Source organism: Acinetobacter sp. CAU_H_78 (genome assembly GCF_058599365.1).
Genome location: NZ_CM178652.1, coordinates 2,129,176 through 2,186,846 on the forward strand (window position 1 = coordinate 2,129,176; position 57,671 = coordinate 2,186,846).

The 57,671-nt window shown below is 41.4% G+C and carries 52 protein-coding genes, 3 tRNA genes and 2 pseudogenes (2 of these 57 only partly in view); 24 read left to right on the forward strand and 33 right to left on the reverse strand.

The features are described 5' to 3' along the window. Nucleotides 1-584: the end of a putative periplasmic lipoprotein gene (locus AC4MCD_RS10215; protein WP_491876030.1), read on the forward strand. 601 nt of this gene lie to the left of the window's left edge; the window shows 584 of its 1,185 coding nt (coding positions 602-1,185); its start codon lies beyond the left edge, outside the window; the stop codon is at nt 582-584. A gap of 38 nt (nt 585-622) precedes the next feature. On the opposite strand, the gene AC4MCD_RS10220 is transcribed toward AC4MCD_RS10215, so the two are convergent. Beyond that, the gene (locus AC4MCD_RS10220) at nt 623-1,777 is read right to left on the reverse strand and encodes a helix-turn-helix transcriptional regulator (RefSeq protein WP_419363314.1); all 1,155 of its coding nucleotides are present in this window, start codon (nt 1,775-1,777) and stop codon (nt 623-625) included. Nucleotides 1,778-2,007: 230 nt separating this feature from the next. Here AC4MCD_RS10220 and AC4MCD_RS10225 point away from each other — a divergent pair, with 230 nt between their 5' ends. Next, nucleotides 2,008-2,514 carry a copper resistance protein NlpE gene (locus AC4MCD_RS10225; RefSeq protein WP_491876031.1) on the forward strand — a complete coding sequence of 169 codons (507 nt, stop codon included), beginning with the start codon at nt 2,008-2,010 and terminating at the stop codon, nt 2,512-2,514. A 70-nt stretch (nt 2,515-2,584) separates the two neighbouring features. Here AC4MCD_RS10225 and groL read toward each other — a convergent pair whose 3' ends face one another. The 4 genes from groL to AC4MCD_RS10245 all read right to left on the reverse strand — a co-directional run bounded on the left by groL (nt 2,585) and on the right by AC4MCD_RS10245 (nt 6,453). After that, on the reverse strand, nt 2,585-4,219 hold the full coding sequence (gene groL, locus AC4MCD_RS10230) for a chaperonin GroEL (protein ID WP_005234685.1): 1,635 nt from the start codon (nt 4,217-4,219) through the stop codon (nt 2,585-2,587). 69 nt (nt 4,220-4,288) lie between these two features. Then, nucleotides 4,289-4,579, reverse strand: a complete 291-nt coding sequence (locus AC4MCD_RS10235) for a co-chaperone GroES (protein WP_004646315.1) — start codon at nt 4,577-4,579, stop codon at nt 4,289-4,291. Between the two features lie 178 nt (nt 4,580-4,757). Next, nucleotides 4,758-5,534 (reverse strand): metallophosphoesterase family protein, encoded by a 777-nt coding sequence (locus tag AC4MCD_RS10240; protein ID WP_491876032.1) that lies wholly within the window; start codon nt 5,532-5,534, stop codon nt 4,758-4,760. Further along, nucleotides 5,515-6,453, reverse strand: a complete 939-nt coding sequence (locus AC4MCD_RS10245) for a diacylglycerol/lipid kinase family protein (RefSeq protein ID WP_125278724.1) — start codon at nt 6,451-6,453, stop codon at nt 5,515-5,517. Before AC4MCD_RS10245 ends, AC4MCD_RS10240 begins: the two co-directional genes overlap by 20 nt. A gap of 414 nt (nt 6,454-6,867) precedes the next feature. On the opposite strand from AC4MCD_RS10245, the gene AC4MCD_RS10250 reads away from it, so the two are divergent. From AC4MCD_RS10250 to AC4MCD_RS10260, 3 genes and pseudogenes are all read left to right on the forward strand, one after another. After that, the gene (locus AC4MCD_RS10250) at nt 6,868-8,697 is read left to right on the forward strand and encodes a phosphoenolpyruvate carboxykinase (GTP) (RefSeq protein ID WP_034706283.1); all 1,830 of its coding nucleotides are present in this window, start codon (nt 6,868-6,870) and stop codon (nt 8,695-8,697) included. A 356-nt stretch (nt 8,698-9,053) separates the two neighbouring features. Next, a pseudogene (locus AC4MCD_RS10255) lies at nt 9,054-10,405 on the forward strand (MFS transporter). Nucleotides 10,406-10,541: 136 nt separating this feature from the next. Further along, on the forward strand, nt 10,542-10,964 hold the full coding sequence (locus AC4MCD_RS10260) for a hypothetical protein (RefSeq protein WP_491876858.1): 423 nt from the start codon (nt 10,542-10,544) through the stop codon (nt 10,962-10,964). A gap of 56 nt (nt 10,965-11,020) precedes the next feature. On the opposite strand, the gene AC4MCD_RS10265 is transcribed toward AC4MCD_RS10260, so the two are convergent. Both AC4MCD_RS10265 and folD read right to left on the reverse strand, forming a co-directional pair. Next, nucleotides 11,021-11,689: a class I SAM-dependent methyltransferase gene (locus AC4MCD_RS10265; RefSeq protein WP_491876033.1), complete on the reverse strand. Its 669-nt coding sequence runs from the start codon at nt 11,687-11,689 to the stop codon at nt 11,021-11,023. A 161-nt stretch (nt 11,690-11,850) separates the two neighbouring features. Further along, on the reverse strand, nt 11,851-12,699 hold the full coding sequence (gene folD, locus AC4MCD_RS10270; RefSeq protein WP_004782941.1) for a bifunctional methylenetetrahydrofolate dehydrogenase/methenyltetrahydrofolate cyclohydrolase FolD: 849 nt from the start codon (nt 12,697-12,699) through the stop codon (nt 11,851-11,853). Between the two features lie 153 nt (nt 12,700-12,852). Here folD and AC4MCD_RS10275 point away from each other — a divergent pair. Further along, a tRNA-Cys gene (locus AC4MCD_RS10275) sits at nt 12,853-12,926 on the forward strand. An 11-nt stretch (nt 12,927-12,937) separates the two neighbouring features. Continuing rightward, a tRNA-Leu gene (locus AC4MCD_RS10280) sits at nt 12,938-13,023 on the forward strand. A 131-nt stretch (nt 13,024-13,154) separates the two neighbouring features. Here the strand turns inward: AC4MCD_RS10280 and AC4MCD_RS10285 are convergent. The 3 genes from AC4MCD_RS10285 to AC4MCD_RS10295 form a co-directional block, all read right to left on the reverse strand. Next, entirely contained in the window at nt 13,155-14,060 is a 906-nt protein-coding gene (locus AC4MCD_RS10285; RefSeq protein ID WP_491876034.1) for a helix-turn-helix transcriptional regulator, read from the reverse strand. Between the two features lie 139 nt (nt 14,061-14,199). Further along, entirely contained in the window at nt 14,200-14,400 is a 201-nt protein-coding gene (locus tag AC4MCD_RS10290; protein WP_491876035.1) for a hypothetical protein, read from the reverse strand. A 237-nt stretch (nt 14,401-14,637) separates the two neighbouring features. Continuing rightward, nucleotides 14,638-15,630, reverse strand: a complete 993-nt coding sequence (locus AC4MCD_RS10295; protein ID WP_491876036.1) for an NAD(P)H-quinone oxidoreductase — start codon at nt 15,628-15,630, stop codon at nt 14,638-14,640. A 129-nt stretch (nt 15,631-15,759) separates the two neighbouring features. On the opposite strand from AC4MCD_RS10295, the gene AC4MCD_RS10300 reads away from it, so the two are divergent. Then, nucleotides 15,760-16,200 (forward strand): N-acetyltransferase, encoded by a 441-nt coding sequence (locus AC4MCD_RS10300; protein ID WP_491876037.1) that lies wholly within the window; start codon nt 15,760-15,762, stop codon nt 16,198-16,200. A gap of 24 nt (nt 16,201-16,224) precedes the next feature. Then, nucleotides 16,225-16,575: pseudogene (locus AC4MCD_RS10305) on the forward strand (thioredoxin family protein). Between the two features lie 18 nt (nt 16,576-16,593). Here the strand turns inward: AC4MCD_RS10305 and AC4MCD_RS10310 are convergent. From AC4MCD_RS10310 to cysD, 6 genes are all read right to left on the reverse strand, one after another. After that, a complete protein-coding gene (locus AC4MCD_RS10310) occupies nt 16,594-16,854 on the reverse strand; it encodes a DUF2798 domain-containing protein (RefSeq protein WP_419374374.1) in 261 nt (86 codons plus the stop codon). Nucleotides 16,855-16,872: 18 nt separating this feature from the next. Continuing rightward, on the reverse strand, nt 16,873-17,184 hold the full coding sequence (locus AC4MCD_RS10315; protein ID WP_491876038.1) for a DUF3861 domain-containing protein: 312 nt from the start codon (nt 17,182-17,184) through the stop codon (nt 16,873-16,875). A 9-nt stretch (nt 17,185-17,193) separates the two neighbouring features. Continuing rightward, nucleotides 17,194-17,709 (reverse strand): PadR family transcriptional regulator, encoded by a 516-nt coding sequence (locus AC4MCD_RS10320; RefSeq protein WP_419374372.1) that lies wholly within the window; start codon nt 17,707-17,709, stop codon nt 17,194-17,196. Between the two features lie 255 nt (nt 17,710-17,964). Continuing rightward, nucleotides 17,965-18,243 (reverse strand): hypothetical protein, encoded by a 279-nt coding sequence (locus tag AC4MCD_RS10325; protein ID WP_491876039.1) that lies wholly within the window; start codon nt 18,241-18,243, stop codon nt 17,965-17,967. Between the two features lie 134 nt (nt 18,244-18,377). Further along, nucleotides 18,378-19,991: a sulfate adenylyltransferase subunit CysN gene (gene cysN / locus AC4MCD_RS10330; protein WP_491876040.1), complete on the reverse strand. Its 1,614-nt coding sequence runs from the start codon at nt 19,989-19,991 to the stop codon at nt 18,378-18,380. A gap of 117 nt (nt 19,992-20,108) precedes the next feature. Next, nucleotides 20,109-21,023, reverse strand: coding sequence for a sulfate adenylyltransferase subunit CysD (gene cysD, locus AC4MCD_RS10335; protein WP_034170514.1), 915 nt, complete (start codon nt 21,021-21,023; stop codon nt 20,109-20,111). A gap of 317 nt (nt 21,024-21,340) precedes the next feature. Here cysD and AC4MCD_RS10340 point away from each other — a divergent pair, with 317 nt between their 5' ends. The 3 genes from AC4MCD_RS10340 to AC4MCD_RS10350 all read left to right on the forward strand — a co-directional run bounded on the left by AC4MCD_RS10340 (nt 21,341) and on the right by AC4MCD_RS10350 (nt 24,561). Further along, nucleotides 21,341-21,883 (forward strand): hypothetical protein, encoded by a 543-nt coding sequence (locus tag AC4MCD_RS10340; RefSeq protein ID WP_491876041.1) that lies wholly within the window; start codon nt 21,341-21,343, stop codon nt 21,881-21,883. Between the two features lie 272 nt (nt 21,884-22,155). Next, a complete protein-coding gene (locus tag AC4MCD_RS10345) occupies nt 22,156-22,791 on the forward strand; it encodes a YqiJ family protein (RefSeq protein WP_419363275.1) in 636 nt (211 codons plus the stop codon). Nucleotides 22,792-22,842: 51 nt separating this feature from the next. Next, nucleotides 22,843-24,561 (forward strand): flotillin family protein, encoded by a 1,719-nt coding sequence (locus AC4MCD_RS10350; protein WP_034704966.1) that lies wholly within the window; start codon nt 22,843-22,845, stop codon nt 24,559-24,561. Between the two features lie 101 nt (nt 24,562-24,662). On the opposite strand, the gene sucD is transcribed toward AC4MCD_RS10350, so the two are convergent. The 9 genes from sucD to sdhC form a co-directional block, all read right to left on the reverse strand. Further along, complete coding sequence (sucD, locus tag AC4MCD_RS10355) at nt 24,663-25,553, reverse strand: succinate--CoA ligase subunit alpha (RefSeq protein WP_005234623.1); 891 nt, start codon at nt 25,551-25,553, stop codon at nt 24,663-24,665. 11 nt (nt 25,554-25,564) lie between these two features. Next, a complete protein-coding gene (gene sucC, locus AC4MCD_RS10360; RefSeq protein WP_004782971.1) occupies nt 25,565-26,731 on the reverse strand; it encodes an ADP-forming succinate--CoA ligase subunit beta in 1,167 nt (388 codons plus the stop codon). Between the two features lie 177 nt (nt 26,732-26,908). Then, the gene (gene lpdA / locus AC4MCD_RS10365; RefSeq protein ID WP_099337078.1) at nt 26,909-28,342 is read right to left on the reverse strand and encodes a dihydrolipoyl dehydrogenase; all 1,434 of its coding nucleotides are present in this window, start codon (nt 28,340-28,342) and stop codon (nt 26,909-26,911) included. A gap of 60 nt (nt 28,343-28,402) precedes the next feature. Beyond that, complete coding sequence (gene odhB, locus AC4MCD_RS10370) at nt 28,403-29,623, reverse strand: 2-oxoglutarate dehydrogenase complex dihydrolipoyllysine-residue succinyltransferase (protein WP_005234619.1); 1,221 nt, start codon at nt 29,621-29,623, stop codon at nt 28,403-28,405. Between the two features lie 18 nt (nt 29,624-29,641). After that, nucleotides 29,642-32,464: a 2-oxoglutarate dehydrogenase E1 component gene (locus tag AC4MCD_RS10375; protein WP_005234618.1), complete on the reverse strand. Its 2,823-nt coding sequence runs from the start codon at nt 32,462-32,464 to the stop codon at nt 29,642-29,644. Between the two features lie 822 nt (nt 32,465-33,286). Next, on the reverse strand, nt 33,287-33,997 hold the full coding sequence (locus AC4MCD_RS10380) for a succinate dehydrogenase iron-sulfur subunit (protein ID WP_004782977.1): 711 nt from the start codon (nt 33,995-33,997) through the stop codon (nt 33,287-33,289). A 14-nt stretch (nt 33,998-34,011) separates the two neighbouring features. After that, complete coding sequence (locus AC4MCD_RS10385; RefSeq protein ID WP_419363269.1) at nt 34,012-35,910, reverse strand: FAD-binding protein; 1,899 nt, start codon at nt 35,908-35,910, stop codon at nt 34,012-34,014. 12 nt (nt 35,911-35,922) lie between these two features. Further along, nucleotides 35,923-36,285, reverse strand: coding sequence for a succinate dehydrogenase, hydrophobic membrane anchor protein (gene sdhD / locus AC4MCD_RS10390; RefSeq protein ID WP_067728971.1), 363 nt, complete (start codon nt 36,283-36,285; stop codon nt 35,923-35,925). Beyond that, entirely contained in the window at nt 36,285-36,683 is a 399-nt protein-coding gene (gene sdhC / locus AC4MCD_RS10395) for a succinate dehydrogenase, cytochrome b556 subunit (protein WP_419363266.1), read from the reverse strand. Before sdhC ends, sdhD begins: the two co-directional genes overlap by 1 nt. Nucleotides 36,684-37,687: 1,004 nt before the next feature. Between sdhC and gltA the strand changes: the two genes are divergently transcribed. The 3 genes from gltA to AC4MCD_RS10410 all read left to right on the forward strand — a co-directional run bounded on the left by gltA (nt 37,688) and on the right by AC4MCD_RS10410 (nt 41,634). Beyond that, entirely contained in the window at nt 37,688-38,962 is a 1,275-nt protein-coding gene (gene gltA, locus AC4MCD_RS10400) for a citrate synthase (RefSeq protein ID WP_004782984.1), read from the forward strand. A gap of 169 nt (nt 38,963-39,131) precedes the next feature. Continuing rightward, entirely contained in the window at nt 39,132-39,635 is a 504-nt protein-coding gene (locus tag AC4MCD_RS10405) for a hypothetical protein (RefSeq protein WP_419363264.1), read from the forward strand. Nucleotides 39,636-40,008: 373 nt separating this feature from the next. Continuing rightward, the gene (locus AC4MCD_RS10410; RefSeq protein ID WP_491876042.1) at nt 40,009-41,634 is read left to right on the forward strand and encodes an NAD+ synthase; all 1,626 of its coding nucleotides are present in this window, start codon (nt 40,009-40,011) and stop codon (nt 41,632-41,634) included. A 204-nt stretch (nt 41,635-41,838) separates the two neighbouring features. On the opposite strand, the gene AC4MCD_RS10415 is transcribed toward AC4MCD_RS10410, so the two are convergent. Continuing rightward, a tRNA-Met gene (locus AC4MCD_RS10415) sits at nt 41,839-41,915 on the reverse strand. A 325-nt stretch (nt 41,916-42,240) separates the two neighbouring features. On the opposite strand from AC4MCD_RS10415, the gene AC4MCD_RS10420 reads away from it, so the two are divergent. Both AC4MCD_RS10420 and AC4MCD_RS10425 read left to right on the forward strand, forming a co-directional pair. Beyond that, a complete protein-coding gene (locus tag AC4MCD_RS10420) occupies nt 42,241-42,654 on the forward strand; it encodes a hypothetical protein (RefSeq protein ID WP_218955203.1) in 414 nt (137 codons plus the stop codon). A gap of 417 nt (nt 42,655-43,071) precedes the next feature. Further along, nucleotides 43,072-43,512, forward strand: a complete 441-nt coding sequence (locus AC4MCD_RS10425) for a universal stress protein (protein WP_004782991.1) — start codon at nt 43,072-43,074, stop codon at nt 43,510-43,512. A gap of 40 nt (nt 43,513-43,552) precedes the next feature. Here the strand turns inward: AC4MCD_RS10425 and AC4MCD_RS10430 are convergent, their stop codons facing one another. Both AC4MCD_RS10430 and AC4MCD_RS10435 read right to left on the reverse strand, forming a co-directional pair. Beyond that, a complete protein-coding gene (locus tag AC4MCD_RS10430) occupies nt 43,553-43,849 on the reverse strand; it encodes an MGMT family protein (protein WP_419363530.1) in 297 nt (98 codons plus the stop codon). Nucleotides 43,850-43,914: 65 nt separating this feature from the next. Beyond that, nucleotides 43,915-45,414, reverse strand: a complete 1,500-nt coding sequence (locus tag AC4MCD_RS10435) for a cation:proton antiporter (protein ID WP_179992115.1) — start codon at nt 45,412-45,414, stop codon at nt 43,915-43,917. 216 nt (nt 45,415-45,630) lie between these two features. Here AC4MCD_RS10435 and AC4MCD_RS10440 point away from each other — a divergent pair, with 216 nt between their 5' ends. Then, nucleotides 45,631-46,185 carry a hypothetical protein gene (locus tag AC4MCD_RS10440; RefSeq protein WP_179992116.1) on the forward strand — a complete coding sequence of 185 codons (555 nt, stop codon included), beginning with the start codon at nt 45,631-45,633 and terminating at the stop codon, nt 46,183-46,185. Between the two features lie 49 nt (nt 46,186-46,234). On the opposite strand, the gene ypfJ is transcribed toward AC4MCD_RS10440, so the two are convergent. Together ypfJ and AC4MCD_RS10450 are read right to left on the reverse strand one after the other, a co-directional pair. Then, nucleotides 46,235-47,137 carry a KPN_02809 family neutral zinc metallopeptidase gene (ypfJ, locus tag AC4MCD_RS10445; RefSeq protein ID WP_179992117.1) on the reverse strand — a complete coding sequence of 301 codons (903 nt, stop codon included), beginning with the start codon at nt 47,135-47,137 and terminating at the stop codon, nt 46,235-46,237. 48 nt (nt 47,138-47,185) lie between these two features. Continuing rightward, nucleotides 47,186-48,112, reverse strand: coding sequence for a DUF808 domain-containing protein (locus tag AC4MCD_RS10450; protein ID WP_491876043.1), 927 nt, complete (start codon nt 48,110-48,112; stop codon nt 47,186-47,188). Between the two features lie 190 nt (nt 48,113-48,302). Between AC4MCD_RS10450 and trpS the strand changes: the two genes are divergently transcribed. Then, on the forward strand, nt 48,303-49,316 hold the full coding sequence (gene trpS / locus AC4MCD_RS10455; RefSeq protein ID WP_491876044.1) for a tryptophan--tRNA ligase: 1,014 nt from the start codon (nt 48,303-48,305) through the stop codon (nt 49,314-49,316). Between the two features lie 347 nt (nt 49,317-49,663). On the opposite strand, the gene AC4MCD_RS10460 is transcribed toward trpS, so the two are convergent. Both AC4MCD_RS10460 and lysS read right to left on the reverse strand, forming a co-directional pair. Then, complete coding sequence (locus tag AC4MCD_RS10460) at nt 49,664-51,115, reverse strand: capsule assembly Wzi family protein (RefSeq protein WP_491876045.1); 1,452 nt, start codon at nt 51,113-51,115, stop codon at nt 49,664-49,666. A 275-nt stretch (nt 51,116-51,390) separates the two neighbouring features. Next, nucleotides 51,391-52,917, reverse strand: a complete 1,527-nt coding sequence (lysS, locus tag AC4MCD_RS10465) for a lysine--tRNA ligase (protein ID WP_034704199.1) — start codon at nt 52,915-52,917, stop codon at nt 51,391-51,393. 387 nt (nt 52,918-53,304) lie between these two features. Here lysS and AC4MCD_RS10470 point away from each other — a divergent pair, with 387 nt between their 5' ends. Then, nucleotides 53,305-53,799, forward strand: coding sequence for a YqiA/YcfP family alpha/beta fold hydrolase (locus tag AC4MCD_RS10470; RefSeq protein ID WP_034704192.1), 495 nt, complete (start codon nt 53,305-53,307; stop codon nt 53,797-53,799). Between the two features lie 39 nt (nt 53,800-53,838). Here AC4MCD_RS10470 and AC4MCD_RS10475 read toward each other — a convergent pair whose 3' ends face one another. Continuing rightward, complete coding sequence (locus AC4MCD_RS10475) at nt 53,839-54,381, reverse strand: adenine phosphoribosyltransferase (protein ID WP_004783009.1); 543 nt, start codon at nt 54,379-54,381, stop codon at nt 53,839-53,841. Between the two features lie 478 nt (nt 54,382-54,859). On the opposite strand from AC4MCD_RS10475, the gene rubA reads away from it, so the two are divergent. From rubA to oxyR, 4 genes are all read left to right on the forward strand, one after another. After that, nucleotides 54,860-55,024: a rubredoxin RubA gene (gene rubA / locus AC4MCD_RS10480; protein ID WP_004783011.1), complete on the forward strand. Its 165-nt coding sequence runs from the start codon at nt 54,860-54,862 to the stop codon at nt 55,022-55,024. A gap of 87 nt (nt 55,025-55,111) precedes the next feature. Then, complete coding sequence (gene rubB, locus AC4MCD_RS10485) at nt 55,112-56,290, forward strand: rubredoxin reductase RubB (RefSeq protein ID WP_491876046.1); 1,179 nt, start codon at nt 55,112-55,114, stop codon at nt 56,288-56,290. 57 nt (nt 56,291-56,347) lie between these two features. Continuing rightward, nucleotides 56,348-57,286, forward strand: a complete 939-nt coding sequence (gene estB / locus AC4MCD_RS10490; RefSeq protein ID WP_419363248.1) for an esterase EstB — start codon at nt 56,348-56,350, stop codon at nt 57,284-57,286. A gap of 13 nt (nt 57,287-57,299) precedes the next feature. Then, nucleotides 57,300-57,671 carry the 5' end (the start) of a LysR family transcriptional regulator OxyR gene (gene oxyR, locus AC4MCD_RS10495; RefSeq protein ID WP_005234587.1) on the forward strand. The gene runs 537 nt beyond the window's last position, so the window shows 372 of its 909 coding nt (coding positions 1-372); it begins with the start codon at nt 57,300-57,302; the stop codon falls past the right edge of the window.

Sequence of the window (57,671 nt, forward strand, 5' to 3'; positions counted from 1 at the left end):
TGATCCATATTTTAGAAGATGGCCGTTATGCCTTAGGTCAAGCAGAAGCTGCTGACGGTGATGGAACACCTGGCATTGAAACTGGAGAGTTAAACTGGAACGCAACTACAAGCGTGATTTCACCGCGCATTATTCAAGACAGTAATGGTGAATGGGGACTCTCAAATCCTGCAGAAGGCAAACCTTATACCTTAAACTATGATGGAACGACCTTAATTCTGACAGAACCTGGGATCAATACCGAATACCGTTTAAGCCGCGTCAAACAGTCTGCTAATGGTCTGGTAGGTGCATGGAGATTCAGTGACACCCATTTATTTGCCTTCTTTGACACAAACTATTATTTCTTCCTGGACACTGAAGGCGGAGATGATTGTGGCTGGCCTGGAATTGAATATGGCAAATTTACTCTTTCAGGTAATACACTCACAACCACTGAAGTTTTATTCGATACCAATGAATGTGGCGGATTACAAGACAGTTCCGATGGCAGCAAGACCATTGCAAACATCAATGTATCGGCTGAAACTCTGATATTGCATCCACAAGGTGAAGGTCCTGTAACATTACAGCGCGTTAGATAATGAGCACAGCCTACCTAAAGAATTATCTTTAGGTAGGTTTAATTAATATGTTCAAAATGAATCGTACATCCCATCAATAAGTGCATTAGCTCAATTTGTGAAGTGCAATCAGTTTTCTCATAAATATTCTTAAAATAAGTTCGTACTGAACTTAAAGTGATCCCACATTTTGTCGCAATTTCTTCTAATTTGTAGCCATTGATTAAAAGCTCACACAAATCAAATTCACGTTTCGACAGTTGATATGCTTGCTGTAAATAAGCTCTGGATAATGAATAATGCCGATTTTTGTCTGTCATAAATACGGCAATCTGATGCTGAGCTTCAGAAAATTGCTGCATCTTTTTTAATCTTTTAAAAGGCACAACAGTGAGCATCAATTGCTGTCCTTTAGAATCCTGCAAAGCCAAGACTCCGCCTATTTCACTCGACATACTGGTATCTTCCAGCAAAGCACTGGATAGCAATCTTTCCAGACGTTCCTGATCACCTACCGGAGTTTTCAGGCGGTTATGCATATCCATTTCCAGACATGTTGAAGCTTCAATCATGCTTTGTGCGAGTGGATTTGAATAAGACAACTTGAGATCCTGATCCAGCAAAATAATACCGATTTTTAAACAGTCCAATACGGTATATAAGCTGATATTGTCTTGTTGTACTAAACTGATTTGCCGATGAATCTGTAAAGAGCGACGCAAATGTATACCGATCCGTTTGAGAAAATTCAGTTCAGTCGCTTCAAAACCTTGAGTATGCGGAGCACGATGTAGTCCCATGACTGCCCAGCGATAATTTCCTCTGTCCAGCAATACTCCCGCCATATACCCTATCCCTGTAGGCTTAAGGCATTTTTCATAAAAGATATACTGTTCTGTTCCAGGTTGATCTGCATAATGACGGCAGTCCTGATTAAGTGCCTTCCCCATATCAATTTCATTCCATAAAGGCATATGCAGCTTCATGTCAATGACCCGAATTCGTTCATCCTGATAAGCAGCCAGACTTTCTTCCGGAATATTGTAAGTATAAACAAAGTCATAGGCAGGATTGAATTGATCAAGACCGGTAAAAATAGCACTATGACTCTGGGTATATTGCACAATATCCTGGATGACCTCCAGCCATAAAGCAGGCAATAAAGCAGCATCATAAATTTTCGCGATGATATTATTTTCCTGTTCTGCTTTCATGACCGCTCTTTTTAATAATTATTTCTATCAAATCATAACCTTAAGGTTTATAAAATAAAACTAAAGAAAACCAATCGCTTATTTTGTATTTTAATTATCTTAGTTTCTCATCTACATATATTTAATCCGTTTCACTTAACGAATCAATTTTTAACAAGATCTCTCTGTATATTGATAGCTCATACTTCTAATGTAAACTCTAGAACAGAAGAACAAGAGGATGATCTTCAATGAAAAAAATACTATGGCCTGCTTTATTGGTAGTAACGGTTACTAGTTTAAGTGCATGTTCTAAACAGAATGACCGCGATATGGCCAGTGCAGATACTCAATCTAATACCACAAATGCTCCTGTTACTACAGAGACTACAAATAGTCAAAGCAACATGAGTACTGAGATGACCAGTAATGCTACTGTTAACTCAAACTGGGTAGGTGAATATGAAGGTGTTTTCCCGTGTGCTGACTGCGAAGGGATTAAAGTTGAACTAGATCTTAATCCTGACAAAACTTATGAATTAAGTGAGGAATATTTAGGTAAAACTGGAAATAATGAAACTGAAACCAAAGGTAGCTTCACTTTCGATCCTCAACAACCTTCTATTATCGTCCTAGATGGAAAAGCTGAAAACCGGAAGTTTTATGTAGGTGATAATTTCGTTGAAGCTCGTGATATAGAAACAGGTAAGGAAATACAGAGCAATCTGAATTACAAATTAGTTAAAAAATCCCCTTAATCATTTTGTAACTTAATAAAAAATCCCCGCAAATGCGGGGATTTTTTACATCATATGATCGAACGATGAATTACATCATACCGCCCATACCACCCATGCCACCCATATCAGGCATAGCTGGTTTTTCTTCTGGGATTTCAGTGATCATACATTCAGTTGTCAACATCAAGCCAGCAACAGAAGCTGCATGCTCAAGTGCAGAACGAGTTACTTTCGCAGGATCCAAGATACCCATTTCCAGCATGTCACCGTATTCGCCTGTCGCAGCGTTATAGCCATAGTTACCTTCACCGTTCTTCACAGCATTGATCACTACAGATGGCTCATCACCAGCATTGGCTACGATTTGACGAAGAGGAGCTTCGATTGCACGACGAAGAATGTTGATACCTACGTTTTGGTCATCGTTAGCACCAGTCAAACCATCAAGTGCAGATGCAGCACGTACCAGTGCAACACCACCACCTGCAACAACACCTTCTTCAACCGCAGCACGAGTTGCGTGAAGCGCATCGTCTACACGGTCTTTCTTCTCTTTCATTTCAACTTCAGTTGCAGCACCGATTTTGATGACTGCTACACCGCCTGCCAATTTAGCAACGCGTTCTTGAAGTTTTTCTTTGTCGTATTCAGAAGTAGATTCTTCGATTTGAGCACGAATTTGTTGTACACGTTCAGAAATCTGATTTGCATCACCAGCACCATCAACAATCACTGTATTTTCTTTAGATACAGTTACTTTATGTGCAGTACCTAAGTGTTCAAGTGAAGTTTGATCTAACTGCATACCGATTTCTTCAGAAATCACAGTACCGCCAGTCAGGATCGCAATATCTTGAAGCATTGCTTTACGACGGTCACCGAAACCAGGTGCTTTAACCGCACATACTTTGATAATGCCGCGCATGTTGTTTACTACAAGTGTAGCCAACGCTTCGCCTTCAACATCTTCAGCGATGATAAGAAGAGGCTTACCAGTTTTCGCAACAGCTTCCAGAACAGTGATCAATTCACGGATGTTGCTAATTTTCTTGTCAACCAATAGGATGTATGGGTTTTCAAGTTCAGCAGTTAAAGTGTCTTGTTTGTTTGCGAAGTATGGAGAGATATAACCACGGTCAAACTGCATACCTTCTACAACATCAAGCGAATCTTCGAAGCCTGAACCTTCTTCAACAGTGATTACGCCTTCTTTGCCCACTTTCTCCATTGCTTGTGCAATCAGAGAACCAACAGTGGTGTCAGAGTTTGCAGAAATCGAACCGACTTGCTCAATCGCTTTAGAATCAGAAGCTGGTTTTGCAGTTTGTTTAATATTTTCAACAACAGTTTTCACTGCAAGGTCGATACCGCGTTTCAGATCCATTGGGTTCATACCCGCAGTTACTGACTTGATCCCTTCGTTTAGGATTGCTTGAGCCAATACAGTTGCAGTTGTTGTACCGTCACCTGCGATATCATTGGTTTTTGAAGAAACTTCACGAACCAGTTGCGCACCCATGTTTTCGAATTTGTCTTTCAGGGTGATTTCTTTCGCAACAGATACACCATCTTTAGTGATGTGCGGTGCACCGAAAGAACGGTCGATTACAACGTTACGGCCTTTAGGACCTAAAGTCACTTTCACCGCATCTGCAAGGATGTTTACACCAGCGATCATTTTTGAACGAGCTGAATCACCAAATTTTACGTCTTTAGCTGACATATTTGACTCCGAATATTGTTGTATCTTTACAAAATCTGAATTGGAATGAGTAAAACGATCTGGCGCAGATTAAGCTTCTAATACTGCCAGAATGTCAGACTCTTTCATGATTAAAAGTTCTTCGCCGTTTACTTTTACAGTTGTACCTGCATAAGTGCCGAACAATACTTTGTCGCCAACTTTTACGTCTAACGCGCGTACGCCATTGTCAGTGATTTGACCATTACCAACTGCAATGATTTCACCTTGTGCAGGTTTTTCAGCAGCAGAACCTGGAAGTAAGATGCCCCCAGCTGTTTTTGTTTCTTCTTCAACACGACGAATAACAACGCGGTCATGTAATGGACGAATGTTGCTCATAAATAACTCCATCAGACTAAGTCTTTTTTAGATCACCGATGACGACTTATTTATTCCATTGGTCATCATCAAAATTTTTTGATGTCCTTTTTATGGAGATGGAATAAAACGCTTCAAGGGCAAAAATGAAAAAAAATTGGTTTTTTTTTAATTTTTTGATGGATTGCGTATTTTTTGTCTATTTATTTATGGGATCAGGCTGTGGAACAAAGGTTTTTAACTGCTCATCAAAACAATATTGAGTAATTTTTCCTGTTTCATCAATTGCATTAAAGCTATTCGGCTGATTCTTATGGAGTCGATGCGACGCAGAAGTCCCGGCATGGACGTCATAAACCGGATGATCTCCTCCCAATTCGAATATACGGTTCAAATCATAGACTGCGGTACGATGCAAATGCCCATGCAATACAGCAAACAGACCATGTTGCGACCAAAACTCCAATGCAATTTTGGCCATCAGGGGAATATCCTTAAAACCCCGCCTATTCTGAAATGGCACATAAAAAGGTTGATGACTGACAATAATCTTGATTTTGGAAGCAGGCGCCTGCTGTAGTTTCAGGTCAATCCTTTGAATCTGCTCAAGTGATAGATGACCTTTAGTATGATATCGACGTCTAATCGAATTTACCCCAATCAGATAAAAATGTTCGGTTTCTAAAACAGGCTCTAGTTCACCAAAAAATAATTGATAACGGGTAAATGGAGTAAATAACCGATTCCATAAATGATAAAGTGGAATGTCATGATTCCCTGGGATCACAAGATAAGGCGTATTCAACTGATCCAGAAACCGTTTACAGGCAAAAAACTGCCCCAAACGTGCTCGCTGGGTGAGATCGCCGCTGACTACCACCGCTTCCAATGGATGATCCCGACAAAATTGCTGGATGGCTTCCAAACATTCAGGTCTTTCTGTACCAAAATGCAGATCAGAGAGATGCAGAATCATGCGGCACCATTACACTTAAACTATTTTTTAAAACTGAAATATTTAAAGGTGGTGTCATTTCTACCGTTTCTCCATCTATAGCTACCATTAATTTCTTACGTTTAGACTCAATTCGCACCTGATCTGCAGCAAAACTATAAACATCTGAGGCTTGATCAATCTTGCCCCGAATTAACTGATATACCAGCTTAAATAAAGTCAGTTTGTCACTTTTGGAGACCACAACCCCAGCCACCTTCCCTTGCTCAGCAGCTTGGGCAATCCGCATTTTCATGTCTGCTAACTGTAGTGGATTATTGCCAAAGAAAATCAGTGGAGTTTTGACCGGATATTTCTTCTGATCTACCCAGATTTCCAGTTTTAATTCTTTACGGTCACGAATCAACACATCGAGTGCTGAGGTATAGGCATGTAAAGGGAAACGGCCAAAAATACGATTATAGTCTTCACGTTTTTTAATAAATAAGGGATATAAACCCAGACTAGCATTGTTCAGGTAGATTTCCTGATTAATACGTGCTACATGGATACATTTGGTTTGGCCCGTTGCAATGACTTGTGCGGCTTCAACCAAATCTAAGGGAATATCCAGCAATCTTGCCGCATAGTTAAAAGTCCCTAAAGGCAATATTCCGACTGGAATATCAGTTTCAAGCAGGTGTTTGGCGACTGAATTGAGCGTTCCATCTCCTCCTGCTGCCACGACCACACCATGATCCGGCGATTGTTGATGCCGTTGCAATACTTCAGCAATCACTGTTTTGAACTGTTCTGGATCATTGATTTCAAAAGCTTTAGTCTCAAAATCATGCACTGCGAAAATATCTAGTAATTGCTCATATTTTTCTTGCTGGTCGAATAGACGAAAACCAGAATTATGATTATAAATAATAGATAAGGGTTTAGATTGATTAGACATTTTTTACACAGATTGATGCACACCTATTGGCATTTTGTCCAATTCATAAACAATTAATAGTTGCTTTATGTAAAATTCGAATGGTGACCATTTATTTAATCAATAACAAATATAACTGAACAATTTTAATTAAATATTTGATTTAAATAGAAATAATTAAAATAAATACCACACATAAAGCTAATAAATACATATTTAAGATTTTGAATTTATTTATATCTTATTGTTTTATATAAATTTAAACAGAAAATAGCATAATATTCCAAATAAAATCCAGCACTTCTTTAGTCTTATTTTTTTGATGATTTTATGCTTTAATACAGCCACTTTTTTTCATATTTCATCTGGCCAGTATTTTATTGACCAGATTGTACTTTGTACAAAATTTTGTACACATTTGAGATAGGCCTCACCATGACCCAAGTGAACGCACCAGAATTCGTTCGTCACCCTAAGCTTATTGCATGGGTGGAAGAAATTGCTAAATTAACAAAACCAGCAAAAATTGAATGGTGTGACGGTAGCGCAGAAGAATATCAACGTTATATCGACTTGATGATCGCTAACGGCACAATGCAAGCGCTTAACCAAGAGAAACATCCTGGTTCTTATCTTGCAAATTCTGATCCTTCTGACGTTGCTCGTGTTGAAGACCGTACTTTTATCTGTTCTGCAAATAAAGAAGATGCTGGCGCGACCAATAACTGGGAAGATCCAGCAGTTATGCGCGAAAAATTGAATGGTCTGTTTGACGGTTCAATGAAAGGTCGTACCCTGTATGTGGTTCCATTCTCTATGGGTCCTTTGGGTTCACACATTGCGCACATCGGTATCGAATTAACTGACTCTCCTTATGTGGCAGTCAGTATGTCTAAAATGGCTCGTATGGGTAAAGCTGTTTATGACGTTCTAGGCACAGATGGCGAATTTGTTCCTTGCGTACACACTGTGGGTGCACCACTTGAAGAAGGTCAAAAAGATGTTGCTTGGCCTTGCAACAAAGAAAAATACATCGTGCACTACCCAGAAACTCGTGAAATCTGGTCATTTGGTTCTGGTTACGGCGGTAACGCATTGTTAGGTAAAAAATGCCTGGCTTTACGTATTGCATCTTATATGGGTCGTCAACAAGGCTGGTTAGCTGAACACATGCTGATTCTTGGCGTAACTAGTCCTAAAGGTGAAAAACACTACATCGCAGCTGCATTCCCATCTGCTTGTGGTAAAACAAACTTCGCGATGCTGATTCCACCAGCAGGTTATGAAGGTTGGAAAATTGAAACTGTAGGTGACGATATTGCCTGGATCAAACCAGGTGAAGATGGTCGCTTATATGCAATTAACCCTGAAGCTGGTTTCTTCGGTGTAGCGCCTGGTACAAATACCAAAACGAATCCGAACTGTATGGCAACGCTTCATAAAGACGTGATCTATACAAACGTTGCTGTAACTGACAACGGTGAAGTTTGGTGGGAAGGTCTGACTAAAGAAGCACCTGCGAATCTGACTAACTGGAAAGGTCAACCACACACTGGCGAAGAAAAAGCGGCTCATCCGAACGCTCGTTTCACAGTTTCTGCTGGTCAATGCCCTTCTATCGATGCTGATTGGGAAAATCCAGCGGGTGTTCCAATTTCTGCGTTCATCTTCGGTGGTCGCCGTGCAGACACAGTGCCTCTAATTTCAGAAGCATTTGACTGGGTTGATGGTGTTTATAAAGCTGCAACCATGGGTTCTGAAACGACTGCTGCTGCTGTTGGTCAACAAGGTATCGTTCGTCGCGACCCATTTGCGATGCTTCCATTTGCTGGCTACAACATGGCTGACTACTTCACTCACTGGTTAGAAATGGGTGAGAAAGTTGGCGAAAAAGCTGCTGCTGCTGGTAACAAACTTCCTGGTATCTACAACGTGAACTGGTTCCGTCGTGATGCTGAAGGCAACTTCGTATGGCCTGGTTTCGGTCAAAACATGCGTGTTCTTGAGTGGATCATCGATCGTTGTGAAGGTCGTGCTGATGCTGTTGAAACCCCAATCGGCCGCGTACCTACTTACGAACAGCTAAACTGGACTGGTTCTGATTTCACTAAAGAACAGTTTGACCTGGTAACTTCTCAAGACAAAGATCAATGGATCAAAGAACTTGAAAGCCACACTGAATTGTTCAACAAATTGGGCGATCGCCTTCCAGAAGCATTGAAAAAACGCCAAGCTGAACTTCTTGAAGCGGTTAAATCTGCTTAATTGCTGATTTAATTTTAAAAAGGTCGCGTAAGCGGCCTTTTTTATTACCTTAAGATAAGGTTAAAGCCAATCTTTTAATCTGTTTTACATCTAAATAAAAACCACCTTCACTGTTCATTAACCTCCCTAAAGAACAGCATTTAACCAGTTAATCCAATATAAAAATCAAACAATTACTCTAAACAAATGGTAAATTTATGTTTCATAAAAATATTTGAAAATTACATTATTTATTAAGACTAAAGTCCTATAAAAAAGAGAAATCTTGGAGGCGTATAAGTATATGAAATCTCCTCACTTTCTCTCTCACTAAAACATAACTTTTTAGATTTTATAGCAATGAAAATTTAAAAAAGATGTGTTTTACAGCATTCCTTTGGAGCAATGTTGTGAATCAGCCACTTCCTGAAGCTGCTACACCGCAGCTTGACCGTAAAACACGGGTTAAATCTATTCTCGGAGGTTCTGCAGGTAACCTGGTCGAATGGTACGACTGGTATGTTTATGCAGCCTTTACCTTATATTTCGCTTCACAGTTCTTCCCTGATGGTGACAATACCGTCAAGCTCCTTCAGGCTGCTGCTGTATTCGCACTTGGTTTCTTGATGCGTCCGATTGGCGCATGGATTATGGGGATTTACGCTGACCGCAAGGGTCGTAAAGCCGGTTTAACACTTTCTGTATCTTTGATGTGTGTCGGTTCCCTGATTATCGCCTGTGCACCTACCTATGATTCAGTGGGTATGCTGGCCCCTGCGCTGCTGTTATTTGCTCGTTTATTGCAAGGTCTGAGTGTGGTGGTGAATACGGTTCAAGTGCCACCTACTTGACCGAAATGGCAGGTAAAAATCACCGTGGTTTCTACTCAAGCTTCCAGTATGTGACTCTGATCTCAGGTCAGCTATTAGCACTCTGTGTATTGATTTTCCTACAACGTACTTTGACTGAAGCACAACTCACTGAATGGGGCTGGCGTATTCCCTTCCTGATCGGTGCATTTCTGGCAATTGTAGTGTTCTGGATCCGTCGCGGTCTGGTAGAAACACAATCTTCAAAACAGGCTGTTGAACAGGCGAAAAAAGGTGGTCCTAAATCCGGTGCCTTAGCTTTATTCACTAAATACCCTAAACAGGCATTTACCGTAATCATGCTGACTGCAGGTGGTACTTTAGCTTTCAATACTTTCACTACTTATTTGCAGAAATATCTGGTAAACACTTCTGGTTTTGAAAAGACTACAGCGACTGAAATCACAACCCTCGCCATCTTTGTATTCATGTTGTTGCAACCAGTTGTGGGTGCACTCTCTGACAAAGTTGGCCGCAAGCCAATCATGATTGCCTTTGGTGTGCTTGGTGTACTATTTACCATTCCTATCTTTAATGGCTTAGGCTCAACTAATAACCCAACCACTGCTTTCATGTTATGTATGAGTGGTATGGTGATTGTGACTGGTTATACAGCGATTAACGCTGTTGTAAAAGCAGAGCTATTCCCTGCCCATATTCGCGCCCTAGGTGTAGCTTTGCCTTATGCAATTGCTAACACCCTGTTTGGTGGTACAGCAGAACTGGTGGCTTTAAGCTTTAAAAATGCCGGCCATGAAAATTACTTCTTCTATTACATTACTTTCATGATTGGCCTGTCACTGCTGACTTATGTCTTTATGAAAGACACTAAAAAGCACAGCATGATTACTGATGACTAAGTAACTGTATTGCTTTAGGAGCTTTCCGAATGGAAACATTCGGAAAGCTTTTTTATTGGAATTTTATGTTTACTGCCATTCCGCTCTTTCATTGCTATGGCATACTTGTCTGATAAAAATACGGGAAATCATCATGATGAAAAAAACAGTTTTTTTACTCGGTTTAACTATCGGCACTTTAGGCCTGACAGCATGTCAGACGGCACCTCAACAGTTTAACGGTCAGACCGGTTATGAAATTCTGGAACGTTCAGAAAATTCTGCAACCTTAAGCTATACATTAGCTGGAAGACCAAGTCAGGATGAGAACAGATTACAGGCTGCTTGCAGACAAGTCCTTGGAACCACTAAAAGCTATAATATCCAGATTATCAACAGTCAGGAAATAGTTAACCCAACTCCAGAACAGGTTCAGTATGGCCGTCAACTCGGGGATAGTCGTACCCAGATCAGCTTGAGTAATACACCTGATTTATATAACAGTGAAAATCCGGGTGCCCGAGAGGTATTAGAAGCCCGCCCTACCACTGTACGTGTGATTCGCTATACCTGCTCATAAAAACAGAGCATGAAAAAAGGGCTTGATGCCCTTTTTTCTTTTTCAATTCTTGTATGTTATTTAGTTCGATAGAAGCTGACATTGCGGAATTCTGGTGATTCATCCAGATCTGGCCAGGTGGTCGCACTGCGTTCATCCAGTTTAAGATATTGTGGATGACTAAAGTTTTTAACCCGGCTGTCTGCAACCCAGACCTCGGGTGCAAATTTCAGGAATTCATCCAGAAAGAAGCGGTTACACTGATCATAGAGCACATCAGCCGCTAGCAGTATATCCACCTGCTCTGCTTTATACAGATCATCCAGATATTCCAGCTCAACATCATTTAGCTCAGCATTGGCACGACAGGCATCCAGACTGACCTGATCGATATCACAACAGATCACACGTTTGGCTCCTGCCATTTTCGCTGCAATCGCAACAACACCGGAACCAGCACCAAAATCCAGTACGACTTTGTCTTTGACATGATGCGGTTCAGCCAGCAACCACTGTGCCATTGCCAGTCCTGATGCCCAGCAGAAGATCCAGTACGGCGTATCATTCCAGATCCGGCGAATCACTTCATCGTCAAGTTTGTCTGTCGGAAAAACTGGTGGAATCAGCCACAGTGAAATCGGTGTTTCCGGCAGTTGTTGTGCCGTTAGTTCACAATTAGGAATGACTTGATGTAAGGCTTGGAGTAAATGCTTAGGGGCTTTAGGAAATTGGAAAGTACAGCTCATTGGATTTTTATTTTTGAATATTCAGAATTTTAGTTTCAAACACGAAACCCAAATTAATAAAGAAAGTTCCCTCTCCTTTATTAAAGGAGAGGGCTAGGGAGAGGATTAACTTTAAAAAAACCCTCACCCCAACCCTCTCCCATAGGGAGAGGGAGACAGCATTAACCCAAAGCTTTCTCAGCAGCTTCCACAGTTTGACGAATCAGTGTGGTGATTGTCATAGGACCTACACCACCCGGAACTGGGGTATAAGCAGAAGCAACTTCTTCGATACCTACCAATTGAATATCGCCCACACCACCACCATCACGTGGGTGGAAGCCAGCATCAACAACAACAGCTCCTGGTTTGATCCAGTCTTTCTGGATCAGTTCAGCTTTACCCACCGCACCCACAATGATGTCAGCCTGTTTTACAAATTCAGGCAGGTTTTGAGTACGTGAATGGCAAATAGTCACAGTAGCATTCGCTTCAAGTAACATTGCTGCCATCGGTTTACCTAAAATCGCAGAACGACCAACCACTACCGCATGTTTACCTGCGATTTCGATATTGTTTTCTTTCAGGATGGTCATGATACCTGCAGGCGTTGCAGAACCATAAGCCGCTTCACCCATTGCCATACGGCCATAACCCAGACAAGTGACACCATCTACGTCTTTTTCCAGTGAGATGGCATCAAAACAAGCACGTTCATCAATTTGTGCAGGAACCGGATGTTGTAACAGAATACCGTGAACATCTGGATTTGCATTCAATTTTTCAATTTCAGCAAGCAATTCTTCAGTAGTCGTTTCTTTTGGAAGCTCAACTTTTAATGAATCCATACCAACACGACGGCAAGCATTACCTTTCATACGTACATAAGTTGCAGATGCGCCATCGTCACCCACCAAAATAGTCGCAAGAATTGGAGTACGACCTGATTTTGCTTTTAGCGCTTCTACGCGAGTTAACAAGTCAGCTTCAATTTGCTTCGCCAATGCACGACCGTCTAGAACTAATGCCACGGCACTTCTCCCAAGTGTTGATATGAATCAATTTTGCACATTCTACATGATAATTCTGAATATTTTCCGTCATATGCTGTTTTTATGCGCATACAAATGAATATCCTATTGTTTTTTTTTCAGAGCTTGATAATATACGCATCAACAAGACGCGGCGGGGTGGCAGAGTGGTCATGCAGCGGACTGCAACTCCGTGGACGCCGGTTCGATTCCGACCTCCGCCTCCAATCTTGTTAAAGCCCGAGTGGTGAAATCGGTAGACACAGGGGATTTAAAATCCCCCGCCCACAAAGCGTGCCAGTTCGAGTCTGGCCTCGGGCACCATTCTTCTACTACTGAAGATGGTGTAAATAAAGAACCCAGCGAAAGCTGGTTTTTTTATGCCTGTAATTTGCTAAATCTAGTTCTCAATAGAATTTTATTAGCATTCGCCAACCTACTCTGCTTTCAAAATATCATCCAGCAGAGCGTAAATAACCTTCTAGATCCTGTTCCAGTTTTTCCTGAAAATGAATCGGCTCAATGATCTTTACATGTGGTAGCCAGTAACGTACCAGTGGCAGCAACTGCATTTCATGACGAATCTGACAACTAATCAACAATTCTCCAGACTCTGATTCCTGTTCGATCTGCTGTTCCGGAAATAAACGGCGCTCTTTAAAAAATACCGTGACTTCAGGTTGCACCTTCATCAAAACCTGCTGTTTTTGCTGGCCAAACCAGATGCTGTCTTCATCTGCCAGCATTTTCAAAACTTCAGGATCATGCTCAAAGCTTTCATTTTCAAAAACCAGTTTGACTTCCTGCAACTGACTTAAACGATAGGTTTTGAGCTCAGCTTCAGTGACACCGGCCAGATACCAGATGCCATGATGATGAATCAGTCGATATGGCTGGATGATCCGTGTTTGATCGGAATATTGCAGCTCAATCTCCTGCCGTTTATAGATCGCCCCTGCAAGCAGCTTGAAATGCTCGGCAAACTGTTTGGCATCTTCAAAATAATAGCCTTTTGCCGAAAATACCTGATTTGCCCGCTCATCCAGCAATTCACGAATAAAAGACATATCCAATGCCGGATACAAGTCACTGATTCCGGACAACTGTGCAAAATTCTGGATATCCTGTAACTTGAAACGCCCTAAATATGAAGGCTCAAGATAATAGCGTTTGGTATTTTCATCCTGTATGAGCGGTAAATACGCATTCAGACGAACAAAATCACGCTCAATGGTACGGGTGCTGACCTGAAATTCTCGTGCCAGCTCCTGTACACTCAACTGATGCCCTATATTAAGTTTGGTTAAAATATTTGCCAAACGGTCTGCGAGGCGCTCATGCGTTGACGCATTGCCCTTCATAAATACCCTCTTCGTGCCGCTTGTGCAGCACAATGAATCATCTGCTTAGAATTTTTAAATTATGGGAAAATTATACAGCCAAATAAAAACGAGATTAGAGTTATTCACTTCAACTTAAGGCTAATAGGCAAGGGGTTTTTTAAGATTTTTTACGACGTTTGTAGTGTGGTTTCGGTGCTGAGTGGCTCAGCCGTTCCATATAGCGTTCCAGATGCAACATGGCTTGATACAGCTTGTGTAAATCGGAACGAAGTAACTGATTACGGATAATTGCTTTATGCAAACGCTTCAATGCACGAAAGCCATGTTCATGCGTATAAGGGCTCGACACTATCTTCATAATATACTTCCTTTTAATACGTGACATTTCATCTAATACCAAACAATTTAGTCAGATTATATTTAAGCGCTAATTTACTCCTCGGTTTTGACAGGTTGTGTCGAATAATCGACACTTTTTACCATTTTTTAAAATTTATATCCCTATTTCAATCAATTAATTTAAATTAGTTATCGTTTTTTATGCAAAATAAAAGCCAACAAAAGTTGGCTTTTATTATTTCTATTACAAGAATAATTAGATGATTTCCACCACAATCTTACCGATATGTTCACCTGTATCCATCGCTGCATGCGCATCCTGAATCTGGTCAAACTTGAAGGTTTGATAGATCATCGGTAAACATTCGCCTTTTGCCCAGAGTGGTGCCACATGCTCTTTCAGGCCTTGGGCAATTTCAGCTTTCTCAGCCGTATTGCGTGCACGCATGGTGGAACCAGTAACGGTCAAACGTTTCATCATGATTTGACCCAGTTTAACCTCCTTAGCCTTAGCACCGCCCAGGAATGCGATATACACCAGACGGCCATCACGATGCAGCAGATTCAGGTTTTTCTCCAGGTATGGCGCACCCACCATATCCAGAATCACATCTACACCAGCATTATCCGTAGCTTCATTGATGACCTGCTCAAAGTCTTGGGTCTTGTAATTGATTCCTGTGGTCAGATGTGAAATCGCCTGGATTTTTTCATCACTACCTGCTGTCGCAAAGGTTTTGATTCCTAATGATTTGCACAGCATTAAGGCCGTGGTCCCAATCCCGCTGGTACCACCATGAATCAGCACCGTTTCCCCTGCCTTAGCCTTACCCATCTGGAACACATTTGCCCATACAGTAAAGAAGGTTTCTGGAATCGCCGCAGCCTGTACAAAGCTCACACCTTCAGGAATGTTTAAAGTCTGACTCTCTGGCACAACGCAATATTCTGCATAACCACCACCATTGGTCAGGCCACAAACCTTATCACCCACTTTAAACTGACTTACTTCACTTCCGACTGCAACCACTTCACCGGCAACTTCCAGACCCGGTACCGGAGTCACACCCTTAGGCATTGGATACAAACCCTGACGCTGCAAGATATCCGGACGGTTAATCCCAAAAGCATGAACCTTAACCAGAACTTCATCTGCTTTTGCTTCTGGAATGGCAACGGTTTCATAAGCGAGTTTCTCTACACCACCCGGTTCTGTAATGATGACTTGTTGCATGCTGTGTTGCGTCATGGATTCTTTCCCTAATATTCACGTTTCGTATTTTTCGAACTTATTTGAACATAGAAATGCTATGGATTGAAGCAGCATGGACTTATGTATAATCAGCTGCCTATTTAGTAAATTGATATAAGACCACTGATGATAATAATTACAAAAGCGAAAACAGAGGATATCGACGCTATTCTTGAAATTTGGTTCAAGGCTTCTTTAAAGGCACATAATTTTATTCCTGCTAGTTATTGGGAAAATCAGCTGCTTCAAATGCGAGATGTATATTTGCCCTTAGCAGAAAACTATGTCCTTAAAGAAAATCATACGGTGCTTGGTTTTGTTTCGTTATTAAAATCGGAAAATGTATTAGCTGCACTTTTCATTGATCCAGAGCAGCAAGGTGCGGGCTATGGCCGCCGTTTAGTTGATTTCTTAAAACAGCAATGTAATCAGCTGCATTTAAATGTCTATGCTGCAAATACATCAGCAGTACATTTTTACCAAAAGCAGGGTTTTAAGATGATCAATCAAGGAATCGATGAGAATACCGGTCAAGCTGAACTCACCATGAGCTGGTTTAAATCTTAATTTTAAAATGATGAGAGTAAATTCATGTCAGCAGTCATCACCTATAACGAAGATAATCACAGTGACTTCGAATGGTTTGAAGGCCTTGCTGTAATCCGTTTCTATGCTGACTGATGCAAGCCCTGTGCACAGAATTTTCCGGTTTTTAAGGAACTGGCAGCACAATATGCTGGGCATAACCCAGAAATTAAGTTCGGTAAAATCAATGTCGATCAATCACCGATTCTGACCTTACGCTATAATGTCTATGGCCTGCCCTCTACCCTGATTTTTAAAAATGGGCAGATCATTCAGCGTATTGCCGGTGTGAAAAGCCTAACTGACATGAAATCTATTTTATCTCAAGTTCTAAATGAATCATCCGATTCCGGGTGATTCAAGCGGCTCAATCTTTTATTTAGCAGATTGATCTGGCATCTGCACAAACTGCATCAGAAATTTACGTACCAGCGGTAAGACTAGCAGAATCAGTGGAAATGCCACCAGCCATGACAGCCCCCAAGCATGTAACCATAGCGAGATAAACGCATCGCTCCAGCCTTTATTCAGCAGCATATTAAAACAGGAAATTGCACCACTCATAATACCGGAAAGGATCAAGGGCATGAGCCAAGCCAGATGTTTAGGGTGAAATTTGGGGAAATTGTTTTTCATAAATGACCTTTAGAATACTTACTGTTCTTCACTTTGGGCTTTCACTGTCTGTTTTAAGGATTTCATAAACTGGGCAAACTGCGGCATGAATTCCTTGAAGAGTGGCAACTCTTTATTTTCCAGCATGACTTCACTAAACAGTTTTAAGCCAACAGCAAATGCCTTGATACTTTCCTCATCCAGCAACTGACTGGCTTGAAGTGTTTCCAGTATTTTAAAGATGTCATCGTGATTACCCACCTGAAACTGTAGCGCCTCAGTATAGGTCGATGGATTGCCTTGAGCATCAGCCAGATGTTGAACAGTCACTTCATATTGATGTTGTTTCATGCCCTGCTCCTACAGTTGACGGATATTGATTGCAGCCTGTTCAATCTGGGCAGCGATATCACTGATCTGCTCTGGACGAAGTTCATTTTGCAGTTTGAATCGCAGTGAAGCCTTCAGGCTTTCCATCGAATTATGGATATCGATATAGCGTTCATCTTCTTGAATACGGCGACGGGTTTCAAAACGGTTAAGCACTTTTTGTAGGGTTTCCTGACTATCTGTAAGATGCTCACGGCCTTTGTCTGTAATGTGGTATTGCTTACGTTCATCTACACTCATGATCACTTGGGTATATTGCTGTTCTTCAAGATAGTTAATCGTCGGGCAGATCGTGCCTGTACTCGGCTTATAGCTCCCACCAACCAAAGCAGCCACTTCTTTAATAATGTCATAGCTGTACTTGGGCGCTTGAGCAATAAAATGCAGCACAAGCAGTTTCATTTCGCCTACTTCAAAGAGGCGTTTGCGAGGTTTTGGAGAGTTTTCTCGCTCTTCTATTAATGCAAAATCAGAAGTTCTAGACATAGCAAAGATATATCTTAAATTTAATATAAGATATATCTTATCATAGATAATATTGAATTTATTTCAAGTGAAGCAATAAAAGTTAAATTTAAGAAGAAAAATAGGCACGAAATACTTGTGAAAAACATCCTTCCTTATAAAGCCATTTTCTCAGTTGAGATTACAACAATTAACTAGGAACCTTTTGTATAGTTACTGTCTTATCTAAATGTATAAAAATAGATGCTTTATAATCTTAGTCCCTCAACTTAAATTTTAACTTTTATATTCTCGCACCATCCGATCACTGACATCTTCCGGATAGCAAAGTGGCGCATAACCTCCAGCACGATTATAAGCACTTCGTTTACCGCAACGACTACCATTACGCGCTGTATTATATGGACAAGAACAATTTCCCGGATAGCTTTCAATTGACTGTTGAATAATCTTCCGTTTAATTGCTTCCGCACTTTGGCTGCTCTGCTTTGCTTCTGCTCCAAAAGCTACACATAGTCCAATTAGTAATAATATTTTCTCATACCTTCCCTCCATCTACGGAGCATTGTATAAAGCTACATATAAATTGAAAGATCACATTTTGAATAACCGAATGATTTTCAAACATCCAAAATTCAGGCAATAAAAAACCCGCCTTACAGCGGGTTTTTCTTAAAATCAGTCCAATCTTATAAACGAACTAATTCTACAATTTTCTCAGCCAATTCTTCAACTGCATCGGCTGTATAAGTTACATCTGTACCTTCTGCAAGGTCAGTAATGACTACTACACCAGTTTCACGAACAAGTGAAACCTGCTCAGCAGTCAGACCCGCTTTCGCAATCGCAACCACACCTTGTTGAATCAACAGGCTTTCAAGTGCTTGTGCATTTTCCAGTGCTTTCGCAGTTACAGTGACCACAGCAGGTTTTTGGCCTAAACGTGCAGCACGTGCTTCAGCAGTCACAGGTTCATCATGCGCAGTCCATTCAATCGCTGCTTCAACCATACCCGCACCGACTGTCACATTGCTTAAACGGTCGATGAAGATGAAAGAACCGGTGTAACGGCTGTCTTGATAACGGTCAAATACTACTGGAGCATCAAATTCGATAGTCACGTCTGCAATCGCATTCAGTTCCAGCTGTTCAACTTCCAGTTTTTCCAATGTGTTGACATTGGTACGGTAGTGAATTTTTTCAACTTTTGCAGGAATCGTTTGTGTACCGAACTTAACGTTATACAGCTTACCCACTACAAGCGGCTGGTCATTCATCCAAACCACAGATGCACGGGCAGAACGTGAAATTAAAGGCTGCTGGCCTGCTTTAACCAGCACGTTACCACGTGAAATATCAATCTCGTCATTCAGGGTTATCGTAATCGCCTGACCTGCAATTGCATGATCCAGATTGCCATCAAAAGTGACGATTTCTTTCACTGTTGATTTCTTACCAGATGGCAGTGCAACAATTTCATCGCCAACTTTCACTTCACCGAGTGCGATGGTACCGCAGAAACCACGGAAGTCGAGGTTCGGACGGTTGACATATTGAACTGGAAAACGGAATTCGTGCTTGCTGGTATCGTGTGCAATTTCAACGTTTTCCAAAGTCTCCATTAAGGTTTCACCTTGGTACCAAGGTGTATTTGGAGATTTGTTGACAACGTTATCACCATTTAACGCAGAGATCGGCGTAAAGATGATGTTGGCAGGTTTACGGTCACCTAACTGGTCCACGAACTTGTTGTACTCAGCCTGAATTTCATTGAAGCGTGCTTCAGAGAATTCAACCAGGTCCATTTTGTTCACTGCAACCACGATATTACGAATACCTAACAGGCTCGCAATAAATGAGTGACGACGTGTTTGAGTCTGAACACCGTAACGCGCATCGATCAGGATGATGGCAAGATCCGCAGTAGACGCACCAGTTGCCATGTTACGGGTGTACTGTTCGTGTCCCGGAGTGTCGGCAATGATGAACTTACGTTTTTCAGTAGAGAAATAACGGTAAGCTACGTCAATGGTAATACCTTGCTCACGTTCAGCTTGCAGACCATCGACCAGCAGCGCCAAGTCAGGTGCATCGCCAGTGGTACCCACTTTTTTAGAGTCACGGGTAACGGCTTGCAGCTGATCTTCATAAATCAGTTTTGAATCGTAAAGCAGACGACCGATAAGAGTAGATTTACCATCATCCACGTTACCGCAAGTCAGGAAACGCAATAAGTCTTTATTTTCGTGCTGTTTCAAATAAGCCAAAATGTCTTGGCTAATAAGTTCTGATTGGTGAGACATTGCTCATAGCTCCACAAATACGTTGAAATCGGTTTCTTTTAATCCCTCTAAATCTCCCTTTGTTAAGGGAGACTTTTTCTCCCCTCTTTGAAAAAGAGGGGCCGAGGGAGATTTCTCTTAGAAGTAACCTTCCTGCTTTTTCTTTTCCATCGAACCTGCTTCGTCATGGTCGATCATACGGCCTTGACGTTCAGATGTGGTCGCTAAAAGCATTTCCTGGATAATTTCCGGTAAAGTTGTTGCAGTTGATTCAACCGCACCCGTTAATGGGTAACAACCTAAAGTACGGAAACGAACCGATTTCATTTGTGGCACTTCGCCTGGATTCAGGCGCATACGCTCATCATCAACCATGATCAGCGTACCATTACGCTCAACGACTGGACGTTCAGCAGCTAAGTACAATGGAACAAGTTTAATATTTTCAAGGTAGATATATTGCCAGATGTCTAGCTCAGTCCAGTTAGACAATGGGAATACACGAATACTTTCGCCTTTGTTCACTTTACCATTGTAAAGGTTCCAAAGTTCTGGACGCTGGTTTTTAGGATCCCAACGGTGTTTAGAGTCACGGAATGAATAAACACGTTCTTTGGCACGTGATTTTTCTTCGTCACGACGTGCACCACCGAAAGCAGCATCAAACTGATATTTATCCAGTGCCTGTTTCAGACCTTGGGTTTTCATAATGTCAGTATATTTAGAGCTACCATAGTCGAATGGGTTTACGCCCGCATCACGACCTTCTTTGTTCTGATGCACGATCAGATCAAAGCCATGTTCTTTGGCCATGTTATCACGGAACTTGATCATGTCTTTGAATTTCCAGCCGGTATCTACATGAAGTAGCGGGAATGGAAGTTTTGCAGGATAAAACGCTTTCAGTGCTAAATGCAGCATAACTGCTGAATCTTTACCGATTGAATAAAGCATAACCGGATTTTCAAACTCGGCAGCAACTTCGCGAATGATGTGAATACTCTCAGCTTCAAGCTGTTTAAGATGAGTAAGTCTTTCCTCATTTAATGACATGGACAACCTGCGTATTACACGTGTACTTATTACACTTTATAAAATTTATATTCATTATAGTGATTAACTTTTCATAACGATTGCTTGTTTTGTGATATTCATATATTAAAACGTCATATAAAAATTCACTAATATCAACTATCAGTTTTTATGAATCTGATAGTTCAGCTAAATAAAGACAATTGATTGTTTAGTAAAAGCACTCTGGAAGATTACTTTCAGCAATGAAATGATATATTAATCATCTAAATGCACAGTTCACATCTCGGCCAAAAAAAATTAGAGTAGGATTAGTTCCTCCAATTTATAAACTATGTATGCCTTATAACGAATTTGATTTAGATACTTTAAAATCCCGTCTGAAACAGGCAAAACTTGCCGGTTTTATTTACCAGCACCAACAACATATTTTGGTTCTTCAGGAACCTTATACTGAAGATGGCAGTCCATTAAATATTTATATCCAGCATGAACTGACAGCGGATCAGATTGGCCTGCAGTTTGGCCTGCGTAAGCTGAATAATCAATGGGAATACCTGCTCGGTATGACTTATAGCAACCAGCAGGCAGGTTACGAAATAGGTGTCGGCAATCTGAGAGGCGATCAAAAAGCTTTTAACCTGCTTTATGCTTTCTATAACTATCCTAAAGCCTTCTTCTTGGTGGCCTTACCTTTGTCTGCAAATACTCAGGCATTGGAACAGGCTCTTGACGAACAACTATTTAATCAGCCTGAACTTAAATTTCTGGAGACTGCAGTAAAAACCAATCCAATGGGCGAACAGGTGCAATGGATGAAAAACTATATTCTGCAACAAGCCCTAGAAATGAAAGTCCGTATCCAGACCGCCATCCTTTAATACTTTTATACATATAAATAGAGATAGAAAAGCAGACGTCCATCAATTGCTTTTCTATTCTTTAGATAAAACCTCAGATTCGCCCTACCTATATAAATAGTCGACATTTATTTGTAGCTAAGAAAAGCTCATCACATATTGTTAAATTTTGGATTTTATCAAGCTATCCCAATAGGGAATTTTGTTGTTTTTTGCTTACAATTTTATTAATAACTGTTATCTTTAACAGGGTCATAAAATTTCTATAAAACCATAATTAGAGACAGAAACTCATGTGGGAACTGTTCACTCATCCTTCCAACATTGTATTTAGTATCAGTTTAAGTCTGATGCTGATGTTTGCTGCCTTGGAATGTGTCTTGCTGATGCTGGGAGGTGGCTCCCAGAATATGTTCGAACAATTTCTGCCTGAAGAACCGCTTCACCCGGAAGTAGGTGTTGATCAGCATACTGGCCTGTTCAATAAAGTATTCGACTGGCTTTATCTGGGTCGCCTGCCTCTCTTTATCTGGCTCATTATTTTCCTGACCAGTTATGGTCTGAGCGGACTATTGATCCAAGGCCTGTTCGAACGATTTACCAGTCAGCTTTTAAATGCATGGATTATTTCCCCTGCCTGTTTATTTTTATGCATGCCGATTGTACGTGGGCTGTCCGTGCTCGCTGCCAAGATTCTACCCCAAGATGAAACCATCGCGATCTATAGCGATGAACTGATCGGACGAACCGCCACGATTATTCTGGGAGATGCCAAAGCTAACTCCCCTGCTCAGGCCAAAGTTCAGGATCAGCATGGTAAGACCCATTATGTGCTGGTCGAACCTGAACGCAATGAAATATTTAATCAGGGTCAGACAGTAGTTCTGACTCAAAAAACTAAAAATGGCTTTCAGGCTATTGAACTTTAATTAAACCAATTTCCTATAAAAACTAAGCTTGCCCAAAGAGACTCTATAATAATGCTAAATTTTGATTTATATAATGTTTTGATTATTGCGGGGATTATATTCGTTGGCCTTGTCACCTTCGGATTAATCATTGCACGTTTATACCGTCGTTCCAGTAAAGAAATTTCTTTTGTGCGTACCGGTTGGGGTGGTGAAAAAGTGATTCTAGGCGGCGGAGCTTTGGTGCTACCGGTGCTACATGAAATCATTCCAGTGAATATGAATACTCTGCGTCTGGAAGTCCGTCGTGCCGATGATCAGGCGCTGATTACCCGTGATCGCATGCGTGTCGATGTAATGGCTGAATTCTATGTGCGCGTAAAGCCTACTGCAGATTCGATTGCCACTGCTGCACAAACGCTTGGTCAAAAGACCATGTCACCAAATGAACTGAAAAATCTTGTGGAAGGTAAATTTGTCGACTCTTTACGCGCCGTTGCCGCTGAAATGGCGATGGAAGAATTGCATGAGAAACGCGTCGACTTCGTACAAAAAGTACAGCAAGTGGTATCTGAAGATCTACATAAAAATGGTCTGGAGCTTGAAACTGTTTCTTTAACAGGTCTGGATCAAACCGGCTTTAAATACTTCAATCCGCAAAATGCGTTCGATGCTGAAGGTTTGACCAAACTCACTGAAACCATTGAAGATCGTCGCCGTAAGCGTAACCATATTGAACAGGATACAGATCTGGCCATTAAAGCCAAAAATCTGGAAGCTGAACAAGCACGTCTGCAAATTATCCGTGAAGAAGAATATGCCAAACTGCAACAGGAACGTGAAATTTCAATTCGCCGTGCTGAACAGTTAGCCGAAATTGCCGCTCAGGAAGCTGCAAAAAAGCGTGAGGCGGAAGAAGCCCGTATTGCTGCTGAACGTGAAGTAGAACTGAAACGTATTTTGGCGGCTCGTGATGTTGAAAATGAAAACATCCAGAAAGCCCAGCTCATTCAAAAAGCTCAAGTTGAACAGAAGAAAACCATTGAACTGGCTGAACAGGATCGTGCGATTGCGATTGCAGAAAAATCCCGTGCTGAATCTGAAGCCAAAGCTTTAGCTGATCAGGCACGTGCTCAAGCGGTTAAAGCGGAAGAAGAAGTCGTCACTGTCCGTCAGATCCAGCAGGCTGAACGTCAAAAAGCGGTTGAACTGGTTGCAGCTAAAGAACAGGCTGAGAAAGATGCGATTGCTATTACCGTCGCAGCAGAGGCTGGCAAACAGGCAGCAGCTGATGATGCGGAAGCAGTTCGTATTGCCGCTGAGGCCGAAGCTGAAAAAGTTCGCTTGAAAGCCAAAGGTGAAGCGGATGCAAAAGTCTTACTTGCTCAAGCGATGGAGAAACAGTATCAGGTCGATGCTGAAGGTACTCGTGCTGTGAATGAAGCAAATAATGTACTGTCATCTGAACAGGTGGAAATGCAAATCCGCCTAGCCATGCTGAAATACTTGCCTGAAATCATTCGTGAAAGTGTTAAGCCTATGGAAAACATTGATGACATCAAGATTTTGCAAGTCAATGGTTTACATGGCACACATGCGGGTTCTTGTCAGGCAGATGCCCATCATGAAGGCAGCAATGTTGCCCTCTCCGATCAGGTGGTGAATAGTGCTTTGCGTTATCGTAGCCAGGCACCTTTAATTGATAGTCTGATGAATGAATTAGGCATTCAGGGCGGTGACATCAATGGCATGACCCAAAGCCTGAAAGCTAAAGCTGGTGTAGATAACTAAATACTCAATTTTCGAGTTATCATCTAGTTAGATTTTAATTTTCTTTTGTAGCAATTATAAAAAAGCCCTCAATAATGAGGGCTTTTTATCAGCTCAACAAATTAAGCCAAACCTTTTTCTTTCAATACCTGGAGCATGGTTGAACCCAACTCTGCAGGACTACGTGTATACGCCATTCCCGCGCGTTCAAAAGCTGCAAATTTCTCTTCAGCAGTTCCTTTACCGCCAGAAATAATGGCACCTGCGTGACCCATACGCTTACCTTTCGGCGCTGTTACACCAGCGATATACCCTACCACTGGCTTGGTCACATGTGACTGAATATACTCAGCTGCTTCTTCTTCCGCAGTACCGCCAATTTCACCAATCATGATAATGGCTTCAGTTTGCGGATCTTCCTGGAACAGTTTCAAGCAATCAATCTGGTTCATGCCTGGAATCGGATCACCACCGATCCCGATACAGGTAGACTGACCTAAACCAAGTTTTGTGGTTTGTGCAACCGCTTCATAAGTCAAAGTACCTGAACGTGAGATAATACCGATCTTACCTGGCTGGTGAATATGACCCGGCATGATGCCGATCTTACATTCACCTGGCGTAATGATGCCCGGACAGTTTGGACCAATCAGACGCGTGCCATTACCATTGGTCTCCAGATAACGTTTGGCTTTCAGCATATCCAGTGTTGGTACGCCTTCAGTAATCACCACGATCAGTTCAATACCTGAGTCAACAGCTTCTACAATAGAATCGAGGACAAAAGGTGCAGGCACATAAATCACAGAAGCATCAGCTTGAGTTTCTTGCACCGCTTCACGCATGGTATTAAATACTGGCAAATCCAGATGTGATTGACCGCCTTTGCCCGGTGTTACTCCACCAACCACTTTAGTGCCATAGGCAATAGCCTGTTCAGAGTGAAATGTACCGTTCTTGCCTGTAAAGCCTTGGACTAAAACTTTGGTGTCTTTATTAATTAATACGCTCATTGTGATACTCCTTAAGCTTTTACTGCAGCAACAATTTTTTCTGCAGCATCGGCCAGGCCATTTGCAGAAATCAATTTCAAACCAGATTCATCCAGTAACTTGGCACCAAGCTCGGCATTGTTCCCTTCAAGGCGAACAACTACAGGCACAGTGACATTCACTTCCTGAACCGCTGCAATAATTGCCTCAGCAATCATGTCACAACGTACAATTCCACCAAAAATATTAATCAAGACACCTTGTACAGAAGAATCTGCCAAGATAATTTTAAACGCTTCAATTACACGCTCTTTGGTTGCACCACCGCCCACATCCAGGAAGTTGGCTGGCTGGCCACCATACAGTTTGATAATGTCCATAGTTGCCATCGCAAGACCGGCACCATTGACCATACAACCAATATTTCCCTCTAAAGCAACGTAGTTCAGGTCAAATTCAGATGCTTTCAGTTCACGCTCATTTTCTTGTGATTTATCACGTAAAGCAGCAACTTCAGGCAGGCGGTACAGTGCATTCGAATCAATACCGACTTTGGCATCGACACAGAGAATGTCACCATTTTCACGTACAGAGAGTGGGTTAATTTCAAATAAAGCAAAATCATTTTCAACAAAAGCTTGATAAGCAGCTGTCATGACTTTAACAAATTGATTGATCTGGCTATCTTTTAACTTAAGTGCAAATGCCACTTCACGTGCTTGGAATGGCAATAAACCCACCAAAGGATCAACTTCTACTTTAATGATTTTTTCAGGATTTTCTTCTGCAACTTTTTCAATTTCGACACCGCCTTCTGTGGATGCCATAAAGGTAATACGACGGCTAGAACGGTCAACCACCGCACCCAAATACAATTCACGCTCAACCGGATACACATCTTCAGACACCAGAATGCTATTGACTGGCTGACCGTTTGCATCGGTTTGATAGGTCACTAAACGTGAACCAATAATCTGATTGGCATATTCAGCTGCTTCTTCAGCCGACTTTACCACTTTTACCCCACCTGCTTTGCCACGACCACCTGCGTGAACCTGCGCTTTTAATACCGCAAACTTCCCACCAAGCTGCTCAAAAGCATGTACTGTTTCCTCAGCATTGGTAGCAAGAATACCTTCTTGTACAGGCATCCCATATTTTTTTAATAACGCTTTTGCTTGATATTCATGTAAATTCATTGATTGACCTTTTACTACTTTTCACTTTGTTATTCGTGCGTCCCAATATCTTGTGGCGCCGGGCAACATCGATATTGGAAATTATAGAGACGATGTGCTAATTCTTATTTTTAGATGATTATTCAAACAAATACAACCATCAAATGTAAAAGAGCGGCCGGAGCCGCTCTTTTTAGATTACTTACGCTTGCGTTGAATCGCGTGAATGGCACGGCCATCCACGGCAAGAGCCGCTTCATGTACGACTTCAGAGAACGTTGGGTGACCGAAAGTCATCAACTGTAGGTCCTCTACTGAAGAAACAAATTCAAGAGCGATCATACCTTGGTGTACGATATCAGACGCAGCAGGTCCAATCACGTGCATACCCAGTAGACGGTCAGTTTTTGCATCAGCAACAAACTTCACGAAACCAGCATTTTCGCCCGCAGCCATTGCACGACCATTCGCAGCGAAACCGAATTGACCCGTTTTAACTTCGTGGCCTTTTTCTTTCGCCTGCTCTTCTGTTAAACCTACCCACGCCGCTTCTGGGTGAGTGTAGATGACAGAAATGATCGTATCGTAGTTGACTTGTGCAGCATGACCGTGAATACGTTCAACTGCCATTACACCTTCTTCCATTGCTTTATGGGCAAGCATTGGACCACGTACCAAGTCACCAATTGCGTATACGCCTTCAACAGAAGTTGCACACCAATCGTTTACTTCAACCAGACCACGTTCAGTGAGTTTAATGCCTGAATCTTCAGCCAATAGGCCTTCAGCATAAGCACGACGACCAACACAAACGATCAACTTGTCGAAAGTTTGAGTTTTGTCTTCACCACCTTGAGTGTACTGAACAGTAACTTCACGACCGTTCACTTCAGTACCAGATACTTTCGCACCAACGCGGATATCCAGACCTTGTTTAGTCAATACTTTTTGGTAGTCTTTCGCCAATGCCTTATCAGCCATTGGTAAGAATGCGTCCATTGCTTCAAATACAACAACTTCAGCACCAAGACGACGCCATACTGAACCAAGTTCAAGACCGATGACACCTGCACCGATGACACCAAGACGTTTAGGTACTTCCTGGAATTCAAGCGCGCCAGTAGAGTCAACAATGATGTCTTGATCTACAGGAGCAACAGGAATATTTACAGGTACAGAACCAGTCGCAAGAATCACGTATTTAGGTTCTAAAACTTGAGTTTCGCCTTCGTGTGAAACGAACTCAACTTTTTTACCAGCAAGCAATTTACCAGTACCTTTTAACCATTCAACGCCATTACCTTTCAGCAGGCCGTCGATACCCATGGTCAATTGGTTTACGATTTTGTCTTTACGTGCAAGAAGTTTTGCAAGATCAAACTTCACTTCACCAGTCGTAATACCGTGATCATCTAAGTGATGAACAGTATCTTCATAACGGTGAGAAGAATCTAGAAGTGCTTTAGAAGGGATACAACCCACGTTTAGGCAAGTACCGCCTAAAGATGGTTTACCTTTATGAATACGTTTTTCGATACAAGCAACTTTGAAACCAAGTTGCGCAGCACGAATTGCAGCTTCGTAGCCACCTGGGCCACCACCAATTACAACTAAATCGAATTGTTGAGACATTATTCTCTCCAAAAATGGGCCTAGAGGATCACCCTAAGCCCATGGATTTATTCTTTAGAATTAAAGATCAAGGATCAGACGAGCTGGTTCTTCTAACAATTCTTTGATTGTTACAAGGAAGCCAACTGCTTCTTTACCATCGATTAGACGGTGGTCATAAGAAAGCGCTAGGTACATCATTGGCAAGATTTCAACTTGACCATTCACTGCCATAGGACGTTCCTGAATTTTATGCATACCCAGGATCGCAGTTTGCGGCGTGTTCAGGATTGGAGTTGAAAGTAATGAACCGAAAGTACCACCGTTGGTAATTGTGAACGTACCACCAGTCATGTCTTCAATCGCAAGTTTACCTTCACGCGCTTTACCAGCGTATGCACGGATACCGTTTTCAACTTCAGCATAGTTCATGCGGTCTGTATCACGAAGAACAGGAACCACTAGACCACGGTCAGAAGAAACTGCTACACCGATGTCATAGTAACCATGGTAAACAATGTCGTCACCATCGATAGATGCATTCACTGCTGGATAGCGTTTCAGTGCTTCAGTCGCAGCTTTAACGAAGAATGACATGAAGCCTAGACGCGCACCATGACGTTTTTCAAACGCTTCTTTATACTGGTTACGCATTTCCATGATTGGTTTCATGTTTACTTCGTTGAACGTCGTCAACATTGCTGTTTCTTGAGTTGCAGCAAGCAGACGTTCAGCAACACGTTTACGCAGACGAGTCATTGGAACGCGTTTTTCAATACGTTCACCAACCGCAACGCTTAACGGTGCAGCAGCAGGTGCTGCAGGTTTAGACTGATGGTTCGCAACATCTTCTTTAGTGATGCGACCGCCACGACCTGTACCAGATACGTCAGCAGCATTGATACCAGATTCAGTCAATGCTTTACGTACTGCTGGAGCCTGGTCTTGAACCTGTTGACGCTCAACGATCGGTGCATTACCCGCTTCAGTTTTTGCAGCAGCTTGCTCTACTGATGCTTCAGTTTCAGATTGAACTGCTTGAGTTTGAGTTGCGCCAGATACAGCACCCTCTTCAAACTGTGCAATCACTTCAGCAGAAAGCACTGTATCGCCTTCATTTTTAACGATTGATGCAATTGTACCGTCTGCAGGAGCAACAACTTCTAAAACAACTTTATCAGTTTCAATATCACAGATCACTTCATCACGTGATACTGCTTCACCTGGTTGTTTGTGCCAAGTTGCGATCGTACCGTCCGCAACTGACTCTGGAAATACCGGTGCTTTAATTTCGGTTGCCATTATTTAGAATCTCCTGGATTATTCAGCATCGATCGCTAGAGCGTCGTTAACGAGCTGAGCTTGTTGTTTTGCATGCAAGTATGGTGAACCACACGCCGGTGCAGCTGAAGCTTCACGGCCTGCGTAACTAATACGGATTTGTTTGCCCGCTTTCATCACATCGTCATATAAACGAGGCGCGATGAACAACCAAGCACCTTGGTTTTTCGGCTCTTCTTGTGCCCAAACTAGTTCTTTCACGTTTGGATACTGAGCAAGAACTTCTGCAAGACGTGCTTCTGGGTACGGATACAATTGTTCAATACGTACAATTGCAGTGTTGTTCAATTCTTTTTCACGACGTTTTTCAACCAGATCGTAGTAAACCTTACCACCACACAGTACCAGACGGGTTACGTCTGCTTTGTTGATGTTATCTACTTCGTCGATCACAGTCTGGAATGTACCGTTTGCCAGTTCTTCCAGGTTAGACACCGCTAACTTGTGACGAAGCAATGATTTAGGTGACATAATGATCATTGGTTTACGGATCGGGCGGATTGCCTGACGACGTAACGCGTGGAAGATCTGTGCAGGTGTAGTTGGAGTCATCACTTGCATGTTGTCTTCAGCACATAGTTGCAAGAAACGTTCCAGACGTGCAGATGAGTGCTCAGGACCTTGACCTTCAAAACCGTGTGGCAGAAGCATAGTCAGACCACATACACGTTCCCATTTGGTTTCACCAGATGAGATGAACTGGTCGATCACCACCTGTGCACAGTTTGCAAAGTCACCGAACTGAGCTTCCCAGATGATCAGGCTCTTAGGAAGAGTCGTTGCATAACCGTATTCAAATGCCAGTACTGCCATTTCAGACAATAAAGAGTCATAGATCGCAACACGCGGTTGGTTCTCTTTGATATGGCAAAGCGGGATATAAGTTGAACCATCTACCTGGTTATGCAGTTTTGCATGACGGTGTGAGAATGTACCACGACCCACGTCTTCACCAGTTAAACGAACCAGATAACCATCATCTAGCAGTGATGCATAGGCTAGAGTTTCAGCAGCACCCCAGTTCAGTGGCATTTCACCAGTTTGCATTTTTAGACGGTCGTCAATCACTTTAGATACCTGACGCTGCATCACGAAGCCTTCTGGAAGCTCACGCATTTTGCGGCCAAGCTCTTTAAGACGTTCTAGATCACAAGTAGTATCCCACTCGTCTGTGTATTCATGACCCAGGTACGGTGTCCAGTCTACGAACATTTTCTTGTTCGGCTCTAGAACTAGTGCATTGGCTACATGTTTACCTGCTTCAAGATCAGAACGGTATTGTTCAACCATTTGATCTGCAGTAGCGCGATCAAGCACACCTTCTTGAACCAGTTTGTCAGCATAAAGCGTACGAGTTGTCGCTTTTTTGTTGATCACTTGGTACATCATTGGCTGAGTTGCAGCTGGTTCGTCCGCTTCGTTATGACCACGACGACGGTAACAGAACATATCAATCACAACGTCTTTACGGAAAGTATGACGGAAGTCATGTGCAAGCTGAGCAACAAACAACACAGCTTCAGGATCGTCACCATTTACATGGAAGATCGGTGCCTGAATCATTTTCGCGATGTCAGTACAGTATTCTGTAGAACGTGCATCACGTGGATCAGATGTGGTGAAACCAACCTGGTTGTTCACTACGATATGAACTGTACCACCTACTGTGTAACCACGAGTCTGTGACATCTGGAAAGTTTCTTGGTTTACGCCCTGACCTGCAAATGCAGCATCACCGTGAACAATCACTGGTAACACGTCATCACCGCCAATGTCTTTACGACGTACTTGACGTGCACGTACAGAACCTTCAACTACAGGTCCAACGATTTCAAGGTGAGATGGGTTAAACGCCAATGCCAAGTGAACTTCACCACCTGGAGTCATTACGTTAGAAGAGAAACCTTGGTGATACTTAACGTCACCAGAACCTTTCTTGTGTAGTGATTTGCCTTCGAACTCACCAAACAGGTCAGCCGGGTTTTTACCCATGATGTTAACCAGAAGGTTCAGACGACCACGGTGTGGCATACCGATCACCACCTCTTTACAGCCTACAGAACCGGCACGCTGGATCAATTCATTCACCATAGGAATGAAAGACTCACCACCTTCAACACCAAAACGTTTTGCACCTACGAATTTATTACCGAGGTATTTTTCCAGACCTTCAGCCGCAGTTAAACGTTCAAGAACATGTTTTTTCTGATCAGCACTCAGGCCATATTGACCACGTGCGCTTTCAAGACGTTGCTGGATCCAGCGTTTTTCTTTGGTATCCACGATGTGCATGTATTCAGCACCGATAGAGCTACAGTAAGTCGCTTCCATCGCTTGGACCATTTCGCCCAAAGTCGCTGCTTCCTTACCAATCGCAAGGTTACCGGTATTGAATATAGTGTCTAGATCAGACTGAGTTAAACCGTGCGCAGAAAGATCAAGATCTGGCACAACTTCACGCTTAGCCAGACCTAATGGATCCAATTTTGCTTTTTGGTGGCCACGGTTACGGTACGCAGCAATCAGCTGTAAAACGCCAATTTGACGACGTTCATGCTCTGAACTTACTGTCGATTGGATAACAGGCTGAATACGGCTTGAATTGCGACCTAAAAGTAGGAATTGCTCACGTACATTGCTGTGTGGTTGATCACCTTTTGGGAATTTATCGAAGTACGCTCTCCAGTCAGCACCCACTGAGTCTGGAGCAGTGAGGTACTGCTCATAAAGTTCTTCAATATACGCTGCACTATCAGCGGAAAGTTCAGTGTCAAGACGCAGAGCGTCAGCAACTTCTTGCATTTGTGGACCCATTTCCTATTGCAAAAACATTTTCAGGATGCTTTTTAAGCAAAACCCAGGATTAGTAATGTCAAATTGATAATTCAACATTAGTCCCCCATAAGGCATAAGCCATGAGGCGTTATCACCACACCAAGAAAATTCTTGATATGTTTAATGAACAATAACGCCCCTCAGCGGCATCATCACTCATTGAATACCCGATCGTGACCGAGCAATTTTTTGCAAATCGACTTAGAAAAAACAAAGATTTAAACTATATTTTTTCTAAAGCGACTTTGACTTACATTTATATACCAGTCTCAACTTCTTTCGTGTTTAAAAAATGTACATCAGCCCACACATTTTTTAAATATAGTCTTGTGCTAAATGCTATCACGATCTCGACTAATCAATTGATTTTTTTGACGAGGAACGCATGTTTTTTAGTCAAATACTTCCGTCAGAAATTACTCTAACATAGGGAGCTTTAAATGAAAAACACATTCAGCGTAGACTAAAGTCCTACATCTTTTTGATAAACAAAAAGAGAGTAAATCTTCCAATCCACTCCCTTTGCAACTTTGCGTTATATAATAACATTATTGAAAACCTTTTTCAGTCCAGAATTACATCTAAAAATCATAAATACCTCAAACAACATCATAATAGTGCATAAATCCGACCAGAATGCTCTGCAATGATTCATCACCCGATTTGATCATATGAGATACAGCACCAATAACAGCAGTTTTCACGACCACTGTTCATTTATGGAGCCCTATAAAGCAAAAAGCACACCAAGTGGTGTGCTTTTTGAAAAACTGTTGATTGCAGTCTAAATTAGCCAGCCATATCTAGAAGCATGTTACGGATGTGACCGATTGCTTTAGTAGGGTTCAAGCCTTTAGGACATACAGATACACAGTTCATGATACCTTTACAACGGAACAGAGAGAACGGATCGTCAAGACGAGCCAGACGCTCTTGAGTACCTGTATCACGCGAATCGATAATGAAACGGTATGCATTCAATAATGCTGAAGGACCCAAGAACTTGTCTGGGTTCCACCAGAATGATGGGCATGAAGTTGAACAACATGCACAAAGAATACATTCATACAGACCGTTCAAGTGTTCACGTTCTTCAGGAGACTGCAGACGCTCTTTAGGAGGCGCAGGCTGGTTGTTGATCAAGAACGGATGAATCTTGTTGTACTGATCGTAGAACTGGTTCATGTCAACTACAAGGTCTTTAATTACTGGAAGACCAGGTAGCGGACGAATCGTGATTTCATTTGGTAAATCATTCAGGTTCCAAAGACATGCCAAACCGTTTTTACCATTGATGTTCACGCCATCAGAACCACAGATCCCTTCACGGCATGAACGACGGAATGTCAAAGATTCGTCCTGTACTTTTAATGCAAGAAGCGCATCAAGCAACATACGGTGCTTATCAGTCAGTTCAAGCTTAAAAGTTTGCATGTACGGTGCTTTATCCTTATCAGGATCGTAGCGGTAGATATGAAATGTACGAGTACCTCTACTCATCTTAAATCTCCTGATTAGAATGTACGTGGTTTCGGTGGAATTGCATCAACCGAAAGTGGTTTGTAACGCACTGGCTTGTACTCAAGACGGTTATCAGCAGAGAACCACAAGGTGTGTTTCATCCACTCATCGTCACGACGGCCATATGGATACTCTGGGTGATCTGGTGGTAATTCAAAATCTACCACAGTGTGAGCACCACGACATTCTTTACGTGCAGCAGCTGAAATCAAGGTCGCTTTAGCAACTTCATACAGGTTTTCAACTTCTAGAGCTTCAATACGTGCAGTATTGAATACTTTAGATTTGTCTTTCAAGTGAATGTTGCGAACACGCGGCTCAATTGCAAGAATTTGTTTTACACCTTCTTCAAGCAGCGCAGTTGTACGGAATACACCCGCGTGGTCTTGAACGATGTCACGGATTGCATCAGCAACTTCTTGAGCATTCTCACCAGTTGTTGATTCATCCAGCTTACGAACACGTTTAATTGTGTTTTCAAGCACAGTTGTAGGAAGCGGTTCATATTCATCACCGTGGTGTTTAGTCACGTAGTCGATGATGTGCTGACCAGCAGCCTTACCAAATACAACCAAATCAAGCAGTGAGTTTGTACCTAAACGGTTTGCACCGTGTACAGATACACATGAACATTCACCGATCGCATAGAAGCCTTTCACTGGTTTAGTGAAGTTGCGACCTTCTTGGTTAGTAGAATAGGTATCAGTATTCTTGTCGTAGTTCGTTACTAGAGCTTCAGATTCTGGAGACTCAGGAACAACTACCTGACCATGAATATTTGTAGGAATACCACCCATTTGGTAATGGATTGTAGGTACTACAGGAATTGGCTCTTTAGTAATGTCAACGTTCGCGAATTTCTTGCCAATCTCGAATACAGATGGCAGACGTTTCATGATGGTGTCAGCACCCAAGTGAGTCATATCAAGAAGGATATAATCACCTTTAGGACCACAACCACGACCTTCTTTGATTTCCTGGTCCATAGAACGTGATACGAAGTCACGAGGAGCCAAGTCTTTCAGAGTCGGTGCATAACGTTCCATGAATGGTTCGCCGTCTTTGTTACGAAGGATTGCGCCTTCACCACGACAACCTTCAGTTAACAATACGCCTGCGCCCGCAACACCTGTCGGGTGGAATTGCCAGAATTCCATATCTTGTAATGGAATACCCGCACGAGCAGCCATACCAAGACCGTCACCAGTGTTGATATATGCGTTAGTCGATGCACGGTAAACACGACCAGCACCACCTGTAGCGAACAATGTTGCTTTTGCTTGGAATACTGCAATTTTACCTGTTTCTTGGTCAATTGCTGTTACACCAAGGACATCGCCTGCTTCGTTACGAATAAGATCAAGTGCGATCCATTCTACGAAGAATTGAGTACCCATTTTCACGTTGCTTTGATAAAGCGTGTGAAGAAGTGCATGACCTGTACGGTCGGCAGCAGCACAAGCACGAGGAACAGCTTTTTCACCGTAGTTCGCAGAGTGACCACCGAATGGACGTTGGTAAATTGTACCGTCTGCGTTACGGTCGAATGGCATACCTAGGTGTTCAAGTTCGTAAACGACTTGTGGCGCTTCGCGAGTCATGAACTCGATCGCGTCTTGGTCACCTAACCAGTCAGAACCTTTCACTGTGTCATAAAAGTGGTAGTGCCAATTATCTTCTTGCATGTTACCAAGAGATGCACCAATACCACCCTGTGCAGCAACAGTGTGTGAACGTGTTGGGAATACTTTAGTCAGTACAGCAACTTTTAAACCAGCTTGAGCAAGTTGGTAAGATGCACGCATACCTGAACCACCACCACCAACGATGACAGCATCGAAAGTTTCGTGTGGAATATTTGTGTAATCTTCTTTAGGGTTAATTGCGCCCATGATCTCTTCCTATCAAGCCCAGAAAATCTGGATTGCCCAGATTGCGTATGCTAATACAGCGATAATCACTGCCGAAGTCAATACAATGCGTAAACCTGATGCTGATGGACCCATTTGACGAGTAGTCACATAGTCAGTGAATACTTGCCACATACCAATCCATGCATGTGCAACAAGAGAGAAAACTGCCAATAAAGACATAATCTTCATTGGAGTTGTCATCATAAAGCCATACCACTGTTCGAAGTTGAAACCACCATTACAAAGGATCCAACCAAAAACAACAACAGTATATACAGCCAATACAACTGCACTCACACGTTGAAGAAACCAATCGCGAGAACCTGAACCCGTTAAACCAGTAGCACTTTTCATTAGAGTACGATCCATACAAATGACGCAACGATACCGATTGCTGACAAGATTAATGCGATAGTAGCTGCAGTACGACCACTTTGCAGTTCTTCTGCTACACCAACGTCAGCAAGTAAATGCTTAACACCAGCGATGAAGTGGTAGATTAAACCAGCGACAAATACCCATACGATGAAGCGAACAATGAAACCATTCATGATTTCTTGCACTTGCGCAAAACCTTCTGGAGAAGACAATGACTTGTCCAAAATCCATAAAAGTACCGGTACGAGTAAAAATACGATGACACCTGAAAGACGGTGTAGAATTGATGCAATAGCCACGGGTGATTTTAAGTTTACTTCTAAAACTTGACCCATGGACAAATTGACAGGTCTGTTGCTTTTCACAGCGGGCATCCTGTAGTTAAAAACTCCATCCGGAGTTTGTTGGAATTAATTCGAAGGAAAGCTGGCATTATCAGGCAAATACATGCCTAAACATAAAACGACACTGAATTATAAAACGTGAACTATTAAAATACAAACAACTGTATTTGGCTTTTTAAATAAAAAACCTTTAAATAAGAATCATTAACAACAACTTTAAACTATCCCCTACTTGCTTTATCTTTATATTTTCATTCTAGATATTTGTTTTTTAATAATTAACTTGATTAATTTAGTCTGTTATCTAGCCAAGCTTCGACTAAGTAGATTTAGACTAAAGATGAACAGCAAAAATGTAATTTCGCCTCTAAGTCCTTATTAATTCCAAGTAAAATCATAAGGATATATTTCACAAATAAATAATGACTATTTATATAAAGGCATCTCAATTTAGATTTTTTATACTAAAACCTACTTATCTCTTTGTAGATCATAGTTTTTTTGATGTTTTTAGACATTTTATATTCAAAAAAACACTTATTTATTTTTGTTTAAGTTGTATTAAACAAAGTGAAGCAAATTTACGAGCTATTTTTTAGCCGATTAAACAGAGCCAAAAAGAAAATTTATTGCTTTTATTTATAATTCAAGTTTGAAGTAAAAACTTAAGGAAATCGATGTAAGTTACGAGATTTATATAATTTTAAGTTTCAGCCTTAGAATATTTTCTCAATTTCTCCTTTATTTTTTGCTAGGAAAAAACGCTTACAAATACGGCAAAGACCATATTTTTTTCTGCACCTTCTGTTCAATTTGACTTATTATAGAGGTTTGGTACTGTGATTTTATTAAACTTTTTATACCAAGATAAATGACTAAACCACTGTGAGAATGTCATTTTTCATCCATAAGTATAATTGACAAAATTTCAGTAGCCACTAATCTTATAGCAAATTTTTGATCCGTCCGTTTTGTGCATTAAAAGATTGATAGGCAACTCGGATATACATTCACCAGGACAGGAGATCTATTGAATGTCTGAAGCAACTGGCAAGAAAGCCGTTTTACAGCTTGATGGCAAAGAAATTGAATTACCAATTTACAGCGGCACATTGGGCCCAGATGTAATCGACGTTAAAGATGTGTTGGCTGCAGGTCACTTTACTTTTGATCCTGGTTTTATGGCAACAGCTGCATGCGAGTCTAAAATCACTTTCATCGATGGTAATAAAGGTGTTCTTTTACACCGTGGCTACCCAATTGACCAGTTAGCAACTAAAGCTGATTACCTAGAAACTTGCTACTTACTTCTTAATGGCGAGCTTCCAACAGCTGAGCAAAAAGAAGAATTCGACGCTAAAGTTCGTAACCACACTATGGTTCACGATCAAGTAAGCCGCTTCTATAACGGTTTCCGTCGTGATGCTCACCCTATGGCAATCATGGTTGGTGTTGTTGGTGCGTTGTCTGCGTTCTATCACAACAATCTGGACATCGAAGATGTTAACCATCGTGAAATCACTGCGATTCGTTTAATCGCTAAGATTCCTACTTTGGCAGCTTGGAGCTACAAGTACACTGTTGGTCAACCATTCGTTTACCCACGTAACGATTTGACTTACGCTGAAAACTTCCTGTACATGATGTTTGCTACTCCAGCAGACCGTGACTACAAAGTAGATCCAATCCTTGCGAAAGCAATGGACCGTATCTTCACACTTCACGCTGACCACGAACAAAATGCTTCTACGTCTACAGTACGTTTAGCTGGTTCTACTGGCGCTAACCCATATGCATGTATCGCTGCTGGTATCTCTGCACTTTGGGGTCCTGCTCACGGTGGTGCGAACGAAGCTGTTCTTAAGATGCTTGATGAAATCGGCACTGTAGAAAACGTTGCTGGCTTCATGGAAAAAGTGAAAACTAAAGAAGTTAAACTCATGGGCTTCGGTCACCGTGTGTACAAAAACTTCGATCCACGTGCGAAAGTAATGAAAGAAACTTGTGACGAAGTTCTTGGTGCTCTTGGCATCAACGATCCACAGCTTGCTCTTGCTATGGAACTTGAACGTATCGCGCTTTCTGACGAATACTTCATCAAACGTAACCTTTACCCTAACGTAGACTTCTACTCAGGCATCATCCTTAAAGCGATTGGTATCCCAACAGAAATGTTTACTGTGATCTTCGCGCTTGCACGTACAGTTGGTTGGATCAGCCACTGGTTAGAAATGCACAGCGGTCCTTATAAGATCGGTCGTCCTCGTCAGCTTTACACTGGCGAAGTTCAACGCGACATCAACCGTTAATTCAGTTAGCGTTGAAAGACGTAAAAACCACCCTTCTGGGTGGTTTTTTTATAACTGACAAAAACTAACACAATAAAGATGTGAAAAAATTAAAATAGCAAGCCTGAAGAATTTTCAATTTCTGCAAATTTCTAGAAAGTACTCTTATATCGTTAAGGATTGAGTTTTAATGCTGTTTTACCTGCTTCCTTTTATCCTGAGAATGGTTCGTTTTGATCAATTTAAAAGCCGGAATTTGACTTCAGGGGAAATCAAGCTTTGCCAGCAAGTCTTTGCTGACCTGATTGACTATTCAACAGTCCGCGTCATGAATCACCCTTTCCTGCCCTGGCAATCCAAGCATGTGATCATGGCACCAAGTGGTTATATTCATGTGCGTAACCTGAATTATCGGGCTGATTATTCTAAAGAAAGCCGTTCTTATCAGGCGCTTTTCATTCATGAAATGGCACATATTTATCAATATCAGCGAAATATTAATGTGTTGTTTAAGGGTGCTTTTTTGCAGGCCGCTTATTTTTTAACTATGGGAAAATATAATCCTTACAAATATCAATTTAATCCCAACAAATCCTTTTTAGACTATAACATTGAACAACAGGGAGATATTGCACGCGATATTTTTCTAAAAAAAATCCCCAATATTATTTTAAAAAATCAGTTAAGCAGATGATATTGAATATTTTTCACTCAAGTATTCTGTTGATTTATATTTTTGAAAAATAAACTCATTTAAATCCAATTGAGTATTTTTGTGCATTTACCAGAATAAAAAAGCACCATAATAAGTCATTTCTGATCATAACTTTGTGTATCTGTTTCAATTCTCCTGAAACAGCTCTAGCATCTGCCTCAAATTTCGATAAAATAAGCCAAGTATGATATTTTTAGCTCGCAAATCAAGATTTAATGATCATGCGGTCATGACTTTTTTAATTTTGGCCATTTGGCATTTTGTTCGTATCAAACTGCACTCAGCTGGATAATTAGAATTTTAAAAATCAGTGATTTAGTGTATTCACCTATAGGAATAGGACTTAATTGGAATGAAAAGTTTTAAAATTGCGATTGCTCAATTCTCTCCACATGTGGGCAATTTAGATGCAAATACGCAGACAATGATAGATTTGGCAAATCAGGCCAAAAAAGATAATGCTGATCTTATTATTTTCCCTGAACTTTCAACTTTAGGTTATCCGGCTGAAGATTTATTAATTCGTCCAAGTCTGGCTAAACGTACAAAACTGGCGTTTGAGAAACTGACTGAAGTAAAAGATATCGTCATGGTCTTCGGTTTTGTCAATCAGACTGAAGATGGTGAACGTTATAACTCAGCAGCCGTCATGAAAGATGGTGAAGTTTTAGGGGTTTATAATAAGCAGACTCTGCCAAACTATGGTGTATTTGATGAGAAACGCTATTTTGGTGAAGGACATCAGCATCTGGTCTTCGAATATCTGGGACACAAGTTTGGTGTTCTGATCTGTGAAGATGTCTGGTCATTATCTACGGTTCAACAGCTGGCTCAATTGAATATTGATACTGCACTGGTTCTGAATGCTTCTCCATATGAAGTCGGCAAACCGCAACACCGTATCTATGCCATGGCTGCGCTGGTCAAACAGTTGAATATCAATCTAGTGTACTGTAACCAGGTAGGTGGCCAAGATGATCTAATCTTTGATGGTACCAGCTTTGTACTCAATAAATCAGGCGAAGTGGCTCTGCAAGCACCTAGCTTTGAAAAAGGCCTGTATATCGCTGAATATGATTCAGAAAAATTAGAGTTCAGCAAAGGCACGATTACTCCAGCCCTAGAAACTATGGCCGAGATTTATCAAAGTCTGGTGATGGCAACCCGTGATTATGTACAGCGTTCAGGTTTCCCAGGTGTAATTCTGGGTCTGTCTGGTGGCATTGACTCTGCCCTGACTCTTGCCATCGCAGCAGATGCGATTGGCCCTGACAAAGTTCAAGCAGTGATGATGCCTTATACCTATACTGCTCAGATCAGTGTAGAAGATGCCACTGAACAGGCAAAAACCATGGGTGTAACTTTCGGTATTGCCGAGATTAACCCGATTGTAAGTGGCTTCTTGCAAACCCTGTATCCCTTCTTTGGCAATGCCCCTGTAGATGCCACTGAAGAAAACCTGCAAGCACGTGCACGCGGTACGCTATTAATGGCGCTGTCTAACAAGTTCGGCAATCTGGTTCTGGCAACCGGTAATAAATCCGAACTTGCCGTTGGCTACTGTACGCTATACGGCGATATGGTCGGCGGCTTCGCGGTATTAAAAGATGTTTATAAAACCATTGTGTTTGAACTGGCAAAATACCGTAATAGCATCGCCGAAACTCCAGTGATTCCTGAGCGTGTAATTACCCGTCCACCATCTGCAGAACTTCGTCCAGATCAGGTCGATCAGGATTCATTACCAGCTTATGAAGTACTTGATGCGATTCTTTATGCTTATATTGAAGAAGATCTGAGTCAAGATGACATCATTGCCAAAGGCTTTGAAGCTGAAGTTGTGAAAAAAGTGATTCGTTTGGTGGATATTAACGAATACAAACGTCGTCAGGGTGCGATTGGTCCACGTATCAGCTCGCGTTCTTATGGTCGTGAACGTCGCTATCCGGTCGTTAATGGTTGGAAAGCAGGTATCTAAGTTTTAACAAAACTAGATTAGCTATAATGCCCAAGTAAATGCTTGGGCATTTTTTTATCTTTAAGCAATAAATAGAGTTAAGAAATTAAAAGAAGATTCAAAAATTTAAACAGACAGATATTTAGAAGAACTTTCTCTTAATTTTTTATTGATATTTTTATGGCACAAAAAAAGAGACCAAGCTGAGAGCTTGGTCTTTTAAAATGGTGGCTATGACGGGACTTGAACCTGTGACCCCCGCATTATGAGTGCGGTGCTCTAACCAACTGAGCTACATAGCCGTAAACTGTGTGCGCATTATCGTAATTTCAGGTTGTATCGTCAAGCATTTTAAACCACAAATGTTCAGTCTTTATGCAAATTAATCATAAACTATTAAACTTTGTACAAATCATGATTTAATTCGAAATCCAATAACAGAATCTACAAAAATTGGTACCAACTTTTAAAGCCAAATCTGAATCGAAGTCGTATCAAATAATATTTAATTTTAAGAATAACTTGCTGAAGAAACAAAATAAAAAGTGAATCTACCACCTTTTCCTATCGCTATAATGCTTTTCCAAATATGGCCAACAGTATCTCTGGATTAAAGCAAAACTGAAGATGACGAAATTCAAAATATACCTAAGCCTGCTCCTATTGAGTGTTATAAGTTTAGCCAATGCAACTGTTATTCATCCAAGCAGCAGATTTTCAGGATGTGATGATGTGAAGAGTCTGGCTCAAGAAGTCATGTTCTTTAGATTTAAAGGTGCACCTCAGAAATGGCTGATTCAACAAATGAAGCAGCGCTACGATACAGCGAATAATATCCATGCTCTGATTAGTATAAAACTTACTGAAAAAGCGTTTGAATATGAAATACCACAAGATCAGTCTGAACGTTCAGCCTTAATTAAAAACTTTGCAATTGATCACTACAATGAATGTGAGAAATCCATTTCAGATCGTGATCAATCTAAACAAGGAAATAACGGTATTACCGCACCCTTGGAAAGGGAAGTTTTAGAACACTAAAATTATGCTGATAGAAGCTTACTATTAGAAATAGCAGGCTATCTTTATGCAGTTTGATAGATTTTTCATTATCAAAATCTCAATTTTAACCTGTCCCTATAGTTTTATATAACAGGGATTTTTTGAATCTAAAATTACAGGTAATAATACATTATTAAAATCAGATAGCTTTTTTAAGTTAGTTTATCAATATTCTAAAATCATATTATTTTTAATATTAAAATATAATTATAAATCAATGATTTATAAAATATACCAACCATTAAAAATTATTAATTTGTTAAACATAATACTGAGGTATTTACTTGGTTTTATTTTTATAAAATACGCGTTATGATCAAAGTATAAACAACAATTCGTACACGATTTTAACGCGTCATATTTTTATAAAACTTATTTCCGATAAGGAGAATTCTAATGTCATTTGAACATATTTTAGTACCTGTTGACGGCTCAGAAACTTCCTACGCTGCAGTCGATAAAGCCGTCGAAATTGCCAAAGCATTTAACAGTAAAGTGACAGTGGTTCAGGTGCTGGCACTTGATCCCTATATCGCAGCTGAATACATCACAGCAGCTCAAACCAATGACCTGGTTGAACGTGCCCGTACTGCGATTCTGAAGACACTTGACGAAGCAAAAGCAAAATTTGCTGCGGCAGGTATTGATGCAGAGACTCAGCTACTCGAAGGTCAGGTGATTTATAGCGAAATTGTCAAGGCGGCAGAATCCTTGAATACTGATCTGATTGTGATTGGTTCACATGGCCGCACTGGCTTCAAGAAACTGTTCCTAGGAAGTGTTGCGCAAAGCATCTTGGGACAGGCCAATGTTCCTGTAATGGTCATCCGTAAGTAATAAAAAAAATCCCCACTTCAATCAAGTGGGGATTTCTCTTTCAAACAAATCCATCCCATTGATACTGCTTTAAGCTGACCCGATTTCCAGCACATAGGATCCCTTCTGCGCCTAATTTTTGCTGTTGAATATTATGTCCATATTCATCCAGTTTATTGAGACTGATCTTACCTTGAGCGTTCAGGACACGATGCCAAGGCAAATCGGTTTCTGTATCAAGCTGACTTAAAACCCTACCCACCAGACGCGCATGTTTGGGTAAGCCAGCCAGTTTAGCGATCTGTCCATAGGTCGTTACCTTCGCATAAGGAATCTGACTGACCACACTCAGAATCATTTGTGCCATTTCCTGGCTTGCACTTGATGTCATAGGCTTTCAATCTTGATAGAAAAATCTAAAAATTAGAAATTCTCTGGATTTTCTAAACGTTTTACTTCCTGTACTTTGTCAGGATGATGCACCGTTGCTACACCATCTGCATCCTTCTTATCAATCAGCATTTCTGGCTGGAAGATGGTGATGGTTTCATTTCCATTTGCATCCTCTCCTACAATATACTGAAAACCGCGACGGTTCATCTTGTGGCACATCCGCTGATACCAGCCTTTAAAGCCTTGGGTTTCTTCATTCGGGTTGTAATAAAAGGCATTCATTACGGCTGGCAAACCTAGGCCACAAACCACCCCGGAAAGAAGTACCACAATGAAGGTATATCCAATCAGAATACTGCTATACGCTTCCAGTTGTGGAATATTGGCCACTGCCAGAATCAGGGCTAAGGAAATCCCGCCACGTACCCCACCCCAAGACAGAATGGTTAAACTGCCGTTATAACTCTTCTTGCGCATTCTAGGGAATAATGCAAAAGACAGATGATTGGCCAGGAATCGCGCCAAATGCAGAATTATGAAAGCAACAATTCCGCCTAGAACCAGACTGGTACTTAGATCAATAATGAACAGTTCCAGACCAATCAAGGTGAACAGGAAGGAATTGATAATCCCCTCTACCGTATGCCAGAAATGGTTTACATCACCGATGTCTGCATCAGCCAGAATTTCTTTCCATTTATTACCGACGATCAAGCCGCCAATTACACAGGCAATTGGTGCAGAAGCATGCGCCAGTAAAGCAATCAGATATGAACCACAAGCCAACAGTGCAGTAGTTAATATCAGTGATTCCATTTCATGTTTACCTCGCAGAATACGTAGAATCGCCAGACCAAAACCGATCCCGATCAAGACTGCCACGACAATTTCATAAAGCAATGTTTGCAGGACGGCGAGTACGGTAAAGTTTTCACCTTGCAGTACATTCAGTAAGGTCATAAATAATGCAATACACATCGCATCATTAAACAGCGACTCACCTTCCAGCTTCACGATCAAATGATGGGGTGCGCGTACCGAACTGAGTACACCTTTAATCCCAATTGGATCCGTTGCTCCGAGCGCAGCACCCAGCAATAGTAGAACCAATATATCGACGTGGTTACCAATCAGAAACTGATAACCGTATAGCGCAATACCAAAGAAAACTGCACAGAAAACTAATGCCAGACTGGCCAGAATACCAATCGGCCGCCAGTGATTGCGTAAATCTGAAACCTTAAACTTCAATGCGGATGATGTCAGAATGAAACAGATCACCCCATTAATCAGGAAGTCATAAAAATCGACATGGCGGACTGCTTTCTCAATATTATCAATATTGATGCTAAAAAATGGATTACCCTGTAGCAGACTTGCACACCATTGCAGGATAAAAACAAAAATAGCGGAAACAATCGGCACACCAATGGCTTGAGGAAAACTTAGAACACGTTTGTTGAACATGGTAGTGGCAATTGACAGAGCAAAGACCACTGTCAACAGTTGTAAAAAAAAGAAACTTCCCATTAGGTTTCCTAAGATTTGGCAATTTGCAGCCGTGAGCTGAAAGATTTACTTGAAATATAAATTTAAAAAAACAGTATATTTTAGCGGATCAAGTTTAGTCCCATTTTTTTTCGAATTAAGTTAAGTTTCTTTTCAATATTCACAACTGATGATTTAACATACAGCCTTAAAGCACTTTATTGCTCACTCCTCCTTTCTATTTAGAAATTTTCTCCCATGCATCAAACTGTCAAAACCATATTCCGTCTATGTCTCGCTGCTGTCATTTTTCTGGTCACACTCTCCTTGATGTTTACCTGTGTTGCCAAAGTTCAGGAAATCCTGAAAGCAGATCAACATTATCAGCAAGCCGTGAGCATTCCTTTAAAAAGCAGTGCCAAAGCGCAATATGTACTGGTGTCTAATAATCAACGTCCAGACAACGCGCTGTTTATCCTGATTGCCGGAAATGGTTATGTAGCAAAAATTAGCTGTGAGCATTATGCTGCCCTATGTACTGATGACTATAATCAGTCACATACCCGGCAGATTCAAAATGTTAATTTATTAAAAGCGAGAAATTATTTTTATATTGAAAATATTCAGTTCCAAGATAGTCGAACTGGTCAAATCACTACACTCAGCTATTCCAAAAATGAATTGAAGCAATTTTATAATAATGACATCAGCAATTTAAAATATATTCTCTTTGCGATTTCGCTATTTGCCCTGGCTGCCTTGTTTGTCAGTATCAAGATTTTGAAAAACTTCCGTCGTTTTCTGGAAAAATAACTATTCAATCATGAGGGGAGCATTTGCTCCCCTTTTTTGATCTTTAGTTTTAGATATTTTGATTAAAAGTATCACAAGCAGACATTTGACCTGATTTCAGACCGGTATTAAACCATTTTACCCGCTGTGCACTGGTACCATGCGTAAAGCTGTCCGGCACGACATGGCCTTGTGCCTTTTTCTGCAGATAGTCATCACCGATCTTGTGTGCCGCATCCATAGCTTCTTGTACATCACCCTGCTCCAGGAACTGCGTACGCTCATGGTTATGATAAGCCCATACCCCAGCCAGACAATCCGCCTGTAGTTCTTGACGTACAGAAAGCTGATTGCCCTGAGCTTGAGTGGCTTGTTGACGTGCCTGCTGTACCTGTGAAGAAATACCTAAAATGGTCTGGATATGATGACCCACCTCATGCGCTACCACATAGGCTTGAGCAAAATCACCTGCCTGATCATTGCGAGATAACTCGGTTGAGTTCTGTTCCCCGCTAATTCCCATTTGAGTACGCATATCTTTAAAGAATGCCGTATCAATATAGACTTTCTGGTCTGCCGGACAGTAGAAAGGTCCCATGGCCGATTGCGCTGTACCACAACCAGAATTTACCACACCACTAAATAGAACCAGTTTGGGTGGAGTATATTGCTGGTTCAGCTGCTGCTGGAATACTTGAGACCAGGTATCTTCTGTATCGGCAAGAACAGTTCCTACAAAATCGATCGCTTCTTGCTGCTCTGGCGTTGGATTTTCCAGACCCCGTGTTTCCGCGCTAGAAACACCTTGCGTGACCTGCTTGGTGGTTTGATAGGCTTGCTGTGGATCAACGCCAAAAAACTTCCAGGCCACAAAAGCAATAATCAACCCGAGAATACTGATTCCACCGGCTTTGGCACCACCGCCACGACGGTCTTCTACATTGCTACTAACACGACGTCCTTTCCAGCGCATAGTGAGATTCCTTATAGTTTAAAGTCAGCTTATTTTAACGGGCCTGATTTATGCTTGCTTTGGTTTCGATCTGATTTTTTGAATAAAGCCAATCAAGATAAATACAATTAACCCTGCCACAAAACCAATCACCAGATTAATCAGTGTAGGCGTAACAGCCCCTACAATACTTCCTAGGCTAGGAATATGCTCTACATACTCAACCGAATCTTCAGTAAAATGATGAAACCATGGAATGGTATGGGCAATAATCCCGCCACCGACCAGAAACATCGCAATCGTACCTACAATCGTCAGGGTTTTCATTAATTTAGGAGCAAAAGCCAGTAATCCACGGCCTATACTTTGCTTTAAGCTGGAAGCCTGCTTAGTCAGGTACAAACCTAAATCATCAATTTTAACAATCATGGCAACGAAGCCGTACACCCCGACTGTCATTAATATGGCAATTCCTGCCAGTACGATGACCTTGGTGGTAAAAGCTGCGGCTGCCACGGTGCCCAAAGAAATCACTACAATTTCCGCAGACAGAATGAAATCAGTTCGGATCGCACCCTTAATTTTCTCTTTTTCAAATGTGGCCAAATCGGTTTCGATGGTAGTGAATTCAGCCTCAGCATCTTCTTCAGTCTTGGCTTTCTTATGCTTTAAGCTATGCAGGACTTTTTCTACGCCTTCATAACAGAGAAATAGACCACCAATCATCAGTAAAGGATTAATTAACCAGGGTGCAACCACACTAATAAGTAAAGCCAAAGGAACAAGAATCAGCTTATTAATAAAAGAACCTTTGGCTACTCCCCACACCACAGGAAGTTCACGTTCTGCCCGTACACCGCTGACTTGCTGGGCATTTAATGCCAAGTCATCCCCCAAGACACCTGCTGTCTTTTTTGCAGCCATCTTGCTCATCACGGCAACATCGTCTAAAACAGTCGCAATATCATCCAATAATATTAATAAGCTGCTCGCCATTCTTGTTATCCTTATCACCTTTAGACATATTTTAATGAAAATATTAAAAAAATATTGTATTCACTTGTTTAATTAATAAGATTTTTTACTACGGCTTTTTTTTCTGGCTGACATTCAAAAACAGAATGCCGTACAATGTGGCCATTCGTTAAAATATTGATGTAGTACAGACTACTTTTTGGAATAGATAATGAGTAATCAAGATAATCGTCCAGTAATCTTGACTGGCGACCGTCCTACCGGACAGCTTCACCTTGGCCATTTTGTCGGTTCATTACGCTCTCGCGTAGGTTTACAAGATTCTCACCATCAACATTTGTTACTCGCTGATGCTCAAGCCTTGACAGATAATGCAGATAACTTTGAAAAAGTACGTCGCAATATTATTGAAGTAGCAACAGATTATCTGGCTGTCGGCATTGATCCAACTAAAACTACAATCTGTGTTCAGTCTTGCCTGCCAGCCTTAAACGAACTGACTATGCTCTATCTGAACTTTGTGACAGTTTCACGTCTAGAGCGCAACCCGACTATTAAATCAGAAATTCAGATGCGTGGTTTTGAGCGTGATATTCCTGCAGGTTTCTTATGCTATCCAGTGGCTCAAGCAGCAGATATCACAGCCTTTAAAGCAACTGTAGTTCCGGTGGGCGAAGACCAGATTCCAATGATCGAACAGACCAATGAGATTGTACGTCGCCTTAACCGTCAGATTGGCCGTGAATTACTGCCTGAATGTAAGGCGCTGCTTTCTAATGTGGGACGCTTACCAGGTTTTGACGGCAAAGCAAAAATGTCTAAATCTCTAGGTAATACCATTGTTCTAGATGCTTCTGATAAAGACATCAAAAAAGCAGTCAATGCGATGTATACCGATCCGAATCACCTGCGCATAGAAGATCCTGGCCAGATTGAGGGCAATGTGGTATTTACTTACCTTGATGCATTCGACACCAATAAAGAAGAACTGGAAGAACTGAAAGCACATTATCGCCGTGGTGGTTTGGGTGATGGTACGGTGAAAAAACGTCTGGAAGGTATTCTGAAAGAGCTGATCGGTCCGATTCGTGAACGTCGTATGGAACTGGCCAAAGATCCAGATTACATCATGGATATTTTGAAAACGGGTACAGACAAATGCCGTGATATTACACAAGCCACTTTAGATGAAGTGAAAACAGGCTTAGGCGTTTTCCATTTCTAAGCTAGACAATATTTAAAAAAAAGCCCTTCATATGAAGGGCTTTTTTTATTTAAGGCCAAAATGCGCAAAAATAAGGCAAGTTTCCACACAGATTCTTCATAGTTTTAACCTTACTTAACATCTATTAACATGAATACTGATGAGTCACATGAGAATGAGTCCTACTATACTTACATACAGTAAGGAATCAAATTTAACTCTCTCCACAGTTAATCTTGATTTAGTTTTGAAAGAAACTTCCTTTTTCTACGCAATGACAACCCCAATCATTGCGTTTTTTTTGTCTGAAATTTTTGAAAAAATAAAAAATCCTGCCAGATGAGCAGGATTTTATTGTGTCTTGAATATTAATATTTGAACAAGCCTTTTTCTAATGGAATTTCAATTCCAATAGAGGCACCGCCATCCTGACCATTTACATCTGAGTCACTTATCCAGGCATTAATTTTAAGTGGCATTTCTGGTCGAATATAATGCGACCAGGTGACATCTAATGCTTTAATTTCATCATCAAAAGCAAAACCAGCATTATTTGCACTTGCACGTTCGGACTGATTCACTTCAGCAAACAATACCCGCCCAGATAAACGGTTCATCGGATCAAAACGGATATCACCACCTACTGAAACCATCTGTGCATCGCCACCTAGGGCATGTGCCAGCGGATAACCGTGTTGATAAAAACCATCGGTATAAGTACGATGATTATAGGAAATACCACTCACTTTACCATTAGTCCGTGTATCTGCCCACTCTGTATAAAGTTGATATGGCATATTTCTTAGAGTTGCAGAATAATCTATACCAGCTAAATACATTTTTTTCGCAGGCAGACCACCCGCTTCATCTTCACCAACATATTGCGCATAGAAACCCATAGGTACCTGTGTCAAAGGAAACAGGTTCAGGCGTGCATCAAAACCTGCAATCTGGTTCGACGGGTCGGTTTCATCTGCACCCACATTATCTTTGCTTCCGACAAAAGCATCCCATAATGAACTTAAGCTTTCAGGACGTCCTTCCCCACCCCATTGAATCGCACGAGAAGCACCTAGCTCCAGGTAAGATAAAGGTTGTGCTGTTACACGAAGACCAATAAGTTTGCTATCTGGAATAGCAGTATAATCATCCAATTGTCCTGCAAATGCTTGGTATTGCCACGGTCCAATCCAGGACAGCCATTTAGTTTCAAAAGCTGTTTGTTCTGCACGTTGTGCCATAAAACCATATACTGGGCGGCTAGCATCGCCACGAATCAAGCTGCCATCATGTCCTGGACCCCAATAGGTCGGAATTTGGCCAGCAATCAGCCATTGATTCCAGAGTTTCCCTGCAAGATAAGATCCTTCCAGATTCACATCCTGATCATTCTCAATTTGTCTATCTTTTTCGGCATTAACCCGGAGCTTGGCATCCCAGTTTTCGCCACCTGCATTAAACTCTAAAGCTGCCTGAAATTGTGCTTTTTGCTGATCACCAAAGGCTTGAGGGATATCTTTTGGATCACTTTCCGCAAATAAGCCTACTTTGAGCTGCTGATTGTCTGCTGTTAATTTCGCCAGAACTGAATCAATAACACGTTGTTGTACTTTACTACTCACTTGTGCATTGGATAGAGCTCGTTGAATTTCATCACCACTGAGCGGCCAGGTCGAGGTACTGATCTGGATCACCCCTTGCTGGTTTAACCAGTTCAAGTCAGTACGAAGATTTGCATCATTCAGAACCAGCCCTTGAGCAAAAACAGGAAGCGAAAGTGTCGTAAGAAGTGCACTTAATAATGGTTTTTTTAGAAACATGGGATCAATATTCTCAAGTTTATTTTTGCCTAACCATAGATATTTCAAAAACAATATTCAATGGCGAAACTGTATCAGTATAATATGAAACCCTAGATTTAATTGACTTTTAAAATAATAAATCGCTTCGAAAAATGAGATAGAAATACAAAAAATGAAATCACTAATATAAAAAAAATAGATTTAAATAGTGCTGGGTTTTAATTTTACTTAAGATAAATACTGAACACATAAAAAAGGCAGTTTTAAAAACTGCCTTTTTTTCGAATAAGTCATTAGTGTTTATGACGCATATGCGGGAATAAAATTACATCACGGATACTTGGTGCATTCGCAAAGATCATTACTAGGCGGTCAATACCAATCCCTTCACCTGCTGTAGGAGGCAGACCATATTCCAGGGCTTCAATGAAGTCAGCATCATAGTGCATTGCTTCATCATCACCCGCATCTTTTTCAGCAACCTGCGCCTGGAAGCGTTCAGCCTGATCAATCGGGTCATTTAATTCCGAGAAGCCATTTGCCAGTTCACGACCACCGATAAAGAATTCAAAACGGTCTGTAATATGCGGGTTTTGATCATTACGGCGTGCTAATGGGGAAGTTTCTGCTGGATATTCAGTCACGAAGGTAGGCTGACGTAGTTGAGTTTCAACCGTTTCTTCAAATACGATGGTTTGCAGTTTACCCAGACCAAAACCTGGTTTTACCTGTTCTTTCAGTTCTTCCTGAATGAATTTCGCCAGGAACTCACGGTCATTGACATTTTCTGGAGTGAACTGTGGATTGTGCTCAAGAATGGCATCAAACATTGAGATCTTTTTGAATGGTCCTTTGAAGCTAAAGACTTCATCGCCATAAGGCACATCAGTGGTACCCAGAATATCAATTGCCAATTTTTCCAGCATTTGCTCAGTCAACTCCATCAGGTCTTTGTAATCTGCATAAGCCTGATAGAATTCAATCATAGTGAATTCAGGGTTATGACGAGTAGAAACACCTTCATTACGGAAGTTACGGTTAATTTCGAACACACGTTCAAAACCACCCACAACCAGACGTTTCAAATAAAGCTCAGGTGCAATACGCAAGAACAATGGCATATCAAGCGCATTATGATGCGTTTCAAATGGACGCGCAGATGCTCCACCAGGAATTACGTGCATCATCGGGGTTTCAACTTCCATAAAACGTTTGTCGTTCAGGAAGCTACGAATACCGGCAACAACTTTGGCACGAACTTCAAAAGTTTTACGGGTTTCTTCATTTACGATCAGATCAAGATAACGTTTACGATACTTCACTTCAGTATCAGTTAAACCATGGAACTTGTCTGGAAGTGGACGTAATGATTTTGTCAGTAATTCAAAATGTTCGATATGAACATACAGGTCACCTTTACCAGAACGACCGATATAACCTTCAACTGCAATGATATCGCCCAGATCCAAGCCTTTGATCGTTGCAAGTACTTCTGGCTCAAGCTCTTTACGTGGAACATAAAGCTGAATACGACCGGTCATATCCTGAATCACGATGAATGAACCGCGGTTCAACATCACACGACCTGCTACTTTTACATGAACGTGTTCGCCAGCTTCAATTTCTTCTTTAGATTTATCAGCAAACTGGTCTTGTAAATCTTGCGCATAATGTTCACGTTTAAATGTGTTTGGCCATGGGCTAACACCAGTTTCTTTTGCGTGGTCTTGAATCTGCTTTAACTTGGCATGACGCTGTGCAATTAAATCGTTTTCGGAAATGATTTGTTCAGAAGTCGATTGAGCGTTATTTTGCGTCATCTCTGCCTCGGATAAGATTAGTTAAAAAATAGAAGTTGCATAGAATAGCAGAAATCTGCATCAAATCGTAGCGTAAAGACTTCCCACACGTGGCTTTTCTTGAGAAAAATTTCTGGATATATGAAATTTTTAAAAACAAATGATTTGCATTATTTTCAGTTTCGAATTTTATGATTGGTTTTTTAAAAATATTGCCAAACTTTTATTAGATGAAAGTCCAAGATCCCAACCTTCTGCACAAATTATGCCTTTATATCCAGTATCAGCTTAGACCAATAGCTAACTGCTTCCTCGAAATAGACGTTTTACAATAATGACCATATTAGAAGGTGGTGTCTTAACACCCTGACCACGACTTTGCCATGTCCGATAAAAATGAGTAAAAATATGTCTAAAATATTGTTTTTTCATGGCTTGGATTCGTCAAAACAGTCCACGAAATTTCATGCAATTGATGCAATGCATAAATATTGTATAGATGTGGATTATCGTAATCTGAGCTACCAGTCGGTAGCCGATTTCTACCACGAAATGGTTGAAACCATTAAACCGGATATTCTGGTCGGACACAGTCTGGGCGGTTATTGGGCGCTAAAAATGTCACAAGCTCATCAGATCCCTTGTGTGATCGCAAATCCTAGCTTGCAACCGAATTTCCGCGATGATTATCCTGCGATTTGTGACAGTGATTTGCAGCATGATATTCCGCAAATGGCCTACCTGGAATTAGGTGATGAAATTCTGGATATGCATGCGGCACAAGCTCAGCTTGAAGACTATATGCAAATTCATGCCATTGAAGGTGGACATCATCGTCTGGAACACCCCGAACAGATTAACGACCTGATTCAGGAAATTGAATATCATTTTATCCGGCAATAAAAAAGCCCCAATAGTTGGGGCTTTTTTGATGATCTAGACTTAAGCAACTGCAGCTTCAGGCTGAGATTTATCATCAAGTACTGACCAGATATCTAAACCTAATTCACCGTGTAAATCTGGTAGATCAAGGAAGATACTCGCACCTAGAACCTGATGCTGACATTTTTCAGCCAACTCATGTACTGCTTTCAATGTACCACCAGTTGCCAGTACATCATCCACAATAATCACTTTTTGTCCCTGAACTTCTGCAGACATTTCCAGACGGTCCAGACCATATTCAAGGCTATAACCTACCCCTACGACTGGAGGCGGCAATTTACCTGCTTTACGAACCAGTAATAAGCCTTTGCCAGTACGCTGCGCCAACAGGCTTGCCAGCACGAAACCACGTGCTTCTACTGCCACAAAGCTGTCTACTTCAGCAAGCTTTTCTTCAGGAATGCTGGCAATCAAAGCATCAGTTAATGGACCCAGATTATTCATGAATAATGGAGTCAAATCGAAGAAACAAATGCCTGGTTTTGGGAAATTCTGGACAGTACGAATGTGAGACCACAGAGAAGTAGACAAATTGCTCATGGGAGATCTTTAAACAAGGAAAGGAATAAGTGAATTTTAAACTAAATTAACAATGTGTAACAACAACGATTGTGCAATATTAAAGCAAAAAATAATAATAACTAATTGATTTAAATATATAAATTTATTTTAAAAAATATTTAATAAAGACTTTTCTAAGTCTAAGTTAACTGATTTTAATCATTTTTTCTGCCCGACTTTGGTCTACAACTTAAAATCTAAGCCAGAAGCGTATTTTATAAAACTAAAAATACAACTGTTTGCCTAACCTTAAATATATTTCTAATAATGAAATACCTAGGGACTGACCTTTCTGCTGTTAATTTCACTGATTAAACTTTTATTCGCTTTACTTTATGAATAGAACTGCGTAAAAATTTAGCCAAATATGTTTACTATTAAAAGTCATATTCTTTAGGGTCTTGCCATTTGTGGATTTTAAGCTGACAGCTACAGTTGGTCAGTTTTGGAGAGTTATATGAAAAAATATCAATGCATCGTTTGTGGATGGATTTATGACGAGGCAGAAGGTTGGCCTCAGGACGGAATCGTTCCTGGAACCAAATGGGAAGATATTCCTGATGACTGGACTTGTCCGGATTGTGGTGTTTCTAAAGTCGATTTTGAAATGATTGAAATCTAATCATGTTCTTTTAAAGACCATATTCAATGGTCTTTTTTATGTCCTTTATACCTGAAAAAACTAATTTAAAAAAGCATGGAGAATCGTATGCATCCTATCGTCATCATTGGTTCGGGCATGGCGGGTTATGCTGTTGCCCGTGAGTTTCGCAAACTCAACCCAGACCATGAACTTGTCATGATTTGTGCTGATGATGCGACTAATTATGCAAAACCTACGCTTTCTAATGCTTTAGCAGGAAACAAAGCACCAGAACATATCCCTTTAGGTGATGCAGAAAAAATGTCAGCACAGCTGAAAATGCGCATCGAAAAAAACACTTGGGTCAAAACGATTCATCCTGAACAGCATCAGCTCACTTTAGAAAAAGATGGTGAGGAAAGCACACAGGATTATTCTAAACTGGTGCTGGCTGTGGGCGCCAATCCAGTACGCCTGGCCATTGCTGGTGATGCTAGTGATGACATTCATATGGTGAATAACCTGACTGACTATAAAGCTTTCCGTCATAATCTGGCAGCCCGTGAAGATAAACGCGTAGTAATTTTAGGCGCAGGCCTGATCGGCTGTGAATTTGCCAATGACTTGCAGCATACCAATCATCAGGTCACCGTGATTGATCTTGCACCACAGCCTTTAGGTCGCTTATTACCAGCTCATGTCGCAGATGCTTTCCAGCAAAATCTTGAAGAGACAGGCATTCATTTTGTATTGGGGACAACAGTCGAAAAAGTCTCTAAAGTTGAAAATGGTGATTATCTGGTCACACTTGCCAGTGGCCAGTCGGTAGTTGCTGATGTGGTGCTGTCTGCTGTGGGCTTACAACCGAATATTTCTGTTGCAAAAGAAGCCGATATCCATACCAGTCGCGGGATTCTGACCAATACGAAGCTAGAAACCAATCAACCAGACATTTATGCAGTAGGCGACTGTGCGGAAGTAAATGGCATGCTTTTGCCATATGTCATGCCAATCATGCAGCAGGCTCGCGCTCTGTCTAAAACATTAAATGGTGAACATACTGCAGTCCACTATCCAGCGATGCCTGTAGCGGTCAAAACCCCAGCTGCGCCATTGACTGTCCTTCCCGCTCCGGTTAATGTCGAAGTAACTTGGGAAAATGAAGAGTTTGATGACGGTATGCTAGCCAAAGCCTTTGATGCTAGCGGTACTTTACGTGGTTTTGTCTTACTCGGGGCCACTGCTGCCAAACAACGTCTGGCATTGACCAAGCAGGTTCCTGACTTGATTCCAGCTACAGTTTAGATGTTTAATACAAAGGACATTTTTTAAGCGAAATGTCCTTTAATCAGGAAATACATCATGCATAGTGCCCTGCAGTTCAATCATTCTCCGTATACCGCTTTCATGCGTGAAACCAAGGTCGATCTTGGCAATGGCATCGAATTGCACGTAGAAGTCGGCGGAAATCCTGAACACCCGACTATTCTGCTGATTATGGGGCTTGGGGCACAGATGCTGTACTGGCCGGACTTCTTCTGTAAATCACTCATTGATCAGGGCTATCATCTGGTGCGTTTTGATAACCGGGATATTGGTTTATCTTCCAAGATTCACCATAAAGGGCCTCGCTTAAACACCTTAAAAATGATGAGCCGTTTTGTACTGGGTTTAGGCAATCAGGGCGCGCCTTATACGCTGTACGATATGGCAGATGATGTACATCTTCTGATTGAAAAAATGGGATTAGGTCAGGTCTATGTGCTCGGTGCCTCTATGGGCGGCATGATTGCCCAGATTCTGGCCGCACGTTATCCTGATAAAGTTAAAAAAATGGGCTTACTGTTTACCAGTAATAACCAGCCACTGTTACCCCCACCTTTTCCAAAGCAACTCTTTAGTTTAATTGACAAACCCTCTTCCACAGATGAAGATGGCATTGTCGATCATAGCTTGAAGCTGTTTAATATTATTGGCTCGCCGGGTTATGTGAATCATCTGGAAGCGATTCAGACCGCCCGTAAGTTATATAAGCGAAGTTACCATCCAGCGGGTGTACTTCAACAGTTTTTAGCAATATTATGTACGGGTTCATTGCTGCAACTGGACAAGCAAATCCAACAAGAGACCCTGGTGGTTCATGGTGCTCGTGACAGATTGCTGCCTCCTAGTCATGGTAAGGCTGTTGCAAAAGCAATTTCAGGGGCTAAATTTGAATTAATTGATGGAATGGGGCATGATATCCCTCCGCATTTTATTCCATATCTTAGCGAATTATTTGCTGATCATTTTAAATCATAAACATTAGGACACTATGGCTGCATTACCATCCCTAAGACAGCTGTCATACCTCGTAACACTGTCTGAGACGCTGCATTTTACAGAAGCTGCTCGCCGCTCATTTGTTACCCAGTCAACTTTGTCTGGCGGTATTATGGAGCTGGAGCGTTTACTCGGTGGCGTTCTTGTTGAACGCGATCGCCAGAATGTACGTTTAACGCCGCTTGGTGAACAAGTGGTTGCACGTGCCCGTGTTCTACTGGCTGATGCTCAGGACTTAATGCGTTTAAGTCGTGAAATGAGTGAACCATTAACCGGTGATCTGCATCTTGGCGTTATTCCAACCATTGCCCCTTTCATCTTGTCGCAATTTCTGGATGAAGTGCATCAGCAGCTACCGAAAATC

Coding starts and splice junctions, on each gene's coding strand:
- AC4MCD_RS10470 (WP_034704192.1), top strand. CDS start 53,305: ATGTCTAAAATATTGTTTTTTCATGGCTTGGATTCGTCAAAACAGTCC.
- AC4MCD_RS10345 (WP_419363275.1), top strand. CDS start 22,156: ATGTGGGAACTGTTCACTCATCCTTCCAACATTGTATTTAGTATCAGT.
- lpdA (WP_099337078.1), bottom strand. CDS start 28,342: ATGTCTCAACAATTCGATTTAGTTGTAATTGGTGGTGGCCCAGGTGGC.
- AC4MCD_RS10295 (WP_491876036.1), bottom strand. CDS start 15,630: ATGACGCAACACAGCATGCAACAAGTCATCATTACAGAACCGGGTGGT.
- AC4MCD_RS10375 (WP_005234618.1), bottom strand. CDS start 32,464: ATGCAAGAAGTTGCTGACGCTCTGCGTCTTGACACTGAACTTTCCGCT.
- AC4MCD_RS10220 (WP_419363314.1), bottom strand. CDS start 1,777: ATGAAAGCAGAACAGGAAAATAATATCATCGCGAAAATTTATGATGCT.
- groL (WP_005234685.1), bottom strand. CDS start 4,219: ATGTCAGCTAAAGACGTAAAATTTGGTGATTCAGCTCGTTCAAAAATG.
- AC4MCD_RS10240 (WP_491876032.1), bottom strand. CDS start 5,534: ATGATTCTGCATCTCTCTGATCTGCATTTTGGTACAGAAAGACCTGAA.
- AC4MCD_RS10425 (WP_004782991.1), top strand. CDS start 43,072: ATGTCATTTGAACATATTTTAGTACCTGTTGACGGCTCAGAAACTTCC.
- lysS (WP_034704199.1), bottom strand. CDS start 52,917: ATGACGCAAAATAACGCTCAATCGACTTCTGAACAAATCATTTCCGAA.
- AC4MCD_RS10235 (WP_004646315.1), bottom strand. CDS start 4,579: ATGAGCAACATTCGTCCATTACATGACCGCGTTGTTATTCGTCGTGTT.
- odhB (WP_005234619.1), bottom strand. CDS start 29,623: ATGGCAACCGAAATTAAAGCACCGGTATTTCCAGAGTCAGTTGCGGAC.
- trpS (WP_491876044.1), top strand. CDS start 48,303: ATGAGTAATCAAGATAATCGTCCAGTAATCTTGACTGGCGACCGTCCT.
- AC4MCD_RS10265 (WP_491876033.1), bottom strand. CDS start 11,689: ATGAGCTGTACTTTCCAATTTCCTAAAGCCCCTAAGCATTTACTCCAA.
- rubB (WP_491876046.1), top strand. CDS start 55,112: ATGCATCCTATCGTCATCATTGGTTCGGGCATGGCGGGTTATGCTGTT.
- AC4MCD_RS10450 (WP_491876043.1), bottom strand. CDS start 48,112: ATGGCGAGCAGCTTATTAATATTATTGGATGATATTGCGACTGTTTTA.
- sucC (WP_004782971.1), bottom strand. CDS start 26,731: ATGAATTTACATGAATATCAAGCAAAAGCGTTATTAAAAAAATATGGG.
- AC4MCD_RS10310 (WP_419374374.1), bottom strand. CDS start 16,854: ATGAAAAACAATTTCCCCAAATTTCACCCTAAACATCTGGCTTGGCTC.
- rubA (WP_004783011.1), top strand. CDS start 54,860: ATGAAAAAATATCAATGCATCGTTTGTGGATGGATTTATGACGAGGCA.
- cysD (WP_034170514.1), bottom strand. CDS start 21,023: ATGTCATTAAATGAGGAAAGACTTACTCATCTTAAACAGCTTGAAGCT.
- estB (WP_419363248.1), top strand. CDS start 56,348: ATGCATAGTGCCCTGCAGTTCAATCATTCTCCGTATACCGCTTTCATG.
- AC4MCD_RS10350 (WP_034704966.1), top strand. CDS start 22,843: ATGCTAAATTTTGATTTATATAATGTTTTGATTATTGCGGGGATTATA.
- AC4MCD_RS10285 (WP_491876034.1), bottom strand. CDS start 14,060: ATGAAGGGCAATGCGTCAACGCATGAGCGCCTCGCAGACCGTTTGGCA.
- sdhD (WP_067728971.1), bottom strand. CDS start 36,285: ATGAAAAGTGCTACTGGTTTAACGGGTTCAGGTTCTCGCGATTGGTTT.
- AC4MCD_RS10430 (WP_419363530.1), bottom strand. CDS start 43,849: ATGATTCTGAGTGTGGTCAGTCAGATTCCTTATGCGAAGGTAACGACC.
- AC4MCD_RS10380 (WP_004782977.1), bottom strand. CDS start 33,997: ATGAGTAGAGGTACTCGTACATTTCATATCTACCGCTACGATCCTGAT.
- AC4MCD_RS10290 (WP_491876035.1), bottom strand. CDS start 14,400: ATGAAGATAGTGTCGAGCCCTTATACGCATGAACATGGCTTTCGTGCA.
- AC4MCD_RS10475 (WP_004783009.1), bottom strand. CDS start 54,381: ATGAGCAATTTGTCTACTTCTCTGTGGTCTCACATTCGTACTGTCCAG.
- AC4MCD_RS10440 (WP_179992116.1), top strand. CDS start 45,631: ATGCATCAAACTGTCAAAACCATATTCCGTCTATGTCTCGCTGCTGTC.
- AC4MCD_RS10225 (WP_491876031.1), top strand. CDS start 2,008: ATGAAAAAAATACTATGGCCTGCTTTATTGGTAGTAACGGTTACTAGT.
- gltA (WP_004782984.1), top strand. CDS start 37,688: ATGTCTGAAGCAACTGGCAAGAAAGCCGTTTTACAGCTTGATGGCAAA.
- AC4MCD_RS10340 (WP_491876041.1), top strand. CDS start 21,341: ATGCCTTATAACGAATTTGATTTAGATACTTTAAAATCCCGTCTGAAA.
- cysN (WP_491876040.1), bottom strand. CDS start 19,991: ATGTCTCACCAATCAGAACTTATTAGCCAAGACATTTTGGCTTATTTG.
- AC4MCD_RS10460 (WP_491876045.1), bottom strand. CDS start 51,115: ATGTTTCTAAAAAAACCATTATTAAGTGCACTTCTTACGACACTTTCG.
- AC4MCD_RS10325 (WP_491876039.1), bottom strand. CDS start 18,243: ATGGAGGGAAGGTATGAGAAAATATTATTACTAATTGGACTATGTGTA.
- AC4MCD_RS10315 (WP_491876038.1), bottom strand. CDS start 17,184: ATGAAACAACATCAATATGAAGTGACTGTTCAACATCTGGCTGATGCT.
- sdhC (WP_419363266.1), bottom strand. CDS start 36,683: ATGCCCGCTGTGAAAAGCAACAGACCTGTCAATTTGTCCATGGGTCAA.
- AC4MCD_RS10320 (WP_419374372.1), bottom strand. CDS start 17,709: ATGTCTAGAACTTCTGATTTTGCATTAATAGAAGAGCGAGAAAACTCT.
- sucD (WP_005234623.1), bottom strand. CDS start 25,553: ATGAGCGTATTAATTAATAAAGACACCAAAGTTTTAGTCCAAGGCTTT.
- AC4MCD_RS10405 (WP_419363264.1), top strand. CDS start 39,132: ATGCTGTTTTACCTGCTTCCTTTTATCCTGAGAATGGTTCGTTTTGAT.
- AC4MCD_RS10250 (WP_034706283.1), top strand. CDS start 6,868: ATGACCCAAGTGAACGCACCAGAATTCGTTCGTCACCCTAAGCTTATT.
- ypfJ (WP_179992117.1), bottom strand. CDS start 47,137: ATGCGCTGGAAAGGACGTCGTGTTAGTAGCAATGTAGAAGACCGTCGT.
- AC4MCD_RS10435 (WP_179992115.1), bottom strand. CDS start 45,414: ATGGGAAGTTTCTTTTTTTTACAACTGTTGACAGTGGTCTTTGCTCTG.
- AC4MCD_RS10260 (WP_491876858.1), top strand. CDS start 10,542: ATGAAAAAAACAGTTTTTTTACTCGGTTTAACTATCGGCACTTTAGGC.
- AC4MCD_RS10245 (WP_125278724.1), bottom strand. CDS start 6,453: ATGTCTAATCAATCTAAACCCTTATCTATTATTTATAATCATAATTCT.
- AC4MCD_RS10300 (WP_491876037.1), top strand. CDS start 15,760: ATGATAATAATTACAAAAGCGAAAACAGAGGATATCGACGCTATTCTT.
- AC4MCD_RS10385 (WP_419363269.1), bottom strand. CDS start 35,910: ATGGGCGCAATTAACCCTAAAGAAGATTACACAAATATTCCACACGAA.
- AC4MCD_RS10410 (WP_491876042.1), top strand. CDS start 40,009: ATGAAAAGTTTTAAAATTGCGATTGCTCAATTCTCTCCACATGTGGGC.
- AC4MCD_RS10420 (WP_218955203.1), top strand. CDS start 42,241: ATGACGAAATTCAAAATATACCTAAGCCTGCTCCTATTGAGTGTTATA.